Origin of the sequence: Planococcus sp. FY231025, from assembly GCF_052078085.1 — a bacterium.
Lineage (GTDB): Bacteria > Bacillota > Bacilli > Bacillales_A > Planococcaceae > Planococcus.
This window is the reverse complement of sequence record NZ_JBQJJG010000014.1, coordinates 1-57531: the sequence shown is the minus strand read 5'-3', so window position 1 is coordinate 57531 and position 57531 is coordinate 1. Positions and strand designations below refer to the sequence as shown.

Annotated in this window: 54 protein-coding genes, 2 tRNA genes and 1 riboswitch; of the genes, 15 read left to right on the top strand and 41 right to left on the bottom strand. The window is 50.8% G+C overall.

The features are described 5' to 3' along the window. Positions 1-65 precede the first annotated feature (65 nt). A complete protein-coding gene (locus ACTL32_RS17695; RefSeq protein WP_441342702.1) occupies positions 66-1325 on the bottom strand; it encodes a cytochrome P450 in 1260 nt (419 codons plus the stop codon). A 176-nt stretch (positions 1326-1501) separates the two neighbouring features. Continuing rightward, positions 1502-1549, top strand: a riboswitch (PreQ1 riboswitch). A gap of 95 nt (positions 1550-1644) precedes the next feature. On the opposite strand from ACTL32_RS17695, the gene queF reads away from it, so the two are divergent. Further along, the gene (gene queF / locus ACTL32_RS17690; protein ID WP_441342701.1) at positions 1645-2139 is read left to right on the top strand and encodes a preQ(1) synthase; all 495 of its coding nucleotides are present in this window, start codon (positions 1645-1647) and stop codon (positions 2137-2139) included. A 72-nt stretch (positions 2140-2211) separates the two neighbouring features. On the opposite strand, the gene ACTL32_RS17685 is transcribed toward queF, so the two are convergent. From ACTL32_RS17685 to ACTL32_RS17650, 8 genes are all read right to left on the bottom strand, one after another. Continuing rightward, on the bottom strand, positions 2212-3069 hold the full coding sequence (locus ACTL32_RS17685; RefSeq protein WP_441342700.1) for an endonuclease/exonuclease/phosphatase family protein: 858 nt from the start codon (positions 3067-3069) through the stop codon (positions 2212-2214). A gap of 155 nt (positions 3070-3224) precedes the next feature. After that, positions 3225-4067, bottom strand: a complete 843-nt coding sequence (locus ACTL32_RS17680; RefSeq protein ID WP_441342699.1) for an endonuclease/exonuclease/phosphatase family protein — start codon at positions 4065-4067, stop codon at positions 3225-3227. 152 nt (positions 4068-4219) lie between these two features. Continuing rightward, entirely contained in the window at positions 4220-4984 is a 765-nt protein-coding gene (locus ACTL32_RS17675; protein WP_441342698.1) for a MerR family transcriptional regulator, read from the bottom strand. 62 nt (positions 4985-5046) lie between these two features. After that, a complete protein-coding gene (locus ACTL32_RS17670; RefSeq protein ID WP_441342697.1) occupies positions 5047-6786 on the bottom strand; it encodes an ABC transporter ATP-binding protein in 1740 nt (579 codons plus the stop codon). 18 nt (positions 6787-6804) lie between these two features. Then, positions 6805-7374, bottom strand: coding sequence for a GNAT family N-acetyltransferase (locus tag ACTL32_RS17665; RefSeq protein WP_441342696.1), 570 nt, complete (start codon positions 7372-7374; stop codon positions 6805-6807). Positions 7375-7398: 24 nt separating this feature from the next. Then, a complete protein-coding gene (locus tag ACTL32_RS17660; protein WP_441342716.1) occupies positions 7399-8559 on the bottom strand; it encodes an MFS transporter in 1161 nt (386 codons plus the stop codon). 160 nt (positions 8560-8719) lie between these two features. Further along, on the bottom strand, positions 8720-9025 hold the full coding sequence (locus tag ACTL32_RS17655; protein WP_441342715.1) for a DUF3817 domain-containing protein: 306 nt from the start codon (positions 9023-9025) through the stop codon (positions 8720-8722). Positions 9026-9418: 393 nt separating this feature from the next. Further along, the gene (locus ACTL32_RS17650) at positions 9419-10612 is read right to left on the bottom strand and encodes a class I SAM-dependent rRNA methyltransferase (protein ID WP_441342695.1); all 1194 of its coding nucleotides are present in this window, start codon (positions 10610-10612) and stop codon (positions 9419-9421) included. 252 nt (positions 10613-10864) lie between these two features. Here ACTL32_RS17650 and ACTL32_RS17645 point away from each other — a divergent pair, with 252 nt between their 5' ends. Continuing rightward, positions 10865-11515 carry a GntR family transcriptional regulator gene (locus ACTL32_RS17645; protein WP_441342694.1) on the top strand — a complete coding sequence of 217 codons (651 nt, stop codon included), beginning with the start codon at positions 10865-10867 and terminating at the stop codon, positions 11513-11515. A 99-nt stretch (positions 11516-11614) separates the two neighbouring features. On the opposite strand, the gene brnQ is transcribed toward ACTL32_RS17645, so the two are convergent. From brnQ to ACTL32_RS17630, 3 genes are all read right to left on the bottom strand, one after another. Beyond that, positions 11615-12979 (bottom strand): branched-chain amino acid transport system II carrier protein, encoded by a 1365-nt coding sequence (gene brnQ / locus ACTL32_RS17640; RefSeq protein ID WP_441342693.1) that lies wholly within the window; start codon positions 12977-12979, stop codon positions 11615-11617. Between the two features lie 465 nt (positions 12980-13444). Continuing rightward, entirely contained in the window at positions 13445-14359 is a 915-nt protein-coding gene (locus ACTL32_RS17635; protein WP_441342692.1) for a DUF2971 domain-containing protein, read from the bottom strand. A 73-nt stretch (positions 14360-14432) separates the two neighbouring features. Next, a complete protein-coding gene (locus ACTL32_RS17630) occupies positions 14433-15131 on the bottom strand; it encodes an AIM24 family protein (protein ID WP_441342691.1) in 699 nt (232 codons plus the stop codon). A gap of 258 nt (positions 15132-15389) precedes the next feature. Between ACTL32_RS17630 and ACTL32_RS17625 the strand changes: the two genes are divergently transcribed. Together ACTL32_RS17625 and ACTL32_RS17620 are read left to right on the top strand one after the other, a co-directional pair. After that, complete coding sequence (locus ACTL32_RS17625; RefSeq protein WP_441342690.1) at positions 15390-15761, top strand: CidA/LrgA family protein; 372 nt, start codon at positions 15390-15392, stop codon at positions 15759-15761. 2 nt (positions 15762-15763) lie between these two features. After that, on the top strand, positions 15764-16456 hold the full coding sequence (locus ACTL32_RS17620; RefSeq protein WP_441342689.1) for an LrgB family protein: 693 nt from the start codon (positions 15764-15766) through the stop codon (positions 16454-16456). 388 nt (positions 16457-16844) lie between these two features. On the opposite strand, the gene ACTL32_RS17615 is transcribed toward ACTL32_RS17620, so the two are convergent. The 4 genes from ACTL32_RS17615 to ACTL32_RS17600 are packed head-to-tail and all read right to left on the bottom strand — an operon-like array spanning position 16845 to position 20405. Further along, positions 16845-17231 carry a VOC family protein gene (locus tag ACTL32_RS17615; RefSeq protein WP_441342687.1) on the bottom strand — a complete coding sequence of 129 codons (387 nt, stop codon included), beginning with the start codon at positions 17229-17231 and terminating at the stop codon, positions 16845-16847. Between the two features lie 14 nt (positions 17232-17245). After that, positions 17246-18853 (bottom strand): ABC transporter permease, encoded by a 1608-nt coding sequence (locus ACTL32_RS17610; protein WP_441342686.1) that lies wholly within the window; start codon positions 18851-18853, stop codon positions 17246-17248. Beyond that, entirely contained in the window at positions 18853-19770 is a 918-nt protein-coding gene (locus tag ACTL32_RS17605) for an ABC transporter ATP-binding protein (protein WP_441342685.1), read from the bottom strand. The genes ACTL32_RS17610 and ACTL32_RS17605 overlap by 1 nt, the downstream gene beginning before the upstream one ends. Beyond that, positions 19767-20405, bottom strand: a complete 639-nt coding sequence (locus ACTL32_RS17600) for a TetR/AcrR family transcriptional regulator (protein ID WP_441342684.1) — start codon at positions 20403-20405, stop codon at positions 19767-19769. The genes ACTL32_RS17605 and ACTL32_RS17600 overlap by 4 nt, the downstream gene beginning before the upstream one ends. A gap of 182 nt (positions 20406-20587) precedes the next feature. Between ACTL32_RS17600 and ACTL32_RS17595 the strand changes: the two genes are divergently transcribed. The 9 genes from ACTL32_RS17595 to ACTL32_RS17555 all read left to right on the top strand — a co-directional run bounded on the left by ACTL32_RS17595 (position 20588) and on the right by ACTL32_RS17555 (position 31936). Further along, on the top strand, positions 20588-21436 hold the full coding sequence (locus tag ACTL32_RS17595) for a transporter substrate-binding domain-containing protein (RefSeq protein WP_204892893.1): 849 nt from the start codon (positions 20588-20590) through the stop codon (positions 21434-21436). A 208-nt stretch (positions 21437-21644) separates the two neighbouring features. After that, positions 21645-22343, top strand: coding sequence for a 5-oxoprolinase subunit PxpB (gene pxpB, locus ACTL32_RS17590; protein ID WP_441342683.1), 699 nt, complete (start codon positions 21645-21647; stop codon positions 22341-22343). Beyond that, positions 22327-23307 carry a biotin-dependent carboxyltransferase family protein gene (locus ACTL32_RS17585; RefSeq protein WP_441342682.1) on the top strand — a complete coding sequence of 327 codons (981 nt, stop codon included), beginning with the start codon at positions 22327-22329 and terminating at the stop codon, positions 23305-23307. Before pxpB ends, ACTL32_RS17585 begins: the two co-directional genes overlap by 17 nt. Continuing rightward, a complete protein-coding gene (locus ACTL32_RS17580; RefSeq protein ID WP_441342681.1) occupies positions 23304-24074 on the top strand; it encodes a LamB/YcsF family protein in 771 nt (256 codons plus the stop codon). Before ACTL32_RS17585 ends, ACTL32_RS17580 begins: the two co-directional genes overlap by 4 nt. 26 nt (positions 24075-24100) lie before the next feature. Beyond that, positions 24101-25288, top strand: a complete 1188-nt coding sequence (locus ACTL32_RS17575) for an NRAMP family divalent metal transporter (RefSeq protein ID WP_441342680.1) — start codon at positions 24101-24103, stop codon at positions 25286-25288. Between the two features lie 75 nt (positions 25289-25363). Then, positions 25364-27190 carry a GAF domain-containing sensor histidine kinase gene (locus ACTL32_RS17570; RefSeq protein ID WP_441342679.1) on the top strand — a complete coding sequence of 609 codons (1827 nt, stop codon included), beginning with the start codon at positions 25364-25366 and terminating at the stop codon, positions 27188-27190. Continuing rightward, positions 27187-27822: a response regulator gene (locus ACTL32_RS17565; protein WP_441342678.1), complete on the top strand. Its 636-nt coding sequence runs from the start codon at positions 27187-27189 to the stop codon at positions 27820-27822. Before ACTL32_RS17570 ends, ACTL32_RS17565 begins: the two co-directional genes overlap by 4 nt. Before the next feature lie 151 nt (positions 27823-27973). Beyond that, the gene (locus ACTL32_RS17560; protein WP_441342677.1) at positions 27974-29422 is read left to right on the top strand and encodes a S8 family serine peptidase; all 1449 of its coding nucleotides are present in this window, start codon (positions 27974-27976) and stop codon (positions 29420-29422) included. 63 nt (positions 29423-29485) lie between these two features. Continuing rightward, on the top strand, positions 29486-31936 hold the full coding sequence (locus tag ACTL32_RS17555) for a S8 family serine peptidase (protein ID WP_441342676.1): 2451 nt from the start codon (positions 29486-29488) through the stop codon (positions 31934-31936). A gap of 391 nt (positions 31937-32327) precedes the next feature. Here the strand turns inward: ACTL32_RS17555 and ACTL32_RS17550 are convergent, their stop codons facing one another. The 5 genes from ACTL32_RS17550 to ACTL32_RS17530 form a co-directional block, all read right to left on the bottom strand. Further along, positions 32328-32954, bottom strand: a complete 627-nt coding sequence (locus ACTL32_RS17550) for an NUDIX hydrolase (RefSeq protein WP_441342675.1) — start codon at positions 32952-32954, stop codon at positions 32328-32330. Positions 32955-33029: 75 nt separating this feature from the next. Then, positions 33030-34046: an ABC transporter ATP-binding protein gene (locus ACTL32_RS17545; protein ID WP_204892902.1), complete on the bottom strand. Its 1017-nt coding sequence runs from the start codon at positions 34044-34046 to the stop codon at positions 33030-33032. A 16-nt stretch (positions 34047-34062) separates the two neighbouring features. Next, entirely contained in the window at positions 34063-35121 is a 1059-nt protein-coding gene (gene opp3C / locus ACTL32_RS17540) for an oligopeptide ABC transporter permease (protein WP_441342674.1), read from the bottom strand. After that, positions 35118-36047 carry an ABC transporter permease gene (locus ACTL32_RS17535; RefSeq protein WP_441342673.1) on the bottom strand — a complete coding sequence of 310 codons (930 nt, stop codon included), beginning with the start codon at positions 36045-36047 and terminating at the stop codon, positions 35118-35120. The genes opp3C and ACTL32_RS17535 overlap by 4 nt, the downstream gene beginning before the upstream one ends. Before the next feature lie 137 nt (positions 36048-36184). Further along, the gene (locus ACTL32_RS17530) at positions 36185-37831 is read right to left on the bottom strand and encodes a peptide ABC transporter substrate-binding protein (RefSeq protein ID WP_441342672.1); all 1647 of its coding nucleotides are present in this window, start codon (positions 37829-37831) and stop codon (positions 36185-36187) included. A 137-nt stretch (positions 37832-37968) separates the two neighbouring features. Here ACTL32_RS17530 and ACTL32_RS17525 point away from each other — a divergent pair, with 137 nt between their 5' ends. Continuing rightward, complete coding sequence (locus ACTL32_RS17525) at positions 37969-38337, top strand: DUF3899 domain-containing protein (protein WP_441342671.1); 369 nt, start codon at positions 37969-37971, stop codon at positions 38335-38337. A gap of 385 nt (positions 38338-38722) precedes the next feature. On the opposite strand, the gene ACTL32_RS17520 is transcribed toward ACTL32_RS17525, so the two are convergent. The 18 genes from ACTL32_RS17520 to ACTL32_RS17435 form a co-directional block, all read right to left on the bottom strand. Continuing rightward, complete coding sequence (locus ACTL32_RS17520) at positions 38723-39169, bottom strand: GNAT family N-acetyltransferase (RefSeq protein WP_441342670.1); 447 nt, start codon at positions 39167-39169, stop codon at positions 38723-38725. Between the two features lie 69 nt (positions 39170-39238). Continuing rightward, positions 39239-40384, bottom strand: a complete 1146-nt coding sequence (locus tag ACTL32_RS17515; RefSeq protein ID WP_441342669.1) for a GNAT family N-acetyltransferase — start codon at positions 40382-40384, stop codon at positions 39239-39241. Beyond that, positions 40381-40950, bottom strand: coding sequence for a histidine phosphatase family protein (locus ACTL32_RS17510; protein ID WP_441342668.1), 570 nt, complete (start codon positions 40948-40950; stop codon positions 40381-40383). The genes ACTL32_RS17515 and ACTL32_RS17510 overlap by 4 nt, the downstream gene beginning before the upstream one ends. Positions 40951-40973: 23 nt before the next feature. Next, a complete protein-coding gene (locus ACTL32_RS17505; RefSeq protein WP_441342667.1) occupies positions 40974-41759 on the bottom strand; it encodes a hypothetical protein in 786 nt (261 codons plus the stop codon). 78 nt (positions 41760-41837) lie between these two features. After that, complete coding sequence (locus tag ACTL32_RS17500; protein WP_441342666.1) at positions 41838-42266, bottom strand: NUDIX hydrolase; 429 nt, start codon at positions 42264-42266, stop codon at positions 41838-41840. 55 nt (positions 42267-42321) lie between these two features. Next, entirely contained in the window at positions 42322-42459 is a 138-nt protein-coding gene (locus tag ACTL32_RS17495; protein WP_441342665.1) for a hypothetical protein, read from the bottom strand. A gap of 187 nt (positions 42460-42646) precedes the next feature. Then, a complete protein-coding gene (locus tag ACTL32_RS17490) occupies positions 42647-44065 on the bottom strand; it encodes a purine-cytosine permease family protein (RefSeq protein WP_441342664.1) in 1419 nt (472 codons plus the stop codon). A 401-nt stretch (positions 44066-44466) separates the two neighbouring features. Then, positions 44467-44865 (bottom strand): RidA family protein, encoded by a 399-nt coding sequence (locus tag ACTL32_RS17485; RefSeq protein ID WP_441342663.1) that lies wholly within the window; start codon positions 44863-44865, stop codon positions 44467-44469. Positions 44866-44920: 55 nt separating this feature from the next. Further along, the gene (locus ACTL32_RS17480) at positions 44921-45589 is read right to left on the bottom strand and encodes a Type 1 glutamine amidotransferase-like domain-containing protein (RefSeq protein WP_441342662.1); all 669 of its coding nucleotides are present in this window, start codon (positions 45587-45589) and stop codon (positions 44921-44923) included. A gap of 461 nt (positions 45590-46050) precedes the next feature. Continuing rightward, positions 46051-47853, bottom strand: coding sequence for a glutamine--fructose-6-phosphate transaminase (isomerizing) (glmS, locus tag ACTL32_RS17475; RefSeq protein ID WP_441342661.1), 1803 nt, complete (start codon positions 47851-47853; stop codon positions 46051-46053). Positions 47854-48770: 917 nt separating this feature from the next. After that, on the bottom strand, positions 48771-50120 hold the full coding sequence (gene glmM, locus ACTL32_RS17470) for a phosphoglucosamine mutase (protein ID WP_204892916.1): 1350 nt from the start codon (positions 50118-50120) through the stop codon (positions 48771-48773). 85 nt (positions 50121-50205) lie between these two features. Next, positions 50206-51210, bottom strand: a complete 1005-nt coding sequence (locus tag ACTL32_RS17465) for a CdaR family protein (protein WP_441342659.1) — start codon at positions 51208-51210, stop codon at positions 50206-50208. Further along, a complete protein-coding gene (cdaA, locus tag ACTL32_RS17460; RefSeq protein WP_441342658.1) occupies positions 51203-52042 on the bottom strand; it encodes a diadenylate cyclase CdaA in 840 nt (279 codons plus the stop codon). The genes ACTL32_RS17465 and cdaA overlap by 8 nt, the downstream gene beginning before the upstream one ends. A 170-nt stretch (positions 52043-52212) precedes the next feature. Beyond that, a complete protein-coding gene (locus ACTL32_RS17455) occupies positions 52213-52839 on the bottom strand; it encodes an anti-sigma factor family protein (protein ID WP_441342657.1) in 627 nt (208 codons plus the stop codon). 12 nt (positions 52840-52851) lie between these two features. Continuing rightward, a complete protein-coding gene (sigW, locus tag ACTL32_RS17450; RefSeq protein ID WP_204892919.1) occupies positions 52852-53415 on the bottom strand; it encodes an RNA polymerase sigma factor SigW in 564 nt (187 codons plus the stop codon). A gap of 169 nt (positions 53416-53584) precedes the next feature. Then, positions 53585-54493, bottom strand: a complete 909-nt coding sequence (gene rocF / locus ACTL32_RS17445; protein WP_441342656.1) for an arginase — start codon at positions 54491-54493, stop codon at positions 53585-53587. Between the two features lie 70 nt (positions 54494-54563). Further along, positions 54564-55118, bottom strand: a complete 555-nt coding sequence (locus ACTL32_RS17440; RefSeq protein ID WP_441342655.1) for a GNAT family N-acetyltransferase — start codon at positions 55116-55118, stop codon at positions 54564-54566. 18 nt (positions 55119-55136) lie between these two features. Next, a complete protein-coding gene (locus ACTL32_RS17435; RefSeq protein WP_441342654.1) occupies positions 55137-56018 on the bottom strand; it encodes a LysR family transcriptional regulator in 882 nt (293 codons plus the stop codon). A gap of 103 nt (positions 56019-56121) precedes the next feature. Between ACTL32_RS17435 and ACTL32_RS17430 the strand changes: the two genes are divergently transcribed. Further along, positions 56122-57201, top strand: a complete 1080-nt coding sequence (locus ACTL32_RS17430) for a citrate synthase/methylcitrate synthase (protein ID WP_441342653.1) — start codon at positions 56122-56124, stop codon at positions 57199-57201. Between the two features lie 71 nt (positions 57202-57272). Here ACTL32_RS17430 and ACTL32_RS17425 read toward each other — a convergent pair. Both ACTL32_RS17425 and ACTL32_RS17420 read right to left on the bottom strand, forming a co-directional pair. Further along, positions 57273-57345: transfer RNA gene (locus ACTL32_RS17425), tRNA-Ala, on the bottom strand. Between the two features lie 31 nt (positions 57346-57376). Further along, positions 57377-57449, bottom strand: a tRNA-Lys gene (locus ACTL32_RS17420). Positions 57450-57531: the final 82 nt, after the last annotated feature.

The following is a 57531-nucleotide window of genomic DNA, read 5'->3' as shown; positions in this document are numbered from 1 at the left end:
TCCTGCTTCCTAATCGCGGCTTAAAAAAGTCGCCTTCCGCATTGGAAGCGGAAGGCAAACTGCTGTTAGTCGATGAGCCGGATGTTCTGGATGATAAAGCGGCTTTTCGGAATGCTGGGCATGCGCACAAGGCTATGCTGCAAATTTTGCGGAGGGACGTCATAATCTAACTTTCGCGCGATGAAATCGAAGCTTGCTTTCATCGCTTCGACCGTCACCCATTCGCCTGCACAGCGATGCCCCATTTCATATTCACCCCCGCCTTGCGGAATGAAGCTGAACGGGCTGCCGCTCCAACCGTTGAACCGCTCCGGCTTGAATACTTCCGGCTCCTCCCAGAGATCTGGGTGGTGGTTCGTTCCGTATAAATCCAAAAGTACAAGCGTGCCTTTTTTGAATTCGTAATCCTTCCAGATGAAATCCTTCCGCACTCTTGCTCCCGTAAAAGGGCCGAACGGATAATAGCGCCGGACTTCCTGCGCGAACCAGGTACTGAAATCCGTGGGGCCGTCTGAAAGCGCCGAACGGGTTTCAGGATGTTCATGCATGGCTACAGCACCGAATGTGACGTAGCGCCCGATTGCTACAATCGGACGGATGATATTCAAGATTTCGACCGCCGCAAGCCGGCTCGGCAATTTTTTGCCATCCGGCTGCTTGTACCAGGACATTTCGAAAAGCGCTGTCCCCGGTATCGCCGGCAATAGCCCTCTCCGGACCCCTTTGACCATCTTTTCTATCCATTCTTCAGAATTGTCACGTGCAGTACGGCCTTTCCAGTAGCGCGGACCCATTCCGCCGAAGGCATCAATCATGGCCCCCATATCCCTTGCCCGCGATTCCACTTCTTCTTTTTTCAGCGGCACGCCTGCAAAGCGGCAGGCCACCCGCATCATCAGATGCTCCGCTTCTTTAAAAAATTCCATGGTCTCCTGCTTTTCCCATTCCCGGGCAGCCGCCTCCCACTCTTCCGTTACGTAAATGTTCAAGGCCAGCAACTGGGCCGGCGACATCAAAGACATGAAAAGGGCTTTCCGGTGCTTATGCTCGCCATCATCCAAGGTCTGGATGGCCTTTTCCCCGAAAAGGCTCCTTTGGATGCGCTTCGGCACCGCTCCTTTTCGGCGGAATTTGCTTTCATCATAAAAAAGGGCAGCCGCTTCTTCACCGGCCATGCAAATCACCTTCTGTCCGAGCAGGCGCGTCTGGAAGACACCCGACCCAAACTTCCGCGACCGGTTGGGTATGAACAAATATCCTTCCGTTAACAAAGCAAGTATATGGTCCGCCCCTTTTTCCTGGGGAATCGGCTTAATTGGTGCCATCTCCGGAACGCCTCCTTGTGCCGGGCTTTTCTTCCTAACTTACCCTTAGGCGAATTCTCTCAAACAAGGAAGGGGATATGGTGCAGGCCGCTATAGCAGCGGAGGAAAGAAGGATTTGACAGCCAATCAAAAGTCTTTTACTATGAGTTAGGTTGAAAGAATTTAATAACCCGGCGACGGGAGAGGTTCATAGCATTTCACCCTCTATAAAAAACTATGGATTGACGAAACTCAGCCAAATCCACATGCGATTCGGCTTTTTCTTTTTCCGTTTTTTATAGGCCTCTCTTAAGTCGGATACTTGAAGGAGGCCTTTTTTATGGCAGGAAGAAACGAAGACACACTGGACCACTTGTCGCTTCTCGGCAATCAAAACACAAAGTATAAATTCGAATACGATCCGGATATTCTGGAAGCGATTGATAATCTGCATACACGCGATTATTTCGTGAAGTTTAATTGCCCGGAATTCACTTCCCTTTGCCCGCAGACGGGACAGCCGGATTTCGCAACAATTTACTTGAGCTTTATTCCCGACAAGAAATTGGTGGAAAGCAAGTCGCTGAAATTATACCTATTCAGCTTCCGCAACCACGGCGATTTCCACGAAGACGTGGTCAACATCATCATGAACGATTTGATCAAATTGCTTGAACCGCGCTACATCGAAGTGTGGGGCAAATTCACTCCGCGCGGCGGCTTGTCGATTGACCCTTACACGAATTACGGGAAACCCGGCACGAAATACGAAGAAATGGCGTCGTATCGGATGATGAACCACGACATGAATCCGGAAACGATCACGAACCGCTGAATCAGAAAAGCCGGCCGCATGAATTTGCGGCCGGCTTTATTTTTTCAGGTACCGAATAGAATAAGTGCTTCTTCATGTTACAGCGGTAGGAACAACTCCGAATTCTGTCTTAAAGCCCTGCCCTTTGTTGTCTGCAGGTTTTTTCAAAACCAGTTCTGCGACAATCGGCAGGTGGTCGGATGCGTCCGTCTTAATCACAGAAGCTCTTTCTGCTTGGACTTCCTGGCCGGCAAACACGTAATCGATCCGTGCCATCGGCTTCACATCCTCTTTTTCTGAAACCGTTTGAACCGGTGTCGGGTATGTGAAGGCATCCCCTTTCCCCAAATCCGAAAAAACATCATGGAACCGGCTGCTTAATCGCTGGATGTGCCGGTTTTCAGGCACCGCATTGAAATCGCCCGCGAGAATCTGAGGGAATCGGCTTTTTTCCGCAATCTCCAGAATCTGCTGAACGTTCACTTGAAGCTCTTCTTCTTCCAATGACAGATGCGTACAGAAGAAATGAACAAAAGCCCCTTTTACCTGAATAACGGCTTCCAGCATCCCCCGCTGTTCACCTGCCGCTCCAGGTCCGTCGATGTTCACCATCAGATGGTTTTCCGTGTGCTGGATCGGATACTTGCTTAAAATGGCATTGCCGTACTGGCGTCTTGGCATGGCCGGGTCCAACGGCTCCAAATCCAGATTCGGGCCGAATGCGGCATTCATGCCCAAGCGTTTTTCAAACCAGCTGACCTGGTCGCAGAATGAACTGCGCGCCGTAAAGCATCGGTCGACTTCCTGCAAACCGACGATATCCGGCTGTGCTTGTTCGATGACACGCGCTGTTTTTTCAAGATCGACTTTATTGTCCATCCCGAGGCCGTGGGCTACATTGAACGACATGACTTTAAGGGGCACCGTGGGCGGTATGCTGCTGTCTTCCATTTGAACCTCTCCTTCATGACTGGCAATAATCCGAGGCTTGAGGGTCTTTGATGCATTGATTGTAGCAAAAAAGCCTCAAAAACGCTTCTGTTTAGCCCTTTTTTCTTAAAAAAATAAAAGCAGCCAAAATGGGCTTTGGGCTGCAGGGTAAAAGGCTATATTTTTTGGAGTGCCGATTGGGCTTTCGGCAGAACTGGCGTTTTTGCAGTCTCGAGGATAAAGTCTGCGCTGATCGGCAAATGGTCGGACACGGCTGTTTCGATTGCTGCCGCTCCAACCGCCTGGAGCTGATCGTCGGAGAAAATATAATCGATCCGGGTTGCAGGCTTGTAGCTTTCACCGGTCTTCGGGTTGTTGTAGCGCGTCGGGTACGTATAGGCATCCCCTTTTTTCAGCTTCAGAAAAGCATCGGTCAAAGAGCAGTTCAGCCGCCCTATTCCTTCATGATCCGGCGGTGCATTGAAATCCCCCAGCAGGACATGTGGCAATTGGCATTGCTTCGTCAAGCTGAGCAGTTCCTCGATGCTCACTTTCAATTCTTCTTCTTTTAACGCCAGATGCGTATTGAACACATGGATAAGGTTGCCTTTCATTTCCACTACGGCTTCGAGAACACCGCGCTGTTCGTTATTGCCAAAATCGGAGGGGATAGGCGTCAACGGGTGGTTCTCCACGTATTTGATCGGATATTTGCTTAAGATGGCATTGCCGTACTGCCGCCTCGGATGGCCGGTCCGCACCGGGTCCATATCCAGGTTCGCGCCGAACGCCGTATACATGCCAAGGCGGCCTCCAAGCCAGGCCACTTGGTCAACAAAAGAACTGCGGGATGAAAAATAGCGGTCCACTTCCTGAAGGCCGATGATATCGGCATCCGCTCCCTCGATTACCAGGGCGGTCTTTTCCAGATTCACGCGCCCGTCCATCCCTAAACCGTGAGCAATATTAAATGACATGATTTTAACAGGAACAATCGCTTCAACCTGTTTCTCATTCATACAATTCTCTCCTTTTGGCTCTTTCTAAGCACCGGCAAACAACTAATTGCCTTGAGTATAGCAAGCCAAGGTTTCGCCAGAGTTACCCTCGTGTAAAAGATTGTTAAGAATATGTAAAAAGCAGCCCTGCATTGGCGCAAGGCTGCTTTTTTTTATTGGGAATGGCCGGTATAGACGTTGATTGCATCCCGCAGGAAGCGTGCTGCTCCCGGTTGCACTTTGTCGTAGTAAGCCGAAAAGCGCGGGTCATCGGTATACATCTGCGCAAGGCCGGCGTGCGCTTCTTTGCTGTAGGACGGCCAAGTAAACATCAGCCATTGCTTGTGCAGCTCTGCCGCTTTTTGGGCCATCGGGCCGGCGGGGTCTCCGGTCTGGATGGCTGCCGCCAATGCTTCGAGCACTTCCGTTTCCAAACGGGCGAACCGCCCGTAAGTTTCCTCGCTCATGCCCATCATTTTCGCATTCGATTCGTTGACGGTATCATCGCCGTATCTCTCGCGGATTTCCTTGCCGTACTGCTGTTCATTTTCTTCGATCAGCGCTTTCTTGAAGCCTTCGAATTTTTCATGGTCCTTCATCTGGCTCATCCCTTCCGCTGCGGAAATGGTCTTTTCCACATTAGTGATCAGGAGGTCCAGCTGGCGGCGCTTTTCAAGAAGCTGTTGCCGGTGGCTTTTCAAAGCGGCTGGACCATCAAAAGCAGGATCATTGACGATTTTCTTGATTTCTTCCAATCCCAGGCCAAGCTCGCGGTAAAAGAGGATTTGCTGCAACTTGTCCACTTCCTGCCGCCCATAGAACCGGTAGCCTGCCGAGCTCTTCCTGGCCGGTTCCAAAAGTCCGATTTCGTCGTAGTACCGCAGCGTCCGGGTACTGACGCCCGCCGTCTGGGCCAATTGCTGAACCGTGTATTCCATCGCTTCACCTCCTGATAAATCCACTTTATACCTTTACGCTGCGTCAAGGTCAAGCCGGAATTTCAGGTTAATTGCTGTTGGGCAAATTCCCGGTAAAGCTCATGGGAACGGCTGAGCTCTGCATGCGTCCCCATGCCGGTGACCCGGCCATTTTCAATAAATACAATTTTATCGGCATCGACGATGGTCGACAGCCGGTGGGCGATGACAAAAGTGGTGCGCCCTTCCATCAGGCGGCTTAACGCCTGTTGGACAATCCCTTCAGATTGGCTGTCGAGGCTTGCAGTGGCCTCATCCATCATCAGGATTTTCGGATCCCGCAAAAAAGCCCGTGCAATTGCAATCCGCTGGCGTTGGCCGCCGGACAGTTTGACGCCGCGCTCCCCTACTTGCGTATCCAGTCCTTCCGGGAAATTCCGGATGAATTCTTCGGCATACGCCATGCCGGCTACCCGCCACAGCTCACCGTCAGGCACCGTTTCCGCATTTGGCAAGCCGTAAGTCAGATTTGCCCGGATGGTGCCGCCCATCATGGCACTTTCCTGTGACACATAGCCGATTTGGCCGCGCCAGGAATTCAGCGTCAGCTGGCTGATCGGGGTATCCCCGATTGTGATGTGCCCGGAATCCGGTTCGTAAAACCGTTCGATCAAGCCGAAAACAGTCGTTTTGCCGCCTCCACTCGGGCCGGCAAAAGCAATCATATCGCCCGGATGCGCTTCAAACGAAATGCCGTCTATTACCGGAGCTTCTTTTTCATATGCGAAGCTTACATTTGAGACGCGGAGCGGCAGCCCCCTTATATCCATCTCAATGCCCTGCTGGCCTTCCTCAAGCGGCAGTGCCAGGATTTCGATGATCCGCTCAGTCGCCCCTTTCGCTTTCTGGAGCTCTGTAAAGAACAGCGCAAACGTCGTCATCGGCATGACGATCTGGAACAAATACAAGAGAAACGCCACCAGAGAGCCGGTCGTCATCGTCCCTTCTGCTACACGGATGCCCCCATAGCCGATGATCATCACAATGACCGCCATGACGACGGTGTACATGAGCGGGGCGATCAACGCGTAGATTTTCGCTTCCTTCAGGCCGATGCGGAAGAGTTTTTGAATGCCGGCCAAACCGCTTGCTTCTTCCACCTCTTCAGCCGTCGAAGCTTTCATCAACCGGATTTCGCTCAGGGTTTGCTGGACCTGTCCGGTGAAAACGGCGGTTTCATCCTGCAGGCTGCGCGAGATTTTCGCCATCTTCCGGCCAAGCGGAATCATGACCGCAATGGTGACTGGCACGGACAGCAGCATGATTCCTGTCATTTTCCAATCGAGCACTAGGAGGATGATGACTGCGCCGATAATGGAAATGATGCCCGTGACAAATTGCGGGAAACGGTCGGTGATCAAGTTCCGGACGATTCCGGTATCGTTGACCACCCGGCTGACGGTCTCGCCGCTTGCCTGCCTTTCAAAGTAAGAAACGCGCAGCCGGATCAGGTGGATCCACATCCGCTCCCGCAACCCGGCAACAATCTTTTGTCCCACCATGCTCAATAGATAAATCGATACCCCATTGATCACGGCTTGCAGGATAAAAGCTGCCACCAAACCGGCAACAAGTGCAGGAGACACGGCTTCAATCGAGAACCCGTCGACCAAGCTTTTGGTCAATAGGGGCACCGCAAGGCCGACCAATGTTGTAACGATACTCGATGCCAATCCGATGGCCAGCGCCCATTTCGGGGTCTTCAGCGAAAGGATCAAGGAAAGGAACGGTTTCAAAGCCGTTTTTTCTCGTTGGTTTTTCATCAATAAAAACTCCTGTTCCTAGCCGTTTTCAGGCAACTTGGCATAAATGCATGTATCTGTCAGGCGCTTGCCGTCAACCGACCATTCATCGTTGCGCAGGAGCCCTTCCAGCTGGAAGCCCAATTTTTCCGGTATAGCCCGGCTTTTCGTATTGGCCGCATCGCAGCGGATTTCCAGGCGGCAGCATCCGAAGCCATCCATTGCCAGATCTGCCAATGCGCTCACCGCTTCTGCCATATATCCGAATCCACTCTGCCGGGTATCGATCCAGTAGCCGATTTCCATTTTCGGCATATCCCATTCAATGTCATGGAAACCGGTCGAACCAATGAAGCCACCCGTTTCTTTATTGAAAATTAGGTAGCGCAGCACTTCTTTCTTCAAGAAATGGACATGCGCTTCCAGTGTATTGATTTCCGTTTCTTCAAGGGAAGGCAAGTGCCGGGCGAATGGAAGCCACTGCTGCAAGTCGTCGAAGGACGCCCGGATTGCAGCATTCACCTTTTTGCCGTCCCCTGGCCGCGGCATGCGCAGCAGAAGACGCTCTGTTTCAATTTCTTCCGGCACTTCCGGTAACTTTAAAACCATATGCCATCTTCCTTTTCCATTAGTTTAAGCAGCGGTGATTTTCCGGTCTTTCGGCAAACCGAGTCCGATCAAGCCGATCAGCGGCAGGAACGACACCACCACCATTGTTTCAAATACACCGATGCGGTCCATCAAGATCCCGATGACCACACCGCCGATTGCACCCATGCCAAATGCCAGCCCGACGGTCAATCCGGACATTGTGCCGATTTTGCTCGGCACCAATTCCTGCGCGTAGACGACGGTCACTGAGAAGCTCAGCATGATGAAAAAGCCGATCAGCACGAGCAGAATGATGACCGCAAGCAATGGTACGTAGGGGAGGATCACCGCAAGCGGAATCGGCACCAAAAGCGACAGCACGATAACATTTTTCCGCCCGATCTTATCCGCCAGAGGGCCGCCAAAAAAGGTTCCCGCCGCTCCGACCGCGAGGAACAGGAAAATATAAAGCTGCCCTTTCTGGATGGACAAGCCATATGCGTCCATCAAATGAAAAATATAAAAGCTCGTCATGTTCGTCACGTAAAACGAACGCGCGAAAATGATGATCAGCAGCAGCGCGAGCGCCACCCCGACTTGCTTCCGGGTAAGTTCTGGAAGCGAAGACAGGAATGCTTTCTTTCCTTTGTTCGCCCGTTCGCGCACCAGCTGCGCCCGATACCAGATTGAAATGCGCGACAGGATGAATATGCCAAGCGCTGCCACAAACAAGAACAGCGCCGCGCCCCGCTGGCCGAGAGGCACCAGGATAAATGCGCTGATCAATGGCGCCAGCGCCTGGCCGGAATTGCCGCCGACCTGGTAGATGGACTGGGAAAGCCCTCGGCGATGCCCTGCCGCCATATAAGAGACGCGGGACCCTTCAGGATGGAAGACCGCTGAGCCGAGCCCGAGGAACATCACCGACACGAGGATCATCCAATACTCCGGCGCAAAGGCGAGCCCGGCCATGCCGAGAAACGAACTGGTCATGCCGAGCGGCAAGGCGAAAGGCATCGGTTTTTTATCGCTGATAAAGCCGACCACCGGCTGCAGCACCGACGCCACGATATTTAGCGCAAAAGCGATCAAGCCAAGCTGTGTAAATGTTAAGCCGAGGTCGGCTTCAAGAATCGGGAACATCGCCGGAATGACTGCCTGGAGCGAATCATTAAGCAAGTGGCATGCCCCCATGGCGAACATGACCGGATAAACCGGATTGCCGATTCCTTGGGAAGTTATCGTTTTCGTCACCTGAAGGCCTCCTCTATAAAATCAGTTGTCTCCATTATAGGATATTTTGCCAGTCCAAAGCATTTTTCAGCCATGAAAAAACACTTGCGGAAAAGATTCCGCAAGTGTTTCAAGCTGTCTTGAGTTGCTGCCAGTTTTCCAGCCGCTTGTCGAGAACAAAATTCCCGAACGGAATGAATGCCACCGCCACTGCCGCCACCGAGAAACGGAACGGCCACCTTGCCACGAACGTCATATAGACGATCATCAAACAGTAAAGCGTGAACAGCCCGCCGTGGATGGCGCCGACTACGCTTACCGCTTCCGGAAAGCCGAAAAAGTATTTTAACGGCATTGCCAAAAACAGCAATACCAACAGCGATCCACCTTCAATAAATCCCATGAACCGAAACTTCTGCAATGCGTTCTTAATCATCATTTCCCCTCGCAATCTGTATCTATTATAAAAGCGGATCGCTTCCCAAACAAACATCAAGCGGTGCAGCCCTTGAATAAATGCTGAACCGCTTCAAAATTCCGCCACAAATATATTGGTGAACTTAACAATAAGGTTTCTATACATCGCTTAGGCGCTTAGGGCACGCCGGCGCTGGTGCCATGCAGTGAAAGCTGATATCATCACTTTTTTCGTAACGCTATCTAAGATATGGAGCAAAACAGCGCAGAAAACCGTACTGTTTCTGCATCGTTACGCAAGCTTTGAAACATGAAAGTGCACTGCTCCTGCGCGAAGGAGCAAGCGATTTTAAGCAGCTGTTTTGCGGAATATCGATAGTTAAAGAATATTTAAATCAATTTATTTAAATCATCAGTCCAACTTCACAAACAGGACTTTTAAGTAATCGCCTTCTTTGAACTCCTTGCGCACCCGGAAATCCGGCGGCAGCGTGAATTCTTCAACAATGCGGTATTTCCTTCCTTCTTCCTTGAACGCCTTTTCAATAAATCCTTTGAATTTCTTCATGCCGAAAGACGCGCTATTGGTCGAAGCGACGATCAGGCCCTTCTGTTCCGTAATGGCAATCGCTTCTTTCATCAAATTGGTATAATCCTTCGACGTGCTGAACGTGTACTTTTTCGAGCGGGCAAAGCTTGGCGGGTCGAGGACGACCACGTCGAACTTCAGCTCTTTGCGCTTGGCGTACTTGAAATAATTGAAGACATCCATGACCAGGATGTCCTGGCTTTCGTAATCGATGCCGTTAACGCTGAATTGTTCGATCGTCTTGCTGTTGCTGCGCTTTGCGAGGTCGACGCTTGTGGTCTTAGCCGCCCCACCGATCGCCGCTGCCACCGAAAATGCTCCGGTATACGAAAAGGTGTTCAGCACCGTTTTGCCGCGCGCATACTTTTCCTTCAAGGCATTCCGGACGTCCCGTTGGTCGAGGAAGATTCCGGTCATGGCCCCGTCGTTCAAATAAACAGCAAAATTAATGCCATTTTCTTTGACGATCAACGGAAACTCCCCGCGCTCGCCTGCCACAAAATCATCTTCTTCGATGTACTGCCCTTTTGTATCAAAACGCTTTTTCTGGTAGATCCCTCTGCAGTCTGCCACATTCTGCAATGCGGAGATAACTTCGTCTTTGAATGTATAGACGCCCTCACTATACCAGCTCAATAAATAAAAGCCGTCATAATAATCGATCGTCAAGCCGCCGAAGCCATCCCCTTCCCCATTGAAAAGGCGGAACGCCGTAGTGGACGGGTCATTAAAAAAACCTTGGCGGTGTCCGAATGCTTCTTTCAGCGTTCGTTCGATAAAAGCCTGGTTGATCGCTTCGTCTTTATTGCGCGTCAGCACCCAGCCATACCCTTTGTTCTGCTTGCCATAATAGCCTTTTGCCAAGAAACGGCCTTGGCGGTCATTCAATTCGAGGATTGCTCCTTCAGTTGCCAGCCCTTCAACATCTTCGAGCGCTTCTTTTGTAATCAGCGGAAAGCCCCGCTGGAATTCCGCCTTCGCTTTATCTGTCACAGTTATTGAAATTTCCTGTCTCATAGCCACTCATCCTATCTGTAAAAACCGATTTTCTTCTTCTCAGTGTAATACAAAGCACCCGCCAATCATACCGGCACGCCCAAGAAATTGCGCCAGCCGGTTGCGGTTTCACAGAGACCAGGAGCGGCAGCGCAAAGGGGCTTCGGCAAAAAACGGAAGCGTTTCAGCGATATATCGTATAAAGTATTTTTCAATTTCCACAAAATGGTGTATAATTTTAACTATTGAAGCAATAGAAAGGGTGCTCTTGTTATGCCGATTCCCGTAGATCACGCAAAACCAGTCCGTCTTACAGCTAAGGAAAGTGCATATAACCAATTACAGCAATGGATTATTGATGGCACCTTACAGCCTGAAGAAAAGTTGATCGATACCGACTTGGCCCAGGCGTTGAACTTGAGCCGGACCCCCATCCGGGAAGCGCTCCAATTGCTTGAAGTCCAAGGTTTTGTTGAAATGTTCCCCGGAAAAGCGACACGGGTGACCCCGGTCGACAAGGAAGACCTGAAAACCTTATTGCCGCCCTTATCCGCTTTGCAGGCCCTTGCGGCTGAACTGGCGATTCCCCACCTTGATAAAGGGGGTATTGAACGCCTCCAAGAAACCAATACCCGTTTCCTGGAAGCCATCGAGTCCAAAGACAATTTTGCTGCCTTGAAAATTGATGAGGAGTTTCACAAGTGCATTGTCGATGCCGCGCAAAACCCTTACGTGGAAACGATTCTCAACAGCCTGCAAGCCCATGTCAGAAGGCAGTTCTATCATCATTCCCTCATCCTGACTGCACATTCCGCAGATGAACACGCACGCATTATTGCAGCGTTGAAAAAGAAGGACACGGAAAAAGTGGCCAAACTCATGAAAGAAAACTGGATTCGCACCGTTGACGATCTCTCCCTATAGCAATAGAAAAAAGCTGTCCCGCAAGCAAAACTTGCAGGGCAGCTTTTTGTATTTCAAGCCAGCCCGATTTTCGGGCCGGCCATCAAACTCCGTTTACGCTTAGTGGCGTGCCGTTTGTACATTCAGACTTCTCCGGCTCCGGGCAATCACCGCAGCAATCGCAATGGTGATGACAGCCGGCACCAGCCAGCCGAGCCCGTCGCTGTAAAGCGGGAGCGTAGAAGCATAAAAGTCGATCACGGACTGCAGCCACGCGGGATTTGAAACCCCAAGCGAAGCAGTCAATGTCTTCAGCCCATCGACTATGGCGATGAAGAACGTCACGGCCATGGCCGAAATGTACACCAGGCGGTCGTGCTTGAAAAGAGGCGAAAGGAATGCCAGCATGATCAGCACGATAGCGAGCGGGTACAAGAACATCAATACCGGCACTGAATAAGTGATGATGTTTGAAAGTCCGGCGTTGGTAACAACAAGTGAAAACACGGAAAAAATTACGACAAACATTTTATAGCTTACTTTCGGCAATAGCTTATGGAAATATTCAGCATTGGCTACTGTCAAACCGATTGCAGTCGTCAAACACGCAAGCGTGATGATGACTGCCAGCAGCAAAGCCCCGAACGTGCCAAAGTAATGGGAAGAAGCGCCGCTCAGGACAGGTCCGCCTGTATCGAACATGCCAAGTGTCCCTACACTTGTCGCTCCAAGATAAGCGATTCCTGTATATACCACAGCCAAAAGGCCGGCTGCGACAATGCCGCTCTTCATGGTTGCAGAAAGGATGCCTTTCGGTGAAGTGACGCCTAGTTTACGGACTGTCGCAATTACGATAATGCCGAACACCAACGATGCGAGAGCGTCCATAGTGTTGTAGCCTTCCGTAAACCCTTTAAGGAACGAACCGCTTGCGTACGCTTCTTGAGGCGCTCCGATCGCGCTCATCGGATTGACGATCGCCATGATCAATAATGCTGCCAGCGTCAATAAAATAGCCGGTGATAAGAATTTGCCGATATTGTCAACTAACTTCGACGGGTTCAGCGACACCCATAACGAGATTCCGAAGAAAATCAGCGAAAAGAGCGGCAGCCCGATAGCCGCAAACTCTTGCCCTATGAACGGCGCGATGCCGATTTCATATGAAACGGCGCCCGTTCTCGGCAATGCGAAGAATGGCCCGATCGTCAAATACAAAAGAGACGTGAACACCACACCGAAGATCGGGTGGACACGGCTTGATAAATCCTGCAGATCGCTGCTTTTCGAATACCCGATCGCCAGGATGCCAAGAAGCGGCAGCCCAACTCCGGTAATCAGAAATCCGAAGATCGCCATTCCGACTTCAGTTCCAGCGGCTTGTCCCAATTGAGCAGGGAAGATCAAGTTCCCGGCACCGAAAAACAAAGCAAACAGCATCATGCCGATTACGGCATATGCATTAAACGATAATTTCTTATCCATCTTTCTTTCCTCCTTGAGATATAAATCTAAGCTTAATTAAAATATAAAATACAATCCCAAAATAACGTTTCGAGCCCCTAAATTCTGCATGCAATATATCGCACTAACTCATAATACAACATTAACTAGAAAAATCAACATATACTGCTCTAAATTTTCAGAAAAACTGTCTATTTTGTGAATAAGGAATTTCTTCCTTTTTTATTGAAATAATTTTTATGCATCAAGCCGAATTTATTTGCGTGCAACAAAAGGCTGAGCCGCACAGCGATGCGATTTTCATTTGCTTCTTTTCCCTTTGGCCAGTGCAGTAGAAGCGCTTTCTCTTTTGCAGGCTCTTGGACTGCTGCATCCGACAGCCTGAACTTTATGCGCATAGAAAAAACGGCCCGCCATATCAGCGCAGCCGTTGTTTCTGAAAATGTTTTTTTAAAAAGCTAAACTCCCTGCCAGCCGCCTCGAACTTTAATACCTCAAAGCCGCTACCGATTTTTTGATGATGATGCCTTTCAAATCATAGCCTTTTGTTTTCAAGTATTGCTCAATGCCCCTTTTGGCGATGTCGATATTGTTTTTGGGACCAATGGTGACATGGCTGATGGGCAGCTTCTCTTCAAAATTCACAGCAATATAAGGGATGATGACACCATTTCGCGCCCGGAAACTGACATTTGCCGGTGCTTCAGCAAGATGGTGGATCATTGCAATCCGGTATTCCTCTTCACTTGCAAAAGCCGGTTCTTTGAAAAAGATGGCGCATGTCGCCACGACCGTAAAAAAATGTTTCTCCAACACGCCTTCTGCTTCCTGCCCGGCGAATTCGTCCAACAATTGAAAGGTCCCGAGCAGCAGCCCCATTAAAATCAGCTCCTGTTTCTGGCGGCTGTACTCGACGAGGCCATGGAGGAGCGTGCCGTCTGCCGGGGAACGTTGTATGCCGGACAACAGCTCGTCCCTCGAAAATCCGAGGTTATAGCCTTCCCCTTTGGCATAATTGTACCAAAGCGCCAGTGAATCCGGTGAATAGGACATGGAAAAAACATAAACTTCAAAACCGCCGTCTTCAATCTCTGACAAAAAACGGGCCATCGCTCTTTCCAAATCACCGATGAAGCGGTGCCACCGTTCCTTGTCTTGAGGTATATCCATTTTTTCCAGAACCGCTTTCAGCACATCCCTGAAATAAAACAGTTCACTCGAATCATTCAGGAACGTTCCTTTGCTCATCCACAAATTATTGGTTTCAACCATCCCCATCAAACTGTGGATGCCGGTGTAATGATAAAGTGTCTGCTTGTATTCATCCGTTTTCTGGATCTGCTTTTCGATTTCATTCCGGAACTGCGCTTCCAACGCTTTCGCCAAATCAGTTTTCCCCACCAATGGCAGCCCCTTTCTTTAAAAAGTCTGTTCATTGGTCTCCTTATTCCCGAATGGCGCCGGTTCAAACGATTTAACCGCCCGGATTTCCGGCTGTATACACTTCTTCGTATGGCTGGACGATGACGAACCCTTCTCCGCTAAACTCCATCTGGATCGACTCGCCGCTTCCGCGCCCTAGGAATGTCCGAAGCGTCACATCCGTCCGGAATTCAGGCTTCAGATTTCCAGACCAGGCGACTGTCGCATTGGGGTCCGTCAATACCGTCTCTCCCGGCCGCACCAAAAGCGTCAACGGTTCGTAATGGGAAGTGATGGCTACCCGGCCTTTGCCTTGCAGCGTCACATTGAACAGCCCGCCGGCCATGACACCGGCCATTTTCCGCATCATCTTGATTTCCCACTGGATTCCCGGCTCAAAAGCGAGCAAATCATTGCCGTTGACAGTGATGGCTTCGCCGTTCAATTCGAATATCGTGATTTTCTTGCCTTTGTCCGCCAAATACAGCCGGCCTCGGCCTGTCGCCTTCATCAAAGACGTGCCCTCGCCGGTCAATGCTTTTTTGAACATCGTGCCCACACCGTGTTCAAGCATCCGCTCCCGCTCGAATTTGATCTGCCCCGTGTAGGAAATCATCGACCCGGCTTTGGCCCAGACCATATCCTGCAGATTCACTTCCAGTATACGCGGTGTTTCGAGCTCGAAATAATCGTTCTCCTGTTCATCCTGCTTTGTCTGGCGAATAAACTCCTCAATCGTGTAGTTGCCCATTTCCAACTCCCCTTTCTTCTCTTTCCTTACGTATGCCGCAGATTAAAGTTTCAATTGCAGAAGCGAAAACCGGCTTTTCCAGCCCCGTCCGGCAATTTCATTTCGCCGTAGCCGCTGAAATGCGGTAAAATAATCTACTATGGAAAGAACTTTCCGGCGGCTTTGGCCGCAGCCCTTTGAAGGAGCAAAACCTGATCTTATCAATTGGCGCCGGTCCAAGGCGCTTACCCGACTATTTCCCTGAAAGGCGCGTGGCCGATGAAATTCCTCATCATTTTTATCCAACTCATCGTTTTATACGGTTTCTATCTGGCAGGCGAGTGGCTGCGCAACTGGTTCAACTTGCCGCTCCCCGGCAGCATCATCGGCTTCCTGCTTCTTTTTGCGGCCCTGTTGCTGAAAATCTATCCCCTCCGCTGGATCGAATCGGGAGCCCAGTTCCTGCTGGCCTTTTTATCCTTATATTTCATTCCGGCAACAGTGGGCGTCATGCAATACGGAGACGTCTTTACCGGAAAGGGGCTGTGGCTGATTGTGATTGTCATGGCCAGCACCTTGCTGACCATGGCCGTTTCAGCTCTCCTTAGCCAATGGGCTTCACGCCGCAGCGCAGAAAAGGAGGCGAATTAAGAATGGAGCTCTTTCTTCTCGCCGGATTGTTTGCCGGCCTTACCACCGTTGCCTACCTCTTTTTCAACAGCCTGTACGTGAAATACCGCTGGACCTTATTGACGCCTGTACTGACCACGACGGTCGCATTGATTGCCATCCTGTTGGCTTTCGATATCCCTTATAGCCGCTATATGCTGGGCGGCCAATGGATCGGCGCGCTGCTCGGCCCTGCCGTTGTCGCTCTCGCCGTTCCGCTGTACAAACAGCGCAGCCTGCTCGCACGGAATTTGTGGCCAGTGGCGGCCGGCGTTACAGCGGGCGCCCTTGCCGGCATGCTCAGCGGCGCGTTGTTGGCCAAGCTATTGCGATTTTCAAATGAAATGGTCATGACCATTCTGCCGAAATCGATTACTACACCTGTAGCAATGCAGCTGGCTGAAGGGCTTGGCGGCATTCCTTCATTGGCCGCCGTATTTGTCATGATTGCGGGTTTCACGGGCCTCATCATCGGTCCGCGGCTTTTGAAGCTGCTTGGCGTCGAATCCCCGATCGGACGCGGGATCGGCCTCGGCTCTTCCGCCCACGGCCTTGGAACGGCGAAAGCATTCGAGTACGGCATCGAAGACGCTTCCATGAGTTCCGTTGCCATGACATTGAGCGCGGTCGTCGGCTCCTTTCTCGGCCCTGTCATCGTTTGGCTCTTTTTCTCGTAACGTAAACGAAAACTATCGTAAACTAATAAGAGGCTATCCTAGAAGGGCTGCTGTCCATTGCGGCGGACGCTTTCCGGGGGCTCGCGCCGAACTAACAAAGAACTTGTGCTCCTGCGCAAGCTCGTCGCAAATACTTGCCCTCGCAAGCTTCGGTCAAGCATTGACTGGCGTCCGAGTGGATTTCGGCACTTCGCTGGCCCGCTGGGAAAACCGGTGCTCCTGCATCGCTTCGCTGCTTCGTCGCAAACAAGTTGGCCGAACTACCTTCGGCCAACTTGCTCGCCGCCTTCATTCCCATCAGCCGTTTATAGAATATGGAAAAGACCAAAGGAGAAAAAGTGCGGCTTTTTCTCCTTTGGTCTTCAATTTTGGACTTTTTGGATAGCCCTCATTCCAGATTCAATTGCCATGACACGCCGAAACGGTCGACGAGCCAGCCGAATTTCCGGCTGAATGGATATTCGCCGAGCGGCATCAATTCTTCGCCGCCTTCGGAGAGTTGGCTGAAGCTCCGGTCGATTTCCGCGGCACTCGTGCAGTTGACGAACATGGAGATTGCCGGCGTAAACGTAAATTTATGTTCAATCGTGCTGTCGATGCACATAAACGCCTGGCCGTTCAGCTTGAACTGTGCTTTCATGACGGATCCGTCCAAGTTATAAGTGATTTCATCAATATCCGAATCTGCAAAAACGGAGGTGTAGAATTTCATCGCTTCTTCCGCCTGGCCTGTGAACATCAAAAAGGGAACGATTTTCGGGAGTGATTGAGCCATTTTTTATTCCTCCTTCATAATTTGCCGATATCTCTTCTGTTGTATCCCATAAAACCGATCGCTGCCAACACCACTGCAGCTGCCGTCAATCCAATTGCCTGGACCGTATCAAACTCTTCAATCGGCAGGCCTGATACGTATCCGAAAGGAGTCAGTTTCCCGACCCATTCCTCAAACTGGAACAGGTTGCCAAGATAGATGATGAAAAACGAGACGGCCAGGTAGAACCAAATGGCCCCTGTGAACCGCGGCGCCCAGCCAAGAAGCAGCACTGCCAGCCCGACCATGGCCCAAAGTGCCGGCAGATACGCAAGCGCCGCCTGGTAGGCCATGCCAACATCGAACCCTTCTGCCACCATGGCATTGGCAGTGGTGCCAAAACCCAGGCCTGCCAATGACAGCATGATAAAGCTGGCAGCCAAAGAAATCACCAAATAACTGCCCAGCAGGCGGCTTCTCGATACCGCCCTTCCCAGAATGTGTTCGATCCGTCCGTTCTTCTCTTCTCCCTTCAATTTCAAGATGGCCATCAGTACAGGAATGGCGCAGAAAATTCCCATGACCGACATCAATATCGGCACAAATTGTTCAATCAGGGAAAAGCCTTCTTTCGGCACCAGCAAATCCTGCATGATTTCCACATCGGCAAAAAAGGAATCCATGTCGCCCATTACCGATCCGTAGGAAACACCCAGTACATACATCCCGACTGCCCAGGCGATCAGCCCCGTACGCTGAAGCCGAAAGGCCAGGCCCAGCGGACCTTGCAAAAGGGCGGAAGCACGGAGCCGCCCGGGCCTTGCCGGCAGGAAGCCGGCTCCCAAATCACGGATGGAATTCAGGTACATGGCCGCCGCAACCAGCACCAGAGCGGCGCCCGCCGTCAGCAGGACCGGCCACCATATATTGTTGACGTATACTTCGGAGCGCAAAATCCATCCGAGCGGCGAAAACCAGGAGATGGTTTCATTGCTGACGTCGCCGATTGCCCGTACGATATACGCCAGCAGCAAAGCGGCAATCGAAAACCCCAAGGCGCTTCTGGAATTCTGCGCCAGCTGAGCGAAAACAGCTGTCAAAGCGGCAAAAAATATGCCCGTCGCCCCTAATGCGGCGCCGTATAAAAGCGACCCTTGCAAATCCATGCTTTCGATATTCAAGGCATACAAGCTGACGCCGATGAGTAACGCCAACAAGACATTGGCCAAAAACAGCACTTGCAGCGTTGCAGCCACATTCGACAAGCGGCCCACTGGCAAGGAACGGATCATCTCGACGCGCCCGTCTTCTTCGTCCGCACGGGTATGGCGAACGGTCAACAGCACATTCATCAAGCCTACAACAACCGCCGTCATGAGCAGCATCTGATGCGCGAGCATCGCTCCCATCGTATAATCCGCCAAACCGAAGCCTGGCCCGGTCATGGCTGTCATGGCCGGATTTTCCATTGTCGCTGCCATGGCCTGCCGTTCCTCATCACTCCCGTAAAGCCCTGTAAATGCTACGGCAATCAGCAGCGTCACGAACACAAAACCGAAAATCCAGGCCGGGAGGCGGATCCGGTCGCGCCGCAGGATAAAGCGGCTCAAGCTCCCTGTACCGTTAAATTGGCCGTTGCCCATTATCTTCCGCCTCCCGCTCCTGTTTCGGCTCTTGTTCCGCTTGCTTCATAATGGCGGATGAACAATTCCTCCAGTGTCGGCGGCGAACTTTCCAACCGCAGGATGCCGAAGCGGCTGACATAGCGGATGACGTTATCCAATTCTTCTTGGTCCACTTGAAACGACAGCGCTTCTCCCTTCTCTTTGATGCCCCGTACCCCTTTGACGCCTGCCAATTCCGGCATCGGTTCCTTGGTTTCGACCAATACGATGGTGCCGGTTAGGTGCTGGAGTTCCTTTAACGTGCCTTTTTCAATGATCTTCCCTTGCCTGATAATCGCCACTTTATCGCATAATTTCTCAACTTCCGACAAGATATGGCTCGACAGCAAGATGCTTTTTCCTGCCGCTTTCGCTTCCATGACCCATTCCTGGAAAATCCGTTCCATCAACGGATCGAGCCCGGAAGTAGGTTCATCCAAAATATACAGATCCGCATCTGTGGACAAGGCGGCGATCAATGCCACTTTCTGGCGGTTCCCTTTGGAATAGGTCCTGCATTTCTTGGCTGGGTCCAAATCGAATCTTTGAATCAATTCATCCCGGCGGTTTTTGCTGTTGCCGCCGCGCAATTTAATGAACAAATCGATTACTTCCCCGCCTGTCAAATTCGGCCAAAGGTCTACATCCCCGGGTACATAGCCGACCCGTTTATGAATATCGACCGCTTCTTTCCAGGCGTCTTTGCCAAAGACCGTCGCCTCGCCTTCGGTTGCTTTTAAAATGCCCAGCAGCACACGGATCGTCGTCGATTTTCCGGAGCCGTTTGGACCGATAAAGCCGTAGACTTCCCCTTTCTCCACTTCAATATCGACACCGTCCAAAGCAGCAAAATCCCCGAATTTTTTTGTCAGCCCAACCGTTTTTAGGATTGTCACTTTTCCCACTCCCCTTCTTTATAGAAACTTTTTTTTAGAATATCGAGGTACTCATAAAACTCGCTCCAATAAGGGCCGAAATCGACGGAAGCCAATTTTGCACCGCTGAGCCTGCGTACCAAGTCATTCTGGTAGCCTTCAATCGCCCACTGGATCAACCGGAAGGCCTTCTCTACATCGATACCCTCCCGGAACCTGTTTTTGTCGATGCCTTCGTAAAGCATGGCATAGCCTTTTTTCTGCATTTCTTCATATTTCTTCTGGAGGCGCGGCGGCAATCCGGCATCCTTTGCCAGCATGGCGGTACCGATAAAGTTGAAAACATGCGCATTCTCGGCCTGTGCTTTCAATTTAATGGCGGCAATTTTTTTCAGGCGCTCAATAAAATCCGGCTCCGCCAAATCCGCCATCCCGTAGTATTGCTCTGTCATAACCGTCAAACTGTATTCCACCAAGTATTCATATAGCTCTTTCTTGTTGTTGAAATAATAGAACAGCATCCCTTTGCCGATGCCCGCTTTTTTGACAATTTGATTGGTTGAAGCTTTTTCATAACCGTTTTCCGCAAATTCCCTCAAGGCCGCTTCCAGGATTTTCTGTTGTTTTTGTACGTCGAGCTTCTTGAATTTATCCATGCTCTGCCATCCTCGCATTTCTTTTTCGACCAAGGTGGTCGACTACAGTGTAATCCTCTCCAAACCCCTTCGTCAACCGTTTTATTTGAATCTTTAGACTTTAATGTAATCGGCTATAAACCTTTACTATCCCCGGCTATTCAGGTATGTTTTTAGTGAAAAGACATCAGGAGGTGCGGTACATGAAGAATTTATTGACGAAACAGGGCTTGACGCTGCTGACAGCTGCTTTGTCCCTTTCCTTATTAGCCGGCTGCGGTTCATCCCAAAGCGACAGCGGCACGGAAGAAAAAACAGCATGGGATGAAATAAAAGAAGAAGGCACATTGACTGTCGCCACTTCCGGCACATTGTTCCCGACTTCGTTCCGCGAAGAAGGCACGGATGAATTGACCGGTTTTGAAGTTGAAGTCGTGCGTGAAATCGCCAACCGGCTTGAGCTTGAAGTCGAATTCACAGAGCTTGGTTTTGATGAAATGCTGACTTCGGTCCAAACTGGAAAAGTGGATATGGCGGCCAATGACATCGAATCAACAGAAGACCGCAAAGAGAAGTTCGCATTCTCCACGCCGTTCAAATATTCCTACGGGACGGCCATCGTCCGCAAAGATGATTTGTCCGGGATCAAGACAATGGAAGACTTGAAAGGCAAAAAAGCTGCAGGTGCTTCTACCTCCGTATACATGGAAACAGCCCGTTCATATGGCGCAGAAGAAGTCGTCTACGACAATGCAACGAACGAAGTGTATTTGCGTGACGTGGCAATCGGCCGCACAGATGTAATCTTGAACGACTATTACCTCCAGACGCTTGCGCTTGCTGCATTCCCGGAGCTGAACATCACCATCCATCCGGACTTGAAATACAGCCCGTCTGAAGTGAGTGTGGTCATGAACAAAGACAACGAAGAACTCGTCGAGAACGTGAACCGCGTCATCGGGGAAATGCTTGAAGACGGCACGATTGCTGAAATTTCAGGCCAATTCTTCAATGGCGCTGACGTAACGCAGAAAGTCGAAATCGAAGAATAAGAAGGAAAATGCTGCCCTTTATGGGCAGCTTTTTTTATTGGCACAAAGCTTTCGCAGCCTGGAGCAAAAGTCATACTGAAGTTCCAGCAGCAACAGGAGTTGTTATAAATAATGATATAACTTCCCCTGAATACTTTTACTCATTCATGTGAAAACAGTATACTAGTTCCTAAGTAGTTCGAATAATCAGAGGATGGGAGATGGCAGCATGAGCTTTACGTTTTCTCCGCTCGGCGACGGGGCGATTGTCATTGAAGCCGGCACCGAAATCAATGCGGCGGTGCAAAAGAAGGTCCGGGCCATTGCAGCGCTGCTCGAAGAACGGCCGCCGGTATGGATGGTGGAATTTATCCCGGCATTTACGACAGTGGCGGTTTTTTACAATCCGCTGGCTGCTTCTTACGAGTCCGCCAAAACCGTGCTTGGCGAGCTGTTGAAACAATTGGGAGAGGCAGCAGAGTCCGCTTCCCGCACCGTGGAAATCCCGGTCTGCTACGGCGGCGAGTTCGGCCCGGACCTTGAGTTCGTGGCTGAGCACAACGGGTTAACGCCAGAACAAGTCATCGAAATCCATACTTCCGGCACGTACTCCGTGTCCATGATCGGCTTTGCGCCTGGATTCCCTTTCATCAGCGGCATGTCCGGGAAAATTGCGGCGCCGAGGCGCGATACGCCGCGTCTGCGGATTCCGGAACGCACTGTAGGCATCGCCGGCAAACAGACCGGGGTCTATCCGATCGAAACGCCCGGTGGCTGGCAATTGATCGGACGGACGCCGATCCGTTTATTCCGGCCGGAGCAGGCCATTCCAAGTCTCCTGCGGGCTGGCGACACCGTCGTCTTCCGCCGCATCGCAGAAGCCGACTACAACGCATGGGAGGAGGAGCCGAATGCTGAAGATCATTAAAAGCGGCATGCTCACGACAGTACAGGACCTCGGACGCTACGGCTTCCAGAAATACGGCGTCATTGCCAGCGGCGTCATGGACCCTTTCGCCCATCGCATTGCCAATTTGCTTGTCGGCAATGGGGAAAATGCCGCCACCCTGGAAATCTCCTTGATCGGCCCGGAAATCGAATTCGAAGCGGACACCTGCATCGCGATCTGCGGCGGCGATTTGTCCCCGGCTATCGACGGGAAAAGCTGCAAAATGTGGCGCATCCTGGCGGTGTCCAAAGGAAGCATTTTGAGATTCGGGGCGCCGAAGAAAGGGTGCCGCGCTTATTTGGCAGTTGCCGGTGGCATTTCAGTGGAAGAAGTTATGCACAGCAAATCCACCTATTTGCGGGCAGAAATCGGCGGTTTCCAAGGGAGAGCCTTGAAAGCCGGCGACCGCCTGCAGGTGAGGACGGCAGCACCGGAACGGATGGCGGCACTCCGCAAAGCCGCCACTGCCGAAATCGAATGGCAAATCCAGGCGCCGAACTATTATCATGAGCCGGTCGTCCGCCTGATGAGGGGCCGCCAATTCAATCTTTTTGACGCCCGCAGCAAAGAGCGCATTTTCTCCGATCCATTTACGGTGTCGTCCCATTCCGACCGGATGGGCTACCGGCTTGAAGGCTCCCCTCTTGCGCTGGAAACGCCGGACGAATTGATCTCGGAGCCGGTGGCGTTCGGCTCGGTTCAAGTGCCTTCAGACGGCAATCCGATCGTTTTGATGGCGGACCGGCAGACAACCGGTGGCTATCCGAAAATCGGCCAAGTGGCATCTGTCGATTTGCCGCTTATCAGCCAGTTGAATCCCGGCGACCGGATCCGCTTTAAAGAAATATCGCTCGAGGAAGCACAGAAGCGCTTGATCGATCAGGAACAGCACATCCGCCAACTAAAAATCGGAATCGACTTGAAAATGGAGGAATGGAAATGACTTTCAAAGTAGACTTGAACTGCGATATGGGCGAGAGTTTCGGCGCCTACACCATGGGCCATGATGAAGACATCCTGGATTTCGTGACATCCGCCAACATCGCGTGCGGCTTCCACGCCGGCGACCCGGCGACGATGCGCAAAACGGTGAAAATGGCGCTCGAAAAAAACGTCGGCATCGGTGCGCATCCGGGGCTGCAGGACCTGGTCGGCTTTGGCCGGCGCAACATCAGTCTGTCGCCCCAGGAAGCATATGACCTGACCGTCTATCAGATCGGGGCACTGTCGGGGTTTGTCCAAGCGGAAGGCGGAAAGCTCCAGCACGTCAAAGCGCATGGCGCCTTGTACAATATGGCAGCCAAAAATGCCGCCTTGTCCGAAGCGATTGCAGAAGCCGTCTATGACATCAACCCGGAACTCATCCTCTTCGGTTTGTCCGGGAGCGAATTGGTGAAAGCCGGCGAAAAGCTCGGCCTGCGAACCGCCAATGAAGTTTTCTCGGACCGCACCTATCAGCCGGACGGCACATTGACGCCGCGCACACAGCCGAATGCGCTGATTACGGATACCGGTACTGCCATCAACCAAGTCATACGTATGGTCAAGGAACAAAAAGTGGAAACCGTCGAACACCAGGACATTGCTATACAGGCCGAAACGATCTGTATCCATGGCGACGGTGTGACAGCACTCGATTTTGCCGAAGCCATTTCGAAATCTCTGAAAGATGCAGGAATCGGCGTCATGAAAGTGGAAGATTTCATGTAAATCAGGAGGAGAAGGAGGAGAAGAACATGAAGAACACGAACCGCAGTGTGCTGCTCGGCGCCGCGTTCCTGATGGCGACTTCCGCCATCGGGCCCGGTTTCCTGACCCAGACCACCGTCTTCACCGAACAATTGCTGGCCTCATTCGGATTTGTCATTTTAATATCCATCATCATCGATATCGGGGCCCAGACAAACATCTGGCGCATCATTGCGGTATCAGGAAAGCGCGCACAAGACATTGCCAATGATGTCCTGCCGGGCCTCGGCTACTTGCTGGCGCTGCTCGTAGTCATGGGCGGCCTTGCCTTCAACATCGGGAACGTCGGCGGCGCGGGTCTCGGGTTGAATGTCCTTTTTGGAATCGATCCGAAAATCGGCGCTTTGATCAGCGGACTGCTTGCCATCGGCATCTTTATTGTCAGAGAAGCCGGGAAAGCGATGGACCGCTTCGCCCAGATCCTTGGCTTTGTCATGATCGGTTTGACGCTCTACGTCATGTTCACAGCACAGCCACCAATCGGGGAAGCCGTTGCCAAGACATTCATTCCGGATACAATTGACATCTTCGCCATCGTGACGCTTGTCGGCGGAACTGTCGGCGGCTACATCACTTTTGCAGGCGGCCACCGGCTGATCGATGCCGGGCTTACCGGAAGAGCGGCAGTGCCGGAAGTGACGCGCAGTTCCATCTATGCCATCCTGATCGCTTCTTTCATGCGCATCATTTTGTTCTTGGCCGTTTTGGGCGTCGTCTCCCAAGGGCTTGCCCTTGACCCTTCCAATCCGCCGGCTTCCGTGTTCCAATTGGCAGCCGGAAATATCGGCTACAAGATTTTCGGCGTCGTCATGTGGGCGGCGGCTGTCACTTCGGTCGTCGGTGCGGCTTATACATCCGTTTCCTTTATCCGCACATTCAGTCCGGCGCTTGAAAAATACAACCGCTTTTTGATCATCAGTTTCATCGTCATCTCGACGACGGTTCTCGTCATTGTCGGACAGCCGGTCCTCATTCTCGTCCTTGTCGGCTCGCTGAACGGCTTGATCTTGCCGCTGGCTCTCGGCGTCATGCTGGTGGCAGCACATAAATCGAAAATTGTCGGGGATTACAAACATCCGCTCTGGATGACCATTTTCGGTGTCGTCATTGTGATTGCCATGTCCTGGATGGGCATTTACACCTTATCGAACGGCATTCCGCAGCTTTTTAAGTGATTATGGAAAATTACAGAAAACCGGTTGAGCGGCTTTCTGCCCAGCCGGTTTTCGACACGTTAGGATGGATACCATTTGAAGCAAACATCTTCCAGGCATTATACTGCCCAGCTATTCATGACGCTTATCTCGGCAATTGGCTGGTCGGTAGCGGTCTATGCCGCTTTCGGCGTCCAGCCGGTCAGAGATCCGTATGAATTGCTTTTTTTAATCGCCTTTATTTTTATCGCTGAATATTTTCCCATGCCTTTTCAAAAAGGAAATTCCTCTTTAACTTTTCCGATCGTCTACCTGGCGTATCTGCTCTATGGAATTGAAATAACGTCCGTCTTATATTTTTCTGCGGTCTTGTTTACGACTTTGATCAATCAACGGCCGCTCCGAATCATCTTTTTCAATCCTGCCCAGCTGGTCCTCAGCTTGTTTTTGGCGGATAAAATCACAACTTGGGCAGTCCCTCAGCTAGGGCTTACAGATTCCGCATTGAGCATTTTCTTTTTACTGCTGTTTATCGGTTCTTTTTACCTCATCAACAACGGAATTGTCGATATCGTCCTGTTGCTTAGGCCGGAAAAGTACACATTTTCTACTTGGCTCCAGAAGAGCCGGGCGGAGCTTTTCAGTTTTTCCATTTCCATGGTTTATGGCATGCTGCTTCATTATCTCGGCAATCAAAACCGGGGCGACGGAGACATTTTAAGCTACTTCTTCTTTTTATCTCCTTTGATCTTCCTGGCAATCATCAGTTCCGTCATCATCCGGCTGAGTGCTGACAAGCTAAGGCTGAAAGCTTTGTTCCACTTTTCATCAGAATTGAACAAAGCCATTCCGATCTCCGGCTGGGAAAACGAAATTAAAGGGCTGATCAAAGAAGTGGTGTCTTACGAAGAAAGCTATTTGTTGACCCGCGACGAAAAGGGCAATTGGAATCTGGCAATAGCCGACGGCGACTTGGCGCTTTCCAAGGAAGCTGCAGTTGCCGCAGCTTTGGATCAAGTGAAGTCCACCACGGTCTACAATAAAAGCGACATCCATCTGTCGCCGCTCGCCCAGCATTTCAATCCGGCTATCCAATCAGCCGTATTTGCTCCGCTCATTTTTGAAAACGAATTAGTGGGCTGCTTGATCATGGCAAAAACCCGTACAAACAGCTTTATTGTAGAAGATGTCCATTCAATTTCGACCATTGCCAATCAATTGGCGATTTTTTTGAAAACGCAGATGCTTTTTTCCGAAAAAGAACAGCGGATTTTATTGGAAGAGCGCAACCGCATCGCCCACGACATTCATGATGGCATCGCCCAGATTCTTGCGGGGGCCGTAATGAAATTCGATGCCGCCGCCAAAAAGATCCACTCCCATCCGCAAGATGCACAATGGCTGGTCAATGACAGCAATAACATCCTGCGCGGCGCACTCCAGGAAATACGGGATTCCATTTATGCATTGCGCCCGTATCCGACTGAACAGCATGGCCTTTATATGGCTATCAAAAATAAGATTGAAGAATTGAACCGGGATAAAGCCCTCGATCTCGATATCACTTTTGAAAGCCGGGGCATACAGCCGAAGCTGAATTTGGTAGCGGAAAAAGCGATTTTTTCGATTATCCAGGAAAGCCTGCATAATTGCATCAAACATGCATGTGCCCGGAAAGTCGGCATTTTGCTCAACTATCAACGCGATCAGATATTGCTGACGGTCAAGGACGACGGAATCGGTTTTTCGCTATATGAAGCCATGACAGCGGCTATGAAAGAACCACATTACGGAATTTTACAGATGAACGAAGACGCAGAAAAAGTAGGAGCCGCGTTTCAGATAGAAAGCAGTAAGAACAACGGCACCGAAATCTTTGTCAGAATACCGAAAGCGGGATTTAAAGGGGGACAATCAAAGTGATCGAAGTAATGTTAGTGGATGATCATGCCATTCTGAGAGATGGGCTGAAAACGATGATCGGGCAGGAAGAGGATATGAAAGTCATCGGCGAAGCAACCGGGGCTGCGCAATTAAAAACAATGCTGCCGAATCTCCAACCGGCAGTAGTCATAATGGACATCAATATGCCGGAAACAAACGGCATCGAATTGACCAAATGGGTAAAGGCCAAGTATCCCGACATTAAAGTTATTGTATTGACGATGTATAAAGATGATGAATACTTCATGGCTGCTATCCGGGAAGGGGCCAATGGCTATTTGCTGAAAGACTCACCTTCTGAAGAAGTCATCTCGGCTATCCGGTTGGTGAGCCAGGGGGAATCCGTCATTCCGCCGACAATGACCAAAAAGCTGTTATCCCTTCACCATGCTAATCACAAAGAAGAAGACAATTCGTTGACCCCAAGAGAAATGGAAGTGCTTCTCGGACTTGTTGAAGGCCTGTCGAACAAAGAAATTGCAGACCGGCTTTTTATCAGTGATAAGACCGTCAAAATTCATATGAGCAATATTTTCAAGAAACTCAATGTTAAAAGTCGTTCTCAAGCGCTGATTTACGCGGTCCAACATAAACTCGTACCCTTGCTGTAAAAACTGAAGGCGACCCAGATTACTACTAAAGTAGTAACCGGGGTCGCCTTTTTAACTAATGAAAATACACCTCTTGGTGAATAGCGGAAATATCCGGACCATGACATGATTGACAAGACAAAATATTGCGACTCTTAAAGGAGAGAAATCCATGAAAAAAACCTTCTACGCCGCAACAGCCCTTCTTCTTTCTCTAATATTGATCTTCCTGCCTGCCGGAACGAGCCAGCCAGCTGCTTCCGCTTCTGCGGGAACAATCATTGATCCGCTGTTGGCGCCGCTGCTCCAAGAGAAAAATCTTTCGGGCCCCATCCAAGTCATCATTACGTTCCGGGACACCGAAAAAGTTAACCCTGAACACCTTCAGCTGTTAACGGACTTAGGCATCAAGACAGGCATCTCCTTTAATAGCCTGCCCATGGCAGGAGCTCTTTTGACTCCCCAGCAAATCAAGTCCCTTTCTTCAGAAGAAAGCGTCCAATCCATCTACTATAACGCACCGTTACAGTATGACAACGAAACTTCCACTTCACTCACAGGCGTCGACCGGCTTAGAGAAGACCCAGCAATCCAGCAAGCGAACAATGGTTTTCCGCTGACCGGCAAAAACATTGGCGTTGTGGTCAACGACAGTGGAGTCGACGGCACCCACAAAGACCACCAGCTTGGCCGCAACCTAGTGCAGAATGTCTTGGCAAGCACGAATTTGAACAGCACAATCGGCCTCGCTCCTATCACGTATGTTGAAAATGTCCCTAACACCGATTCCACTTCAGGCCATGGCACGCATGTGGCAGGCATTGTCGGTGGAACGGGTGCAATGTCCGGCGGGAAATATGAAGGGGCGGCGCCTGGCGCGAATCTGATCGGCTATGGTTCCGGTGCCGCAATTGCCATTCTTGATACCATCGGCGGATTCGATTACGCTCTGACGCATCAACGGGAATACAATATCCGCGTCATCACCAATTCATGGGGAGACACAAGCGATTCGAATACCGATTTTGACCCGTACCACCCCATCAACATCGCGACGAAGAAATTGTATGACCGCGGAATTACTACCGTCTTTTCTGCAGGAAACTCCGGCTCTGCAGAATCAACGATTTCCGGAAACTATAAAAAAGCCCCATGGGTGATCACGGTAGCAGCAGGCGATCAAAACAGGCATTTGGCCGACTTTTCTTCTCGAGGGGTAAAAGGCAAAGGCGGAACTGTTACGGTTGATGGTGAAACGTTCCAATGGCTGGATCAGCCGACGATTACCGCGCCAGGAGTCGATATCATTTCAACCCGTGTGCTTTCTCCTTTGGCGCCGCTCAGCTTGCAGAAGGATTCAGAAACCATTTCAACTGCCCATTTACCCTATTACACGACGTTCAGCGGCACTTCGATGGCCGCTCCACATGTCGCCGGCATCATCGCTTTATTGCTTGAAGCAGATCCAACTCTTTCTCCATCCGAAATCAAAACTGCCTTGCAGCAAAGCGCAACGCCGATGGATGGCTATGAATCCTGGGAAACCGGTTCAGGCTATGTCAATGCCTATGACGCTGTCCAACTAGTGGTCAATACACCGGAAAGTGTTCCGGCCAATTAAATTCAGGAACAATAGAAGAAAAAATCAAAGACATCACCATATCATTTGAAAAGAGGTTGGAGAATGAAAAAAATATTGATCTTGATAACTTTATTATTTTTAATTTTCCCGGCATTTTCACCTGCCGGCGCAACAGGCATTACCACTACCGCTAAGACAGTAGTCGATGAAAAGCTGTGGTCTGCATTCGAAGCGAGCGACACCGCCCAGGTCATCATTGCATTCAAGGGCGACGGCAAACCGACGGATGCACAGAAAACACTTATACAGGACCTTGGCATCAACTCAGCCATCACGATGCAAAGCCTTCCGATCGTGGGCGCACTTGCCACTAAGCAGCAAGTGGAACAGCTTGCCCAGAATGAAGAAGTACAATCGGTTTATTTGAATGAAAAAATGACTTATTTCAATGCAGACGCCTCCGCAATCACCGGCGTGGATAAAGTCCAGTCCGATTCTGGGTTCCAGCAGCAAAACGGCGGATTCCCGCTGTCGGGCGAAGGCATAGGGGTAGTCGTCAATGACAGCGGAGTCGACGGCACGCACAAAGACCATGAATTAGGCAGAAACCTGGTTCAGAATGTATTAGGCACGACCAATCTTCAAGGAACCGGAATTCTCCCGATTTCCTATACAGAGAATGTACCGAACACGGATACGAATTCCGGCCACGGAACACATGTAGCGGGCACTGTTGGCGGAACTGGAGCCTTGTCCGGCGGAAAATACGAAGGGGCAGCTCCAGGAGCTGACTTGATCGGCTACGGGTCAGGCGGTGCATTGTTCGTACTCGATGGCATCGGCGGATTCGACTACGCCATTACTCACCAGCGGGAATACAATATCCGCGTCATCACCAATTCATGGGGTTCTTCAGGCGCATTCGATCCGAACCACCCTATCAATATTGCCAGCAAAAAAGCGTATGACCGCGGAATCGTTGTTTTATTTGCTGCGGGCAACGAAGGCCCTGCCGAGAATACACATAACCCTTATGCAAAAGCTCCATGGGTCATCTCAGTCGGCGCTGGCGAGAAAGACGGAACACTCGCAGATTTTTCTTCACGCGGAACCAAAGGAGTCGGCGGAACGTTTGAAATGGACGGAAAAACTTGGACTTGGGCAGATGCTCCGACATTCGTAGCGCCTGGCGTCGACATCGTTTCTACCCGGACCATTTCACCTGTCACTTCTTTAGCGGCTCAGCAGGATATTGAAACGCTGGACCCGGCACACTTGCCTTACTACACCATCATGAGCGGAACGTCTATGGCGACACCTCATGCAGCAGGTATTACAGCATTGCTTTTGGAAGCAGATCCTACGTTATCACCGGATGAAGTGAAAACCATCTTGCAGCAGACTGCTACGAATATGCCCGGCTATGAAACATGGGAAGTCGGAGCCGGCTACGTGAATGCTTACGCCGCTGTTGAAAGTGTTATGAACGGCACTCCATACGGGGCGACACTGAACAGCACAAAAGATTTCAATGCCAGTGTCAACTCGGAACGTACAACTGAAGATTTTGCAGTAGAGTATACTTTATCAGCTAGTACCCAGCACAGTTTCACCGTTGAAGAAGGGGTATCCACGCTTTTAGCGAAAGCTAATGCGGCGGGGATTCTCGAACAAACAGGAAACCCGGTAAATCTTGTGCTCATCTCCCCTGATGGCACCGAATACAGTTCAGGGGTCAGCCTGCTGTTCCCGACCACTTACGACCGCACAGTCACTGTCAACAATCCGGCAGCGGGTGATTGGAAATTGGAAGTGCGCGGACTTCGCGGAGACGCTTTGAATCCTGTAGGTTTGGCGGTTCCGGAAACAGTGAAAGGCTCGATTGCCTTTACAAAAGTAAACGGCATTACCGGTGCTTCGGATATTGCAGGGCACCCCGCTGAAGCGGCCATTGCCATGGGCATCGAGAACCGGCTGATTGATTCCTATTCAACAGGCCTGTTTAAACCTGATACCAAATTAAATCGTATGGACTTGGCTACTTACTTGGTCATGGGCGCAGAAATCCGCCAGAATATGGTTTCAGCAGAAACCTTCGCTGGATTAGGGGAATTTGCTCCCTATGCAGCGGCCGTCACTTCTAAAGGCGCCGCTTTCCGGGACTTTCGCCAAACTTCAAAAGGCGTACTTGAACTTCGCGCCGGTGGAGCGTTTGATCCAAAAGGCAGTGTTACAAAAGCGGACCTTGCCTACTCGCTCGTCCAGAGCTTAGGGCTGCAAGAAGAGGCCGAAAATTTCACAGGCGACATAACAGTACAGTATAAAGACGAACGGATTTCAATCAGTGATCAAGCCGACATCCCTGCCCATTTAAAGGGCTATGTCCAAGTGGCATTGGATTTGAATATCTTGAACGCCCAGTTCACTGTCAACCAAGGAAAATATGACTTGAAACCGACCATCAACGCCTCATTCGCACCAGCGCAGCAAGTCACCCGCGGCGACTTCGCGGTAGCTTTCAGCCGCTATTACGGAGCGTTCTTCACGAATTAACAACGAAAACCGCCACTCTATAAAAGGAGTGGCGGTTTTCATTTTGCTGAGAAAGATACAACATGCTTGTCTCTTACTGATATTCCGCAAAACGGATAAAGTTTTCAGCTTTTAAAGAGCTAAACCAGCGCCAGCGCGTCCGTGGGCTAGGCAATAAAATGGACCAAAGGTAGTTTGGTCCATTTTATTTGCGACGAAGCTAGCGCAGCGATGCAGGAGCAGAAGCAGAAGGTTTTTCGCTATGAGACGGGTGCTTTTCCCGGCTCGTGGCGGAAGCCATGCCCAAAGCGGTCGAAGCGGGATAAGAAGTATATCTCTTTTATTAACTCATCTAAAGAAGGTTTGTCGGCAGCCTAAAAACCACCACCCCATAAAAAGGAGTGGCGGTTTTTTAGGCATCGAGCTGTTCTTGGATCAAAGCAGCCACTTTTTCCAAATAGCCCTTTCCGTGCGGAACCAAATCGTATAAATTCACCTTTCTGGATGCATCCTTCTGAAATCTATCCGCGTAATCCCCATACGCCACAGCTTCCGCTTCTTCTTTGCGCCCTGTGCACAGGCTGAAGAAATTCTCGAATTCCATTACCAACATATCCGCCACTTCTTCTTTCTGGAACTTATACTTAACGTCATGGTTTGGCATACGATAGAGAAATACTTGGCAAAGCTCATTGTCAATAAAATCTCCCAAGTGAATCTGGTCTTTGATCACATCCAGCGGCACCAGGTCTTCAAACTTTACCGGAATCCCCAGTTCTTCCTCCACTTCCCGCACGCCATCCTCCGCTTTCTCATCTGCCAGCAAGTGACCCGCAGCTGTAATGTCGAGCAGATTCGGGAAATCCTTCTTGGCGCCGCTCCGCAGCTGCAAGTGGATCCAATCCTTTCCGTCCTTCCGGCTGACAAACCAGCAATGGAATGTCTGATGCCAATCGCCGTATTTATGTATCTCTGCACGTGAAGCCGTTCCGAGCGGCTTGCCATTTTCATCGCACCGGGTGATTCTTTCGCTTTCCATCTACATCGCTCCTTTCATTTATTTTACCAAAATAAAAAAGCCCGCCCTAAGGCAAGCTTTTCATCATACTCTTTTTTAATTGCCGACCAGTTCTTTTGCCGGTTCCGCTTTCGGAGTCCGTGCATCCTGCAGCCAGCAGGCGGCTGTGTGGCCAGCACTCACTTCCGTTTCCTGCGGCGTATACGTATGGCAGACTTTCATCGTATGCGGGCACCGGGCAGCGAAGGCGCAGCCGGAGCCAAGCGTTGCGAGGGTCGGCGGCGAGCCGGGGATCGGCATCAACGGCTGCCCTTTTTCTTCATTCAGCTTCGGCATCGATTTCAACAAGCCCAAGGTATACGGGTGCTGCGGATTATAGAAAATTTCATCCAGCGGGCCTTGTTCGACGATCTTGCCGCCGTACATGACCGCTACCCGGTCGGCCATATTCGCCACCACCCCTAAATCGTGGGTGATCAAAATGATTGCGGTATCTGTCTTCTGCTGCAAATCCTTCATCAGATCAAGAATCTGTGCCTGGATGGTGACGTCAAGCGCGGTCGTTGGCTCGTCGGCAATCAGCACTTTCGGGTTGCACGCGAGCGCCAAAGCGATTACGACGCGCTGGCGCATCCCTCCAGAAAACTGATGCGGGAAACTGTCGAGCCTGTTTTCCGCATTCGGGATCCCGACCAGCTTCAGCATTTCCAAGGCACGCGCACGCGCTTGTGCTTTGTTCATGCTTTGATGGCGCTGAAGGCCTTCCATGATCTGCTTGCCGACTTTCATCGTCGGATTCAGCGACGTCATCGGATCCTGGAACACCATTGAAATCTCGGACCCCCGGATATCGGTGATCTGTTTCATCGACAGGCCCAAGAGGCTCTTCCCGCCGTATAAAATATCGCCTTTGGAAATTTCGGTATTGTGTTTCGGCAACAGCCGCATAATCGATTTCGCGGTGACCGATTTCCCGGAACCGGATTCACCGACAATGGCGAGCGTTTCGCCTTTTTTCAGATCAAAACTGACTCCCCGCACCGCTGTGACTTTTCCGGTTTGGGTCTGGAATGAAACATGCAGATCATCAACTTTCAGGATACTTTCTTTCATGTGTGGCCCCTCCCCCTTATCGTTTCATTTTCGGATCTAATGCATCCCGCAGGCCGTCAGCCAGCAAATTGAATGAAATCATGATCAAGCTGATGACAAGTGCCGGGAAAATCAGTTTGTACGGGAAATAACGCATCGATTTATAACCATCTTCAATCAAAACGCCAAGAGATGCCAGCGGAGCCTGCAGCCCCAGTCCGATAAAGCTCAAAAACGCTTCGAAGAAAATCGCGGTCGGAATCGTGAACATGACGGTAACAATGATCGGCCCCATGACGTTCGGCAATAGATGCTTGCCGATCAATCGGCTGTTTGATGCCCCGAGCGTACGTGAAGCCAGAATGAATTCCTGGTTTTTCAGCTGCAGGATCTGCCCGCGCACCACCCGTGCCATGCCGACCCAGCCGGTGATGACCATGGCCAGGATAATCGAACGGACGCCTGGTTCGAGGACCAGGATGAAGAGGATGATGACGATCAAGTTCGGAATCCCCATCAGCACTTCGATGATCCGCTGCATGACGTTGTCGACGCGGCCGCCATAGAACGAGGATATGCCGCCGTATAGGACGCCGATTACCAAGTCCAGCGCTGCTGCCACCAGAGCGATGAAAAGGGAAATTTGAGTCCCTTTCCAGACGCGCGTCCAAAGATCGCGCCCGAATTCATCGGTACCGAACCAATAATTGGTTGCCACTTGGCGCTCGGCGTACTCGTCGGTCCCTTGGGCATTCAAGCCGTCAAAGCCCAGCCATTCCAAGCCTGCCACTTTCGGCGGCAAATTGGAATGCGCCAAGTTCTGTTCGCGGTAGGAAAAGTCGTTCATGCTTGGCCCGATCAGCGCAAGCGCAATCAGGATGATCAGCAGCACCAGTGAAATCATTGCTCCCCGGTTGCGCGTGAGCCGCTGAAATGCTTCTTGCCAGAATGATTGCGAAGGTGTGCCGATTTCCTCGCTTTTGGATTGGTCGAGCGGCGCTTTTTCGAACAGATCTGCCGGAATCGCTTCCGGAATGTATTCGTTCTGTGTCTGGATATCGTTTCGGAATGGAGGCTTTGCGTTTATTTCTTTCATGCGGATTCCCCCTTGTAATTGATGCGGGGATCCAGGAAGCCGTAAATAATATCCACTACAAAGACGACGAAGATGAACAGCGCACTATAGAAAATCGTAATCCCCATGATGACACTGTAATCGAGCACCAGGATCGACAGCGTGAACTGCTCCCCGAGCCCTGGCACCGAAAAGATTTTTTCAATGACGAGCGTTCCGGTCATGATTGAAACCGCCAATGGCCCGAGCATCGTCACAACCGGAATAAGCGCATTGCGGATGACGTGCTTGACCACTACCTGCTGTTCTGTCATGCCTTTGGCGCGCGCAGTCGTGATGTAGTCCTGTCCGATGACTTCAAGCATTTCGCTGCGGATAAAACGCGCCACAGTCGCCGTCACGGTCACCGATAAAGCGATTGACGGCAACAGCGTGCTCGAATAGCCTTCCCACAGGGCAACCGGGAGCCATTCCAGCTTGACGCCGACGTAGTACTGGAGCAATGCGGCAAAAACGAATGAAGGAATCGACATGCCAAGTACCGCGAGCGTCACCGAGCCGTAATCCAAAATGGAATTGTGCTTGAGCGCCGAAACGATGCCGAGCACTAGCCCAACGACTGCCCCAAACACCATGGCTTGCAGACCGATAAACGCAGAAGGCCCGATCCGTTCGCTGATCATGCTGGTTACTGTCCGGCCCTCATGCTGGAACGAATAGCCCAGATCGCCTTGGACCAGGTTTCCAAGATACTGGATATACTGGATGCCGACTGGCTGATCGAGCCCGTATTTCGCATTCAGCACAGCTAATTGGGCCGCCCCAAGCTTCTCCGGATTGGTGAACGGAGTTCCCGGTAGCAATTGCATCAGGAAGAACGTTGCCGTGACGATGACAAAAAGAGTGATAATCATATAGCCGATCCGTTGCGCTATATACCGTTTCATGGGAACACCTCTGTTCTCTAAAATAAGTAAGTTCTTGATGAAATGCTTGTTTCTTTGTCCCGCTTATAACAGACAAAAATACGAGGGCGCCGATCACTCGGCTACACCCTCGTACCTATAGCTGCATAACCTGCAAATTATTCTTCGATGGATGCCCATTTATAAGAGAATGAAGCTCCAGTCGGGTGGACAATCAAATCTTTAATTTTGTTTCTCATGAGAATAGCTGAACCATCCTGGTAAAGCGGTGCGATTGCAGCATCTTCTTCCAAGAGGATTTTTTCAATGTTCAGCATCATGTCGTAGCGTTTCGCAAGGTCGGTTTCGACGCGCGCTTGTGATACCAATTCATCAAGCTTCGGATTGTGGTAGTCCATGCGGTTGGCAGATCCGCCTTCCAGCCACATATCCAAGTACGTCATCGGGTCGCTGTAGTCAGGGCCCCATGAAGATAAGGAGATATCGTATTCGATCGCTTTTTCGATTTCAAGGCGCTGTGCAAATGGCACGGCTTTGATTTCCAGTTTGAATCCTGGAAGGTTTTCTTCAAGCTGGGCTTGCAGGTATTCCGCCACTTTCTTGTGGTCGTCTGAATCTGAAATGTTGATCGAAGCTGTTACATCAGTTGCGCCCGCTTCTTTCAAGCCTTCAGCAAATAATTTTTGTGCTTCTTCTACTGTCCCTGTGTTGAAGTCGCCGTTCAAATCGCGGAAATCTTCACCGTCCGGAGACTGGAAGAACCCTTTCGGCACGACGCCGTTCAATGCAGTTGAGCCGTCTTTCAAAATAACATCCGTCAAGCTTTCCTTATCGATCGCCATATTGACTGCCTGGCGGACTTTTTTGTTTCCAAGTACCGGATGGTTATGGTTGAAACGAAGGAAAATCAAGCTCGGCTCAAGAATCGTATCAAAGTTTTCATCTTCCTTGTATTGGTCGACGGACTCAGAGCTCAAGTTGATGCGGTCCACTTTGTTTGTTTCGTACAAGTTTACGCCCGTTGTCGAATCTTTTACAACGTATGCGTTGATTGCATCCAATTTAACTGCTTCTGCATCCCAGTAGTCTGCATTCTTTTCGTATTTCCATCCTTGCTCATGTGTCCAGTCAACCAATTTGAATGGTCCGTTGAACAAGATGTTTTCCGCTTCCAATGCATATTGATCGCCTTGCTCTTCAACAAATGCCTGGTTCTGCGGCAGGAATGTCGGGAATGTCAGCAATGATTCAAGCAATGGGTTTGCATTTTCAAGCGTAACTTCCAATGTTTTTTCATCAACAGCTTTAACGCCCAATTCTTCCGCGTCTTTCTCTTCGTTCATGATCGCTTCAGCATTTTTGATGCTTGCTGTCACGAACATGAAATTGTACGGGCTTGCATCTTTCATAACGCGTTTCCATGCATATTCAAAATCTTGCGCTGTAACCGGTTCGCCATTGCTCCATTTTGAATCGCGCAATGTGAACGTATGGACAGTTTCATCTTCGTTGGTTGTATGTTCAGTCGCCAATGCTTCGATCGGCTGGTGGTTTTCATCCTGGCGGTATAACCCTTCATTGACGTTGTTCAATACCGTAAATGCGACGCCGTCATGGGCTTTTGTAGAATCCAAGGTCGGAATATCAGCGGTTTCTGAAACGTTCAGTACTTGGCTCGCCTTTCCTTCTTCGCCTTCTGCCCCTTCACTTGACGTGCCTTCGGAAGAATTAAAGTTACATCCGGATAATATTAATACGAATGCCATCAAAACAAGCAACATTTGGGTTTTCATCTTTTTCCCCATTTTTCCTACCCCCTGTATTTTCTAATAATTCTTTTTAATCATAATAGTATTTTACTTATTAGGCAACAAGATATTTAAATTTTCTAAAACTAGACATGCGTGTTAGTCTATAAATATACAAAGAAAGGAACGTTTCTATGACTTCAAGAGCAGGCATTCTTATAATTTCTCTTTTCTTCTCGATTTTATTGTCTTTTCTCATGGATTCGCCCTGGACGGTCCTGAAATGGTTGGACGCCGTTTTTCTGGTCGGGCTTTTCCTGCTGATGGCTTCAGCAGTGATGGCATTGATCGAAGGGCGCTTTTTTGACGCGTTCGTTCATAGCACAAAAAACTTTTTCGCAAAAGTAAATAAAAAAGAACAGCTCATCCGCGAAAGCGAGCGGCGCCAGGAAAACCTGCACGGCTATGCGCGCTCGTTCCCGATACGGAAAAGCTTGTTCTTTGCCGGGCTATTGATGAGCTTCTTTAGCCTTATCCTGTCTGCCGCCCTTTATTATTCGTAGAAAAAACCTTCAGCCTTTTCAGGCTGAAGGTTTTGAGCTTGTAGACAAAAGAATAATTTTTCAATTCGATGAATAAAACTAATGGAAGCTGTGTTGGATCCTCCACTTCAGGCGGACGCTTTCCGTTGCGGATCCTGAAACCAGCGGCTTGTTCCCAGCAGGCCAAAGCAGGATTAGTATTCTTATCCCCTCTATCAGATACAGAAGACGCTCCCGACCGGGCTGGCTACGGAGACTCCTGTGGGACCAACTCGAGCTGAAGGCCCCGCAGGAACGCAGTGACAAGGAGACTGAAGCCGAGCCCACGGAAAGCGAAGTGGCCAGCCCGGTCGGGCTTATGCATCTCTATTCATTTAAATTAGACTTTGTCTACAGTTTGAAGGTTTTATTTTGCGCATTCCCAATAGACCATTCCTTGGTCCCTTCCGGTTTCGCGCATGCCAAGTTTCTGAAGGACTTTAATCGAAGCCATGTTGTCTGCCAGGCATTCGGCAATCACTTTGGTTGCTCCGCCCATGGTGAATGCCCAGCCAATAAGTGCTTCCACCGCCTCCGTCGCCAGTCCTTGGTTCTGTTCGTCGGGTACGATGCCGTAGCCCACTTCGACCACGCCCTCCCGATCCGGTCTGCCTTTAAATCCGAGGTCGCCGACCGGCTTGCCGTTGTCTTGACGAATGGCGAGCCAGACGCCCCATCCCTTGAGCTCTGGATTCTCTTTCAATTCTTTCAAATGCCCTTCGATATGCGGTCCTGTTTCATACCGGCCAGAATATGCTTCGTGGATTTCCTCTGTAAAAGGAAGCAAAGCAAGCCGCTGCGTTTTGATTTCCATATTATTCTCCTCTAAAGGTAATGTTTTTAATTCTCTTTTTTTGCGGGAACAGCCCTCTATGACCTTACGTCATAGTCCGGCGCCGTCCAAGTGCTTCGCCATCAAGTAATTTCTGAGCCGGACGCCTTGCCGCTCCACCGATTGCTCTCGGATGATGCGATAGCCGCGGCGCAAGAAGAAAGGCTTTGCCGTGATGCTCGCTTCGGTATGAATTTCGCTTTCCCCTTGGTTCCCGGCTTCCCGCTCGGCATGGTCCATGAGCCGGCTCGCGATGCCTTGCCGCTGATAGTTCCGGTGGACATAGAGCCGGTCCAAATAGCCGCCTTTCGCCAAATCGCAGAAGCCGACAATATTCCCGCCTACTCTGGCGACAAATGTTGCGTTCTGTGACAAGGAAACACGCCATTGCTCCGCTTTTTCCGCTTGCTGCCCTTCCGGCGCCCACACGGCCAATTGGTTCGAAGAATAATCAGCCGCATTCACCGAGTGGACGGTTCCGTAAAACAGCCCGACCAGTTCTTCGGCATCTTCCGATTTGAACGGTTCGATGCGAAGCTGGAATCTCTCCAGAATCTTTGGCAATTCGCTCAGATCGTCAATCACATATTCCGCATTTGCCGCATCATACTGCGGATCCCTTTTCCATACACTGGACATGCCAACAGCTTTTGCCGCTTCGACATCGTTTGCCGGGTGGTCGCCGACATAGACCGCTTCATGCGGCCCGACACCGAGCGCTTCGAGCGCTTTGTTGAAGATGCGCGGGTCGGGTTTGGAGACCCCTTCAATTCCCGACACCAGCACCACATCAAAATACGGTTCGATTCCAAGGGACCGGACGCTGCCGAGCTGCAGTCCACCCGGACCGTTCGTGATGATGCCGAGCCGGAACGAACGGCGCTTCAACTCCGCCAGCACGTCTTCGAGCCCCGGAAAAGGCACGCAATGGTCTTGGAAGTGGCTGACATAGTCTTCGAGCAGTATTTCCCAGGAAATACTTTCGATGGCGAATTCGCTCGCCAGCTGCTGGTAAACTTCGTCTTTCCAGCGGTATCCCCGGGCGTCCAATTCGATGAACCGCTTCTTGTACTGCTCTTTCGGAACATGTCCGAGATGCGCTTGCAGCCGCTCATACTGGTTCTCGACGAACAATGCAAGCGAGGCGTCGCGGTCCAGCAGCGTGCCGTCCAGATCAAATAGCACCGCTTTGATCATAGGCCGGCCTTCACTATCCCGATACGTTCCACGCCTGCCAGCTCCAAGCCATCAAAACGCAGGCAGTAGATGTCCGGCATCGCAAGCTCCCGCCAGAATTCCACTCCGTAGCGGCTGTCGAAATGATTCATCACGAGTACCATGAGATTGCCATGGGTGCCAATCGCAATCCGCGCTCCAGGATAGCGCTCCAGTACTTCAAGCGCAGCCGCAACGCCTCTTTCTTTTGCTTCGCGGTTGGATTCACCGCCTTGGAAGGCATAGCTCTCGTCGCTCCACACTTTCGCGATCGCCGCTGCAAAATTATCGACCGGCCCTTCGCTGAGCTGCCGCTCCCGGAACCCTTCCATCAGCTCAATCCCGCTTCCGACGGAACCGGCTAGCGGTTCAACGGTTTGGATGGCCCGCTTATAGGGGCTTGAAAGCACCCGACCGATCCCTTCATTTTTCAGTGCTTCTTTCACGTGTTGTGCATCAGCGTGCCCGCTTTCGGACAAGGGGCGCTCCCGTTCATCCGGTGTGTAAACCGAATGCGCATGCCGAATAAAATACAATCGTGTTTCCAATATTTTTCCCACTTTCTGCTCTTTCATCCATTTTCCATTATATTATCTTTTTTGATTCCTTTTTTATAGATCTCCAGCGCTTCTTTCAGAAATTGCCGGTCAAAGCCGGTCTTCTCATGAATCCGTTCGACCCATTCATCCAACGTCGATACCGGGGCATCCTGGAATAAGCCTTCGCTCGTGCTCAGGAAGCTTTCCCAATGCTCGAATTCCCAATGGGCGGTTTCTGCTTTGTAGGGGATGCGGACTTCCAGCAATGCTTTCGGGTAGATATGGCGCTGAGAAAATTCTGCAGCTCGCCAGAACGCATCGTCATCCACCGGTTCCAGCTCATAGGTCTGCTCCGACGCTTTCCCGCCGGGCCGGTGATAGACGATGTCCACACTTCTTCCTGCCGGGAAAATCTCCACGTCCGCTGCCGGGAAAAAACCAGCCAGCTTTCCGCTCCGAAAAGCCGGGGCGCTGCCGTCCACCAGGATCGGCTGCAGCCACTGGTCGCCGATATCGCATAAATAGCGCCAGCCCTCTGCATCTTCTGCAACCACTGCAGCGTGGGCTTCCATGGTCCCTAAATCACTGCCTACCCCGTATGCACAGACGCCTTCTTTCCGGAATTCATCCAGCAGCCAGAGCGCCAAATCAAAACAATTCCCCGTATTGCCGTAGCGTCGCCGGTGCTCTTTCATCATTTCGACGCTGCGCTGCTTGTTTTCCCCTGTCCGTGGATAAAACCAGGCTTTCGTCAGCGTCTCCATCGGAAACCCGTCAAAACGCCGCCACACAGCTAGTATATTTTCGGGTGCTTGCATGCTGCCACCTTCTTTTTCGGATGATATGTATGATTTCGTTTCCCGGCTTTTGCATTCCTTCAATCAATCTATTGGTTTTCAAACAGAGTTCAGCTTAAAGCCCTTTTCCAATCGGCTGGCAAGATATTCCCGGTCCTCGGGATAGACAAGCGGCAACGACTTCACTTCCTGGAGCGGCTTCCAGCCGATCTCACGGACCAGGTTGTCCGGGTCCTGCAGCTGTGCTTGGCCGCCGATCGCTTCCATCAGAAAATAATGCACCTCGTAAGCGATGCCAAGATGTTCGTATTCCCCGCTTTTCACCCGAAGCTTCTCCTGAACCCGAGCGAGGTATCCCGTTTCTTCCGCCATCTCCCGAACCGCACATTGCTCCACCGTTTCCGGAGGCTCTACCCCGCCTGCCGGAACCGTCCAGGCACTTCCTCCGCCTGCTATCTCTTCACGAACCATCAACAATTCATTGCGGTCATTCACACAAATCCCCGCCGCTCCTGTCCACTTCTCCACCCGACCATCCACCCTTCTAATTTTCCTTTTAAAAACACAGCTTTGCCGCTGCCTTTCAGCCCGCCACCAAACGAATGACCCATACAAAAAGGTACATCAGTGCGCTGACAATCAGGACGCCAGCTAGAAAATAGGAGAACCCGCCTAATATGTCATGAATGGCTCCTGCCAAATCATCAATAAAAGCTCTCATCTATATTGCCTCACCTTCTGAACATCTTTCTGTATTTATTTCGCGGTGCAGCGAAGAAACTCCTTCCATATTAAGGATTCTATCAGCAAACAAAAGGCCGCCGCTTTTATTCCCATAAAAAAATCCGGCCGCTGCATAAGCAGGGCCGGATCTATGGTTTATTCCTTTTTCAGTCTTCCTTTGCAGCTTAGGCAATGTAATCTTCTTTGGGAATATCGGTAGCTTCCCTCTTCATATAGAAGCGGCCTTTCGTCAGCACAGCCAGCGACACCGTCATGAGGGCTGCCAGAATGGCTGCGAAAAACGCCGCCGTGCTTTGCAGGAATGTTCCCATGAAACCGAGTGCCGCAATGGTGCCAAGAACGCTTGGCACGATGAGCGAAACGACGCCGACCGGATTCCATTTATGGAGATTCTGCTGCCGGGATTCGTAATAGCCCGGACCGATTTTCAGCAATTTCTTTACAACCAGCGCATCGGTTACTAGAATCGATGCCCACGTCATCAGCGCGACGCCTTGGAAGGTCATCGCCGTCGCCAGATGGTCCACAATGCCGCCAAGCATCAGGATCATGGCGATCAGGCCGGCAACAACCACCCAGAAGCGGCGCTCCGGCGTAAAGTTGAACATGTTTTCAAAAAAGCTCGAGAGCGAAAGCGAGCTGCTGTAAATATTCGTGATGTTGATGCGGATTTGCGTCAGCATCGTAAACAACACGCCGCCGAGCCCCAACAATACCACGATGTAGATGCCCGGGTTGGACTCGCCTAACGTCACCCCGAACCAGATGCCGAGGCCGCCCATGACGCCGAAGCAGAAAATCTGGGGAATAAAACCGATCGCGAACGAGCCGATCTTCAGGTCTTTCGGTTTTAAAAAGCGCGCGTAATCCGAAGCGATCAGCGCTGTGAGCCCCATGATGCCGTGCTGCATGCCGATGCACAGCAGCAATGCCGTCCCTCCGACTTGGACGCCTTCGGGCATATAGGTCCAGAAGCTGCCTTCATAAAGGGAAGGCCGGTTGAACGCGACAACAATCGCGGCCACCAGGAAAATTCCGAACAGCGGCAGCGACCATTTCTGCAATTTGTCCAATTGCTTGATGCCGAACCAGTTCAACGGAATGACGACCGAGCCGAACACAACGATCAGAATCCACATGGGGATTGCGGGGAAGTAAGCATGCACAGCTGCAACAAGGATCATGCCTTCGAATGCACAGTACATGATGAAATTGGATGCATAGATTAAGGAGGTAAGTGAGGCCCCGATGTAACCGAATCCTCCGCGGGAAAGCAGATTGACGTTCATGCCGGATTTTGCTGACAGGTAGACGATGATCGTTCCGAGCACGCCTGCCACCCCAATGGCATAAATGGCTGAAATAATGGCATTTACCGCTCCGAATTGCAAGGCCATGACACTGCCCATCTGAAAATAGAAAATGGCGGTAGCGATGCCGAAGGTGATATTGGTAATGCTCAACCAGCCCATCTTCCGCTCTTCTCTCGGTACGCGGTCGAACGTATAGTCGCCGCTGGTTTCTTCTTGCTGTCTAAAGCCGGTTTCGTTCAATTCTTGATCTGCAGTAATGTCAGATCTCATGTGATCCTCTTCCTTTCAATGATGGGTATTTCCGTTCACCTCGCCTTTTTTATTTTAAGCATTAAAGAAAAAGCTGCTTGCCTGATGGTTTAGCTTGGTAAGTGTTTTTAGGCTGTGGAGGGTGCCTATTCGTAGTGGAGTCAGGAGCTGAAAAAGCGGATAGAGCGAGCTCAACCTTAACGCTGAAAATAAAAAAAAGCGAATTTCTCCCTTGCCGGCCATCTCAGGCTGCAAAGAATAAATCACGGACTTTTTTACTTTAACATAATTTTCTCTTTTTTAGTGGTTTTCCTCGGTAATTCTTACTAATGGACTAGGGATGAGCCTTAGGTCAATCCCTTTTGCCTTTGCCCAAAAAAGCACCAGACAGCTCTTTTGCTGTCCGGCGTCGAGTTTCTCTGTTAAGGCTTTGCTGCCCAGATTTCGATTTCCACTTTTATTTCCGGCAGCCCAAGCTGCACCAGATAGCCGATTGTCATCGCCGGGAATTCGTCCCCGAACAAACCGCGCCATTCCGCGTTCATCCATTCCCAATCGATTTTCTCGGTTGCCCAGATGTTCACTTTGACAATATGGCCGGCTTCCAGCGCTTCTGCCGCCAACATCGCTCGGATGTTCTTGAACGTATTGCTGATTTGCCGGTTCATGTTGTCCGGAAAGCTGCCGTTTTCGTCCATCCCTACCTGCCCGGAAGCTGCATACCATTCCGCATTTCTGGGGATTTTAGTGATATGCGTGTAATTGCCGACAGGCCCCGGCATATTTTCAGGGTTTTTTCTCGTTATTTTTTCATTTTCCATTGCGATTGCCTCGCTTTCTGATTTGATCACAGTTGTAGAGAAGAGCCCAGTAATATCAAGGAGAAAGCAGCTTCCATCGTCCTTCGGAAATAACTTCAATCGATCCATCGACCACTTTGATGGCGGTTTGATCATCAATCGCATACGCCGGCCCCTGTATCCCGGCAGCCCATCTTTCTGCGTGAGCCATAGTGTTTTCGGGCAGCATTTCATTTTCAAGATGCGGGAAGAGGGAAAAATCAACCATCTTCATTGCGCTATCACTCCCGCCCGGTGGAGTCCAGCCAATGAAATCTTCCCCAATACGCGGTGCCATCACCATACTGCCTGCACTCATTCCCACATAAATTGCATTCAGCGACGGCAAGAGTTCTTCCAGCCCGGACTGGCGCATCCAATGAGCCAGATAGAGGGCGTCGCCACCCGCCACCAACAGGACGTCCGCCTCGTGGACCAGCGGCACCCACCGTTCTTGATCAATACTTGGCAGAGCCGTGAGCTCAAGTATGCCGACCGACTTCCAACCCAGGCCAACCATCGGGTTCTCGGATTTCCCACTGATGAACTCCCAGGTTTTGACGCCAGGACCGACCCAGGGATGTCCATACATCGCGGTAGGAATGCACAGAGCGGTGGCGTCGGCGATTGGTTTTCCCAACATTTCAACCAGGGCATTTTGTATGCATTTGTTCGTGACACCTGCAGACGTAAGCAATAATTTCATAGGTCCAACTCCTTGTTATAATTTAGCATCATTAAAAGGTTCCGTACTTCAAAAATCAATCTCGGATTTGGGAATAAATTAAAAACACTCTTAATAGACCTTTCTTTGGGCCCTTGGCCAATAATTATAGAGTGCAAAACTCAGCGGCCTCTTCTACCGGCTTTTAAAAACCAGAATTTTTTACCCCAATTTAATAGGGCACCTAGCTATTACGATTTCTTTATCATTAGTTCGCTAATCAATTGAAAAATCCTGTTTATGAAATTAATTAGAAAATGAACCTGAATCCATCGATAAAATTTCGCACTTATAAACCTCCCAAAATAACAAAAAAGACGTTCGCAACAGTGGCAACCCACTTTACGAACGTCCTCTTATTTTCACCTACTTTTACGAACGGCAAGATCCGTTCAACGTTATAGGCTTCACTTCACCCGATTAACAGGAAAGTACTCGTTTCTTTATTCAACCGTAACCGATTTAGCCAGGTTACGCGGCTTGTCTACGTCGCAATCGCGGTGAAGCGCTGCGTAATAGGAAATCAATTGCAATGGGATGACCGATACAAGCGGCGTCAGCAGTTCATGGACGTTCGGAAGCACCAGGCGGTCGCCGTCTTCCTGCAAGCCTTCCATGGAAATGATGCACGGGTTCGCGCCGCGTGCTGCCACTTCTTTGACGTTTCCGCGGATGTTCAAGTTTACCGCTTCTTGCGTCGCAAGGGCGATGACCGGTGTGCCTTCTTCGATCAAAGCGATGGTGCCGTGCTTCAATTCGCCGCCGGCAAACCCTTCCGCTTGGATATACGAAATCTCTTTCAGCTTCAATGCGCCTTCAAGGCCGACAAAATAATCCATGACGCGGCCGATGAAGAAGCAATTGCGTGTCGTTGAAAGGAATTCACGCGCAATCTCTTCCATTTCATCTTTCATGTCGACTTGCGCCTGGATCGCATTCGCGACAATTCCAAGTTCTTGGATCAGGTCATAGCCGATATCGATGCCTTTGGACTCTGCTGTAACAGCCCCAAGAATCGACAGGACAGCGATTTGCGCCGTATACGCTTTTGTCGAAGCAACCGCGATTTCCGGTCCTGCATACAGAAGAAGCGTATAGTCCGCTTCACGCGAAAGCGTCGAGCCTGCTACGTTTGTGATGGTCAAAGAAGGGTGGCCCAGTTCTTTGATTTTCACAAGCACTTGGCGGCTGTCAGCTGTCTCGCCTGATTGTGAGATGAAGATGAACAATGGTTTTTCGGAAAGCAATGGCATATTATAGCCGAATTCGCTTGAAACGTGGACTTCGACTGGAATGCCCGCCATTTTCTCGATATATTCCTTGCCGATCAACCCAGCATGGTAGCTTGTTCCTGCAGCGATAATGTGGATGCGGTCCGCCTCTTTCATCGCTTCCAGGATTTCTGGCTGGATCGTCAATTTGTCGTCGCCGTTTTGGTAAGCTTGGACGATTTTGCGCATCACTGCCGGCTGCTCGTCGATTTCTTTCAGCATGTAATGCGGGTACGTGCCTTTTTCGATATCGCTCATGTCGATTTCAGCTTTGAATGGTGCACGTTCGATGACTTCGCCTTCTAATGTGGAGATTTCCACGCTTTCTTTGCGCACGATGACGATTTCCTTGTCCATCAATTCGACGAACTGGTCTGTCACTTGTAGCATCGCCATAGCGTCGCTTGCTACGACGTTAAAGCCGTCGCCCAGGCCGACTAGCAATGGGCTCTTGTTTTTCGCCACAAAAATTGTCTGCGCTTCTTCAGCGTCCAACAACGCGATTGCGTATGAACCCTTCAGAAGCGTCAATGTTTTGCTGAATGCTTCTTTCGTTGTCATGCCTTCGTCGACGAATTTGCCGATCAACTGGACGATGACTTCTGTATCCGTATCCGACTCCATTTCCACGCCAGCCAGGTAGTCGCGCTGCAAGTGGTGGTAGTTCTCGATTACGCCGTTATGGACGATGGTGAACCGGTCCGACGTGTTCTGGTGCGGGTGCGCATTCACTTTGTTCGGTTTGCCGTGCGTTGCCCAACGCGTATGCCCGATTCCTGTCGTGCCGACTACATCATCCGAAACGATGGCGCGCAAATCTGCAATACGCCCTTTTTCTTTGAATACAGTAATGCCTTCCCCATTGCGGACAGCGATTCCCGCTGAATCATACCCGCGGTATTCCAAACGCTCCAATCCTTTTAATAGGATCTCTTTTGAATCATTTTCCCCGATATATCCGACAATTCCACACATGATTAAATTCCTCCAATTTTTTCTGCAAGTTAAAATAAGCATTTGCATGCGTTCGCAAACACTTTGCTGAGCCCATCCACACCGTTGTACAGCCGATTGCTCCGCTGCTTTAAATGCTGGATATAACGACCGGGCTTCGCGGCCGGGAGGTATCCGCCGAAATCTCGATACTCCTCCTCCTCGTCTACTGGAAAATGACTTGTCCGTCCGATTTTCCCAGTACAGGCGCTTTAACTATTTTCCTCGTACGCATTACTATCCCCCTTTATCTGCGGCCTTAAACAGGCAATTTCATCATACCTTCTCCCCTATGTGAAGTCAATGAACGCCCTTTAAAATGAGCCTTAAGGCAAATCAAAAATACCATTTCGGCTTTGGAAGCGCTGACAATGGCTTTTTAGAGCGTTTTTCGCAGGCTTTCCACCTCCAAACGGTCTTCCGCTTAACCAATTGGAATCCGTTTTCTGTATAAGAAAAACAGGCTGAAAGTCATGCCTTCAGCCTGTTTTTTATTCTATATAAGTTGAACAAACGAATTTAAGATTATACTCCGCTTCAGCCGCTTTGGGCAGTGCAAGGACTATTGTTTCTGCATCGCTTCGCTAGCTTCGAAACATGAAAGGACGCTGCTCCTGCGCAAGCTCGTCGCAAAAGAGTCACCCAAATGCTTTTGGCGCCTCTTTGGCTTTCGCCATGAGCCGAGAAGACCACTCGTCTCATAGCGAAAACCTTCTGCTCCTGCATCGCTGCGCTAGCTTCGTCGCAAATAAAATGGCCCCAACTCCATTTGGTCCATTTTATTGCCTAGCCCTTGGACGCGCCGGCGCTGGTTTCGCTCATTGGCAACAGACAACTCTACCTGTTTTGTAGTGCTATTTGAGATATGGAGCAAAACAGCGAAGACGCTTGCACTTTTCTTATTTCATGCCCATTTCTGCGCGCACGACTTCCGCGATGCGCTCGACGTACTCTTCGCAAGCTTCTGCAGAAGCGGCTTCCACCATCACGCGAACCAGCGGCTCGGTGCCGGATGGGCGGACAAGGACACGGCCATTGCCGTTCATTTCCGCTTCCACTTCAGCGATCTTCGCTGCCACTTTGGCGTTATCCGTAACTGCATGCTTGTCCGTTACCCGGATGTTAACGAGTTTCTGCGGGAAGATCGTCATTTCTCCTGCAAGTTCCGATAGCTTCTTGCCGGTAACCTTCATGATATTCACGAGCTGAAGGCCGGTAAGCAAGCCGTCGCCTGTCGTATTGTAATCAAGGAAGATGATATGGCCGGACTGTTCGCCGCCCAGGTTGTACTCATTCTTCTTCATTTCTTCCACGACGTAGCGGTCGCCGACAGCGGTCTGCTTGCTTTCCATGCCATGTTCTTCGAGCGCTTTATAAAAGCCCATATTGCTCATGACAGTCGATACAACGGTATTTTTCTTCAAGCGCCCTTCAGAATGCAGGTGTTTGCCGATTATGTACATAATCTGGTCGCCGTCTACAATATTTCCTTTTTCGTCCACTGCAATCAACCGGTCGCCATCGCCGTCAAACGCGAGGCCGATGTCTGCCTGTTTCTCTTTCACCAGTTCCGCCAATTTCTCCGGATGCGTCGAGCCGACTTTGTCATTGATGTTCAAGCCGTTCGGCGATGCACCCATTGAAGAAATATCGGCATCGAGGTCAGCGAATACGTGTGTTGCCAGCGTCGAAGTCGCCCCGTGCGCACAGTCAAGCGCCACGTGGATGCCGGTGAATTCTTCGTCCACGGTCTGCTTCAAGTACTGGATGTACTTCTGGCCGCCTTCGAAATAATCGGTGATGCTGCCAAGATCGCCGCCAGTCGGGCGCGGCAGCGTATCTTCTTCGCTGTCGAGCAGCGCTTCGATTTCCGCTTCCTGGTCATCGGATAACTTAAAGCCATCCGAGCCGAAGAACTTGATGCCGTTGTCTTCCACCGGGTTGTGCGAAGCTGAAATCATGACACCCGCTTCTGCGCTCATCACGCGCGTAAGGTAGGAAACTCCTGGTGTGCTGATGATGCCGAGTCGCATCACTTCCGCTCCGACCGACAATAAGCCGGCTGCCAAAGCGCCTTCCAGCATTTCACCGGAAATCCGCGTATCGCGGCCGATCAGCACCTTCGGTTTTTCTTTCGAGCTTTTTGTTAAGATATATCCGCCAAAGCGGCCAAGTTTAAATGCCAATTCCGGTGTCAATTCGCTGTTTGCGACTCCTCGGACACCATCCGTACCAAAATATTTACCCATTTTTTTCGCTCCTTCAATCTATCATCATAATCTGTCTGATTTTATTTTATTTCCATTTGGCTGCTTTTCAAAAGAACTGCAGGAATCAGGACGGCTCTTCGTCCGATTCCGTGTTTTCTTCAGCTTCCGGCAGCAATGCGGTGTCATCGACTGTGATGTCCGCTTCCACCGTCAGCTTCTCAGGTGTGATCCCTGTAGCGCCTTGGGGAACCTCAAGTTCCACTTCAAGCGTCGTATCCGCTTCCGTAATATCGCTGACATCGACTTCGGCCGGTATTTCTTTGATGGCATCGACGATGTTCTTCGGCCCCGAAATCTGGACTGTCTCGGTCAACGGCGTCAGCGTATTGATGGTGATGCCGGCTCGCGGATCGCCGACCGGTTTGATGCCTATCGCCACTTCCCTGCTGTATTCCTTGATCGTCACCGCAACTTCTACCGCTTCCGGCTCGATCGTCACATTTTCCAGTTTGGTCAGATCATTAGCCAGGACACGCACGCGCGCTTCTGTCTGGAACGACTCCTTGATGCCGGGCTCTCCGGTAACCGTCGCTTTGACAAAACTGATCGAATCGATCACGCTTTTCGGTCCGGTGACCGTCACCGTTTTCGGCTCTGCTGAAATTTCCTCCAGCACAAAGCCGTCCGCAAGCAGGCGTTCATTTACTTCCGGGTCGATGCGGAATTCCTCCGTCACCCGTTCTTCTATCGTAATATCCACAAACGCAGGATCCATCTGCACCCTTAGCTGTTCCGAAAGGTTTTCGGTCTGGATGGGCACGCGATGCTCGCCGATCGTCAAATCGCGCAGATCCACGAAGAGTGTAAAGTCCTTTAGCTGCCGCGTGGTCTGGACCGTGCTCGTCGGCCCGGAAATCGTCAGATCCACCGTTTCCGGCAAGCCGCTGACCATCAGGCTCGTATTGTCATAAAACACTTCAAGCGGAATGGCTTCCATCTCTTCTGTGATGGTGCCGCTGTCCGCTGCATCCGGGGTATCGTCTGCCGCTTTGACCGTAAAGAATAGAAGACATGCCAATAGCAGCGCCATAATCCGCAAAAACCAAGGGCTATCCATCAATTTATCCATTCTTTTTCCCCCTCCAGTTCCACCAGGAAGAATTCGCTTGCTGCTGTTGCCCGCTGCCGAACCAGATCCGGCGGAGCTTCAATTCGAAATCCTCAAGGGATAGGTTGCGGTGCAAATCGCCATTGGCGGTCAAGCTGATGGCGCCGGTCTCCTCCGAAACGATGATCGTGATTGCGTCGGTCACTTCACTGATGCCGAGAGCCGCCCGGTGGCGGGTCCCCAGCTCCTTGGAGATAAACGGACTTTCCGATAAGGGCAAATAGCAAGCGGCCGCGGCAATCCGGTTGCGCTGGACGATGACTGCACCGTCGTGCAGCGGCGTATTCGGGATGAACAGGTTGATCAATAGCTCCGACGTAATATCCGAGTTCATCGGGATGCCCGTTTCGATGTATTCGCTCAATCCGGTTTCCCTTTCAATGGAGATCAATGCCCCGATGCGCCGCTTGGCCATATAGCTGACGGATTTCGTCATCGCTTCGATCAGGCGGTTGCGCTCCGATTCTTCATTCAGCGTGCTGCTGGCAAACAGCTTCCCGCGCCCGAGCTGCTCGAGCGCCCGCCGCATTTCCGGCTGGAAGATGATGATGATGGCCAGGAAACCCCAATTGAGCACTTGCTGCATGATCCAGCCAAGCGTCTCCAGGTTGAGCGCCTGGGTGATCAAATACGCGATAACAATAAAAAATATGCCTTTCAATAATTGAACGGCTTTCGTCCCTTTAATGATGGTGATCAATTTATAAATGACAAACCATACCAATAAAATATCAATAATATTCACTAAAAGTTCGAGTGGTGTTTGGTCTGTAAAACTTTCCAAGAACGGCATCTGCAACCCTCGCTTTTCAACATCTGCATATAAAATAGTATAGCATAAGAACATTTCGGTTGCGCCCATAGAAAAGGAGCTGCTCCCAATTGAAAATCGGGGCACCTCCTCTGCGGCAAAGCTATTTAGGAGCAAAGGCCCTGGCCTCTGCTTTGTCCGTACATGGACACTTACTCATTCGCATTCCTGTCAAAGATGGAAGCCGCATCTTTCGCACCTTCTTTGATGCGGTACCACAGCCATTCGAAAGCTTGGTCGATTTCTTCGACTTCACCGGTGATGACGCCGCTCGAGGCCATATACTGGCCGTTGACGATGGTGACATCCCCTTGAAGCTCGCCTTCCACCCGCAGGTCGCCGTTGCGGATTGTCAGATCGCCTTTTACAAGCGTCCCTTCCGGCACAACGACTGTTTCGCCTTCCACCTGCAGATTCGGCTGCTTGGTAAACGCGAACTGCTGGTCGTCATTGAACGTGCCGAACAAGGCTCCACTCATCAGCAGGCAGAACAAAGCGGCAGCCGTCACAAATGGATGCTGCCTGAACCAGCGCTGTGCGCTTCCCCGCTTTTTCTCTTTTGGCAGCCGCTGCATCGTCTTTTCGACAAAACCGGCAGGTGCCTGTATATGTGATGCACTTTGGACAAATGCAATCGTCTTCGTCAGTTCGTGGTAAATTTTTCGGCAGTCGCTGCAGCTTTCCAAATAGCTTTTCAGCTCTGCCTCTTCCGTACGGTTTAAATCCCCATCTAAATAATCGTCCATGAAACGGACGATTCTATCCGGACACGTAGTCATTGTGCTCGCCTCCTACAAATTGCTCAATTGCTTCCGAAGAGCTTCCCGCCCACGGTGTATACGCGTTTTCACGGTACCTAGCGGCAAATCCAAAATCTCGCTGATTTCCGCCAACGGCAATTCTTCAATATACTTCAATACAATAGCGGCACGGTACTTATCTGGCAAGCGGCTGATTTCGTATTGCACCCGCTCCTGCACTTCCATCCGCTCGAGTTCCTCTTCCGGCAGCGCGTCATCGTTCGCGATCGAGGAGTACATATTCAAGCCTTCTGTCCCCCGCACCTCTGCATCCAAATAATAATCCGGCTTTTTCTTGCGGATCCGGTCGATGCACAAATTCGTCGCGATTCGGTAAAGCCACGTGGAAAACTTCCGCTGCTGGTCAAAGGTATGCAAATTGACAAAAGCACGCGTAAACGCCTCCTGTGCGATATCTTCCGCTTCGTGCTTGTTGCCAAGCATGCGGTAACAGATTTGGTACAGCTGGTGCTGGTACAGCTCGACAATCTCAGCGAAAGCCTGATGGTCACCCTTTAGCACTTGTTTTATTCGTTTATTGACTAAAGCATCCATGATCTCATTTCCCTCCGCCTATGCGGCTGTCTTTTATATACGGATTACTTTTCATAAAGTTTCATTTTTTTCTCTTTCTCCATCGTAACAAATCCCGCCTATAAAATCCCAGTTTCTTTGTAAATAAATGATTAAAAAAGACCACAAAAAAAACAGGCTTTCGCCTGTTTTATAGTAGTTTTTCACCTAATAGCGAGCCAATCAAGGCTACCGCTACATCTGCCGTCCGATTTTTCTCATCGAGAATCGGATTGACTTCCACGAATTCCGCAGAAGTGATGATGCCTGCATCGAACAATAATTCCATCGCCAAATGGCTTTCACGGTACGTGATGCCGCCTGGCACCGGAGTGCCCACGCCTGGCGTGTACATCGGATCGATGCCGTCAAGATCAAGCGACAAATGCACTGCGTCTGTGCGGCGCTCTTCTTTCAAGTACTGGATCGCGTCGTCGATGACTGCCTGCATTCCCATGCTGTCGATTTCGTGCATGCTGTAAACGCGGATGCCGCGCTCTTTGATCAATTCGCGTTCGCCCGGATCCACTGAACGGGCGCCGATGATGACGATGTTCTCCGGCTTCACTTTCGGCGAATAGCCACGGATGTGCGTCAATTGTTCATGGCCAAGTCCGAAGCTTGCTGCCAGCGGCATGCCGTGAATGTTTCCTGATGGCGATGTATCGCTTGTGTTCATGTCTGCGTGCGCATCGTACCAGATGACGCCCAGGTTTTCATGGCGTTCTGAAATGCCGGCTAGCGTGCCAATCGCAATGCTGTGGTCGCCGCCGAGAACCAGCGGGAAATTGCCCGCTTCTGCCACTTCAAACACTTTCGCGCCTAATGCTTCAGTCGCATCAGTCACGACTTTCAGGTTGCGCAGGTTCGTATTTTCATCGATCGATCCATCAGCATGCCCGATTTGGATGTCCCCTTCATCCTTTACCGAGTAGCCCAGGCTTTCAATGCGGTCCACAACGCCCGCATAGCGGATTGCGCTTGGCCCCATGTCTACGCCGCGGCGATTTTGTCCGTGGTCCATTGGTACACCAATTATTGAGATGTTCTTTTTATTCATTATTTTATACCCCCTTCGAAGTCTACGTCCATTGTACCTTCTAAGGTCAACTCGGCTCAACTCAACAAAATTACGTATATTTATTCATTATTCCTAACAGTTTTTCTTTTACTTCCGGCCATTCCCGATCCACAATCGAATAAAGCACTGCATCCCTCGGTTTTCCGGTCGAACGCATGCGTTCATTGCGCAGCACACCTTCTTTTATTGCGCCGATGCGCTCGAGCGCCCTTTGGGATCGTCCGTTCTCGGCATCCGTCTTGAACTGGACGCGGATCATGCCAAGCTCTTCAAAGCAGTGCCGGAGCAGCATGAATTTCACCGCGGTGTTGACGTGGCTTCGCTGCACCCGCTCCGCATAGAACGTCGATCCGATTTCGCAGCTTTTATTCGCCAGGTCAATGGAAGCAATGCGGGTAGTGCCGATCACCGTGCCGGGTCCATCTTCCACAACAAAGGCCAGCACATCCTTCCGCCCGATTCCAGCCTCGAGCCAGGCCTCCATCTCCTCAAAACTTCCCACTTTCGTCAGCATATGTTCAAATACCGCCGGCGTGTGAAGCTCCCAAAGAGCCGGTATATCGCCTTTCTCCAATTGCCTTAGACGCACATCTCCTAGTTCCATCTTTGCTATCGCTCCTTTTTAATTGAAATGAACCCCTTGGATCCGCTTTAGGAATTCGCGCTCTAACGCGCCCATCTCTTTCACGAGATAGTAAGTAGAAACTTCCGGCAGCCCGAACAAATCGAAATGCGCATCCATCAGCCGCCCTTCGATCAGCTCACGGCGCACCATCGACTTCGGCAAGAACGAAACCCCCAACCCTTCCTGGATAAAACGCTTGGCGATATGCGCCTGCGTCACTTTCATCGTCCGGATGCCCGGCACTTCCCGCCGCAGCTTCAACAACAGCTCATCCCAATACACCGGATGATGATGAGTGAACAGAAACGCCGTTTGCAGCACCGCTTCTACAGAAACCGGCGGCCCGGCTTCATCGTCATACGCATCCCGTGGCAGGACAAACAGGAGCGGGTCAATAAAAGCCGTTTCCTGCACAATGCTTCGCCGGAGCGAGGGCAACGCCGATAGCCCGGCCGAAACTTCCCCGCTTTCAACGAGATTCTCGATGCCTTCCGACTCCTGTACACGAATGACAAGTTCGATATCGGGATGGTCTTTCGTGAAGGATTTTAGGATGAACGGCAGAACCGTCTCGGCCATCAGTGGAGAAATTGCCACCGTCCATTTTTGCCGGTAGCCCTGGGCAAATGCATGAAGCCCGTCGACGCTGTCGCTCAGCTGCATGAGCACTTTTTCCGCTTCCGGCCTGAAAAGACGTCCGGCCTCGGTCAGCGCCACCCTGTTTTTCTCCCGCTTGAAAAGCGGGATGCCGAGATGCTCTTCCAACAGCTTCACATGGACCGTGACATTCGGCTGAGACATCAGCAAATGCTCCGATGTCTTGCGGAAATTCAACGTCTCCGCAGCCACTACAAACGTTTTCAGCCAGGCAAGTTCCATAAGAATCTCCTCTTTAATTAATTATTTGAATTGATTTAATTATATATCTTTAATTTTTATTATCAATATGTGGATGTATGATGGAAGAAAAGGAGGAATTCATATGTTTCAGAAAGGGTTAAAGGGCGTAATTGCCGTACAAACCAAAATTGCATCAGTCGACGGGGACCGGGGAGTGCTGAAGTACCGCGGGCGGCTAATAGATGAAGCTATTAAAGGGAAGACATTTGAAGAAGCGGCGTATTTCCTCTGGTATGGAACCGATACGACTCATGAACAGAAGGAAACACTGGAGCGCCAACTGAAGGAATACCGCATATTGCCGGCCCAGGTGTCGGCGGTTGCTAGGCTGTTACCGAAAGAGAATCCAATCATGGACAATCTGCGGACGCTCGTTTCCGCATACAGCCGCCCAGAGTTCAACGAGCTCAGCCCGGAAACTCAGGCACTGGCCTTAACTGCTGCACTTCCGGTAATGACTGCCCTTCTCTACCGCTTTAAACACGGCTGGGAGCCGATTGAGCCGCGAAACGACTTAGGACATACCGCTAACTTCCTTTGGATGTTAACAGGCCAGCAGCCTTCTGAGGCACAGACTGAAGCCTTGGAGACTTATTTGAAGCTGACAATGGAACATGGCATGAACGCTTCGACGTTTGCAGCACGTGTGACGGTATCTACGGAATCGGATATGGTGTCAGCCATCACCTCTGCAATCGGCACCATGAAAGGCCCATTGCACGGGGGAGCACCATCCGGGGTCATAGATTTGCTGGAGGAGATCGGAACGCCGGAACGCATTGAAGCGGTCATTGCGGAAAAACTGGATCGCGGCGAAAAAATCATGGGCTTTGGCCACCGGATCTACCGGACAGAAGATCCAAGATCGCTTATTCTCCGGGGCAAGTGCCTGGCACTTGAAGGCGAAGATGCGTGGCTGGACTTAGCAGTGGCTGCCGAAAAAGAGATTATTAGGCTGTTGAATCTGCATAAGCCTGGCCGGGCGCTCCATACAAATGTCGAGTTTTATGCCGCTGCCATTATGCGTTCGATAGAGATGCCGCCGGAATTGTTCACCCCGACTTTCAGCATCGCGCGCATTGTCGGCTGGACCGCCCACGTATGCGAGCAGCAAGAAGACAACGTTATCTTCCGGCCGCAGTCGGAATACGTCGGAAACTAAAAAAAGCCCGCATCCAATAAAATTGGATACGGGCTTTTTACACATGGATAGTACAAATACACATGGAACAATGGAGCCTAGGGGGCTCGAACCCCTGACCTCGACGCTGCCAGCGTCGCGCTCTCCCAGCTGAGCTAAGGCCCCGCGCTGAACAGGCGCAAGGAAAAAAATGAAATGAGCCATGAAGGATTCGAACCTTCGACCCTCTGATTAAAAGTCAGATGCTCTACCAACTGAGCTAATGGCTCATAATAAAAATGGCTGGGGTACCTGGATTCGAACCAGGGCATGACGGGATCAAAACCCGTTGCCTTACCGCTTGGCTATACC

Bases quoted from the DNA above. Each gene is read 5' to 3' on its own strand.
- ACTL32_RS17695 (WP_441342702.1), bottom strand. From the start codon at position 1,325: ATGGCACCAATTAAGCCGATTCCCCAGGAAAAAGGGGCGGACCATATA.
- queF (WP_441342701.1), top strand. From the start codon at position 1,645: ATGGCAGGAAGAAACGAAGACACACTGGACCACTTGTCGCTTCTCGGC.
- ACTL32_RS17685 (WP_441342700.1), bottom strand. From the start codon at position 3,069: ATGGAAGACAGCAGCATACCGCCCACGGTGCCCCTTAAAGTCATGTCG.
- ACTL32_RS17680 (WP_441342699.1), bottom strand. From the start codon at position 4,067: ATGAATGAGAAACAGGTTGAAGCGATTGTTCCTGTTAAAATCATGTCA.
- ACTL32_RS17675 (WP_441342698.1), bottom strand. From the start codon at position 4,984: ATGGAATACACGGTTCAGCAATTGGCCCAGACGGCGGGCGTCAGTACC.
- ACTL32_RS17670 (WP_441342697.1), bottom strand. From the start codon at position 6,786: ATGAAAAACCAACGAGAAAAAACGGCTTTGAAACCGTTCCTTTCCTTG.
- ACTL32_RS17665 (WP_441342696.1), bottom strand. From the start codon at position 7,374: ATGGTTTTAAAGTTACCGGAAGTGCCGGAAGAAATTGAAACAGAGCGT.
- ACTL32_RS17660 (WP_441342716.1), bottom strand. From the start codon at position 8,559: ATGTTCGCCATGGGGGCATGCCACTTGCTTAATGATTCGCTCCAGGCA.
- ACTL32_RS17655 (WP_441342715.1), bottom strand. From the start codon at position 9,025: ATGATTAAGAACGCATTGCAGAAGTTTCGGTTCATGGGATTTATTGAA.
- ACTL32_RS17650 (WP_441342695.1), bottom strand. From the start codon at position 10,612: ATGAGACAGGAAATTTCAATAACTGTGACAGATAAAGCGAAGGCGGAA.
- ACTL32_RS17645 (WP_441342694.1), top strand. From the start codon at position 10,865: ATGCCGATTCCCGTAGATCACGCAAAACCAGTCCGTCTTACAGCTAAG.
- brnQ (WP_441342693.1), bottom strand. From the start codon at position 12,979: ATGGATAAGAAATTATCGTTTAATGCATATGCCGTAATCGGCATGATG.
- ACTL32_RS17630 (WP_441342691.1), bottom strand. From the start codon at position 15,131: ATGGGCAACTACACGATTGAGGAGTTTATTCGCCAGACAAAGCAGGAT.
- ACTL32_RS17625 (WP_441342690.1), top strand. From the start codon at position 15,390: ATGAAATTCCTCATCATTTTTATCCAACTCATCGTTTTATACGGTTTC.
- ACTL32_RS17620 (WP_441342689.1), top strand. From the start codon at position 15,764: ATGGAGCTCTTTCTTCTCGCCGGATTGTTTGCCGGCCTTACCACCGTT.
- ACTL32_RS17615 (WP_441342687.1), bottom strand. From the start codon at position 17,231: ATGGCTCAATCACTCCCGAAAATCGTTCCCTTTTTGATGTTCACAGGC.
- ACTL32_RS17610 (WP_441342686.1), bottom strand. From the start codon at position 18,853: ATGGGCAACGGCCAATTTAACGGTACAGGGAGCTTGAGCCGCTTTATC.
- ACTL32_RS17600 (WP_441342684.1), bottom strand. From the start codon at position 20,405: ATGGATAAATTCAAGAAGCTCGACGTACAAAAACAACAGAAAATCCTG.
- ACTL32_RS17595 (WP_204892893.1), top strand. From the start codon at position 20,588: ATGAAGAATTTATTGACGAAACAGGGCTTGACGCTGCTGACAGCTGCT.
- pxpB (WP_441342683.1), top strand. From the start codon at position 21,645: ATGAGCTTTACGTTTTCTCCGCTCGGCGACGGGGCGATTGTCATTGAA.
- ACTL32_RS17585 (WP_441342682.1), top strand. From the start codon at position 22,327: ATGCTGAAGATCATTAAAAGCGGCATGCTCACGACAGTACAGGACCTC.
- ACTL32_RS17580 (WP_441342681.1), top strand. From the start codon at position 23,304: ATGACTTTCAAAGTAGACTTGAACTGCGATATGGGCGAGAGTTTCGGC.
- ACTL32_RS17575 (WP_441342680.1), top strand. From the start codon at position 24,101: ATGAAGAACACGAACCGCAGTGTGCTGCTCGGCGCCGCGTTCCTGATG.
- ACTL32_RS17560 (WP_441342677.1), top strand. From the start codon at position 27,974: ATGAAAAAAACCTTCTACGCCGCAACAGCCCTTCTTCTTTCTCTAATA.
- ACTL32_RS17555 (WP_441342676.1), top strand. From the start codon at position 29,486: ATGAAAAAAATATTGATCTTGATAACTTTATTATTTTTAATTTTCCCG.
- ACTL32_RS17550 (WP_441342675.1), bottom strand. From the start codon at position 32,954: ATGGAAAGCGAAAGAATCACCCGGTGCGATGAAAATGGCAAGCCGCTC.
- ACTL32_RS17545 (WP_204892902.1), bottom strand. From the start codon at position 34,046: ATGAAAGAAAGTATCCTGAAAGTTGATGATCTGCATGTTTCATTCCAG.
- opp3C (WP_441342674.1), bottom strand. From the start codon at position 35,121: ATGAAAGAAATAAACGCAAAGCCTCCATTCCGAAACGATATCCAGACA.
- ACTL32_RS17535 (WP_441342673.1), bottom strand. From the start codon at position 36,047: ATGAAACGGTATATAGCGCAACGGATCGGCTATATGATTATCACTCTT.
- ACTL32_RS17530 (WP_441342672.1), bottom strand. From the start codon at position 37,831: ATGGGGAAAAAGATGAAAACCCAAATGTTGCTTGTTTTGATGGCATTC.
- ACTL32_RS17525 (WP_441342671.1), top strand. From the start codon at position 37,969: ATGACTTCAAGAGCAGGCATTCTTATAATTTCTCTTTTCTTCTCGATT.
- ACTL32_RS17520 (WP_441342670.1), bottom strand. From the start codon at position 39,169: ATGGAAATCAAAACGCAGCGGCTTGCTTTGCTTCCTTTTACAGAGGAA.
- ACTL32_RS17515 (WP_441342669.1), bottom strand. From the start codon at position 40,384: ATGATCAAAGCGGTGCTATTTGATCTGGACGGCACGCTGCTGGACCGC.
- ACTL32_RS17505 (WP_441342667.1), bottom strand. From the start codon at position 41,759: ATGCAAGCACCCGAAAATATACTAGCTGTGTGGCGGCGTTTTGACGGG.
- ACTL32_RS17495 (WP_441342665.1), bottom strand. From the start codon at position 42,459: ATGAGAGCTTTTATTGATGATTTGGCAGGAGCCATTCATGACATATTA.
- ACTL32_RS17490 (WP_441342664.1), bottom strand. From the start codon at position 44,065: ATGAGATCTGACATTACTGCAGATCAAGAATTGAACGAAACCGGCTTT.
- ACTL32_RS17485 (WP_441342663.1), bottom strand. From the start codon at position 44,865: ATGGAAAATGAAAAAATAACGAGAAAAAACCCTGAAAATATGCCGGGG.
- ACTL32_RS17480 (WP_441342662.1), bottom strand. From the start codon at position 45,589: ATGAAATTATTGCTTACGTCTGCAGGTGTCACGAACAAATGCATACAA.
- glmS (WP_441342661.1), bottom strand. From the start codon at position 47,853: ATGTGTGGAATTGTCGGATATATCGGGGAAAATGATTCAAAAGAGATC.
- glmM (WP_204892916.1), bottom strand. From the start codon at position 50,120: ATGGGTAAATATTTTGGTACGGATGGTGTCCGAGGAGTCGCAAACAGC.
- ACTL32_RS17465 (WP_441342659.1), bottom strand. From the start codon at position 51,210: ATGGATAAATTGATGGATAGCCCTTGGTTTTTGCGGATTATGGCGCTG.
- cdaA (WP_441342658.1), bottom strand. From the start codon at position 52,042: ATGCCGTTCTTGGAAAGTTTTACAGACCAAACACCACTCGAACTTTTA.
- ACTL32_RS17455 (WP_441342657.1), bottom strand. From the start codon at position 52,839: ATGACTACGTGTCCGGATAGAATCGTCCGTTTCATGGACGATTATTTA.
- sigW (WP_204892919.1), bottom strand. From the start codon at position 53,415: ATGGATGCTTTAGTCAATAAACGAATAAAACAAGTGCTAAAGGGTGAC.
- rocF (WP_441342656.1), bottom strand. From the start codon at position 54,493: ATGAATAAAAAGAACATCTCAATAATTGGTGTACCAATGGACCACGGA.
- ACTL32_RS17440 (WP_441342655.1), bottom strand. From the start codon at position 55,118: ATGGAACTAGGAGATGTGCGTCTAAGGCAATTGGAGAAAGGCGATATA.
- ACTL32_RS17435 (WP_441342654.1), bottom strand. From the start codon at position 56,018: ATGGAACTTGCCTGGCTGAAAACGTTTGTAGTGGCTGCGGAGACGTTG.
- ACTL32_RS17430 (WP_441342653.1), top strand. From the start codon at position 56,122: ATGTTTCAGAAAGGGTTAAAGGGCGTAATTGCCGTACAAACCAAAATT.